The sequence below is a fragment of the Arthrobacter sp. H-02-3 genome (assembly GCF_003097355.1).
GTDB classification, from domain to species: Bacteria; Actinomycetota; Actinomycetes; order Actinomycetales; family Micrococcaceae; genus Arthrobacter; species Arthrobacter humicola.
Genome location: NZ_PYUI01000002.1, coordinates 283,905 through 341,575 on the forward strand (window position 1 = coordinate 283,905; position 57,671 = coordinate 341,575).

Consider the following 57,671-nt stretch of genomic DNA (forward strand, 5'->3'; position numbering starts at 1 on the left):
GCCCTGGAACAGGAGTACCGGGTGGGCCTGCGGTTCCTTGCCGGCCCCGACTTCCGCGAGGGCATCCGGGCGCAGGTGGTGGACAAGGACCGCACGCCACACTGGCAGCCCGCCACCCTCGCAGACGTGACGAACGAGGACGTCGAGTCCTATTTTGCGCCGCTGGGCGACCGTGAACTGAAGCTCTCTTCAAAGGAGAAGAACAATGCCTGAGACCACACCACGGGAAGGCCGCATCGCTTTCCTCGGGCTCGGCCACATGGGCGGCCCGATGGCCGTTAACCTGGTCAAGGCCGGTTACGGCGTGACCGGGTTCGACGTCGTCCCGGCGGCCCTGGACGCCGCCCGGGAACACGGCATTCCGACCGCCGGGACGGCCGTCGAGGCCGCGGCGGGGGCCGCCGTCGTGCTGACCATGCTGCCCAGCGGGCAGCACCTGCTCGACGCCTACCGGGGCACCGGCGGCCAGCCCGGTCTGCTGGAGGCCGCGGCGCCGGGCACCATGTTCCTTGACTGCTCCACCATTAACGTGGACGAGGCCCGCGAGGCCGCGGAGCTCGCGGTCGCGGCCGGGCACCACGCCGTCGACGCCCCCGTCTCCGGAGGCGTGGTGGGCGCCGAGGCCGGCACGCTCACGTTCATGGTCGGTGCCCTCCCTGAAGATTTCGAGGCCGTCAAGCCGCTGCTGGACGTCATGGGCAAGCGTGTGGTCCACTGCGGCGGGCACGGTGCCGGCCAGGCGGCCAAGATCTGCAACAACATGATCCTGGGCGTCTCGATGATCGCTGTCAGCGAGGCCTTTGTGCTGGGCGAGAAGCTCGGGCTGACCCATCAGGCGCTGTTCGACGTCGCCTCCGCAGCCTCGGGACAGTGCTGGGCGCTGACCACCAATTGCCCCGTGCCGGGGCCGGTCCCGACGAGCCCCGCCAACCGGGACTACCAGCCCGGATTCGCGGGGGCACTGATGGCCAAGGACCTCAAACTGGCGCTCAACGCGCTCCAGAGCACCGGCGTCGCGGCCCGCCTGGGTCCGCTCGCCTCCGAAATTTACGATACCTTTGCCGCGGAGGGCGGTGCCGGGCGGGACTTCTCCGGCATCATCACCGACATCCGCGACAAATCAGAATCCGGCGCGTCCGGGCACTAGTCCCGGGCGGCAGCAGCATCTGGAGCCAGACAGGCTCAGGGCCACGCAGGCTCAGAACCAGCTAAGGGGAACACGCATGACGGAACAGTACGCGAACATCCTGGTGGAGCGCCGCGGCCGCGTGGGCCTCGTGACGCTCAACCGGCCGGAGGCCCTGAACGCCCTCAACAAGGCCACGATGGACGAGCTCGTGAAGGCCGTCACCGCGATGGACAAGGACCCGGACGTGGGAGCGGTGGTGGTGACCGGCTCCGCCAAGGCCTTCGCCGCCGGCGCGGACATCAAGGAAATGCAGTCCAAGGGCTACATGGACATGTACGCGGCGGACTGGTTCCGCGGCTGGGAGGACTTCACCCGGCTCCGCATCCCCGTGGTCGCGGCCGTGTCCGGGTTCGCCCTCGGCGGCGGCTGTGAACTGGCCATGATGTGCGATTTCATCATCGCCGGGGACAACGCCAAGTTCGGCCAGCCGGAAATCAACCTCGGCGTCCTCCCGGGCATGGGCGGCTCGCAGCGCCTCACCCGCGCGGTGGGCAAATCCAAAGCGATGGACATGATCCTGACCGGGCGGTTCATGGGCGCCGAGGAAGCCGAACGTGCCGGACTGGTGTCCCGGGTGGTCCCGGCCGCCGACGTCGTCGAGGAGGCCCTGAAGGCCGCCACGGTGATCGCCTCCAAGTCCAAGCCCGTGGCGATGGTGGCCAAGGAAGCCGTGAACGCGGCCTTCGAGACCGGCCTGGCCCAGGGCGTGCTGTTCGAGCGGCGCGTGTTCCACTCGCTGTTCGCCACCGAGGACCAGAAAGAGGGCATGGCGGCCTTCACTGAGAAGCGGCAGCCGGAGTTCAACCACCGCTAAGCGCTGGCAGGAAGGCACGCATGAACACCGGATTCCTGGGAGTCGGTCCGTCCCCGGACGAGGTCCGGGCCCTCGTGCCGGGCGATGCGCTGGTCCCCGCCCCGGACGTGGTGATGGACCGAGCCTTCGACCTGCCAGCCCCGCCCGAGACCGTCTGGCCGTGGATCGTCCAGCTGGGCAAGGAACGTTCCGGCTGGTACCTGCCCGGCTGGGCGGAAGCGCTGATCCCCGCCAGGCGCAGGGCCCTCCGGACCGTTGACCCGGAGCTGCAGGACCTCAGCGTGGGAGACGTCATTGCCGACTGGGGCGGCCCCGGGGCCACCTTCGAGATTGTGGCCGTGGACCCGCCACAGGTCCTGGTGCACCGTTCGCAACGCGGCGCGCTGGCAGTCAGCTGGGCGATCGTGCTGCGGCCGGCGCCGGGCATTGGACCGCAGCCGAGTGACGGTCCGGGCGCCCGGACCGGGACCCGGGTACATCTCCGGCTCCGGCTCGCCGGGGTAAACGCCGCCGTTTCGTGAAAATTGGCGGCGGCCTGTTCGACCTCCTGACCATAGCCGGACTCGCAGCCGGGCTGCGGGAGCGGCTGCGCATCATCAGGTGAAGATGTCGGCCACGTACCTGCCGTGGGTGCGTTCGACCTCATCCATCCACGCCTCGGCGTCCGCCAGGGAGGCACCGGTGGCCTCACGGTAGATCTGCACGCACGTCTCGCGCACCTGCGGCGCCATGTGCTTGCCGTCGCCGCAGACGTAGACCGTGGCGCCCTGCTTGACCAGCTCGACGACGTCTGCCCGGTCGGCCCAGAGCCGGTCCTGGACGTATTTCATGCCGTCTTCGGGTGCGGTGGAAAAGACCGGCCGGAGGTCCAGGTTAGCTTCGTCCGCCCACGCCGCAAGTTCGTCGTGATACAGGAAATCCGTGTCCGGGGCGCGGCAGCCGAAGAACAGCAGGGCGGGCGCCGGCGCCGAACCGTCGGCCTGGGCCCGCAGCGCCCGGTCCTGGATGAAGCCGCGGAACGGCGCCAGCCCTGTCCCGGCGCAGACCATGATGAGCGGGACCGCCAAGGATGGGGGCGGGTGGAAGGCCGCATTCGAGGGACGGACGGTCACCGCGATCCGTGATCCCGGCCTGGCCTGGGCGAGATAGGTCGAGGAGGCGCCTTCGAAGACGCCTCGACCCGACCAGGCGGGCGCCTGGACGACGGCGAACGTCAGGGTCGCGTGGTCGGGGCTCCACAGCGGGGAAGAGGAAATGGAATACCGCCGGGGTGTCAGCTGGGTCAGCAGCTGCAGAAACGAGGTGAACGACAGCTGGCACGACGGATACGTTTCCAGCAGATCCAGGAGGGAGACGCGCTTGTCGAGGATCTCGGCCGCATGGCGCTCGCGGTCCTGTGCCAGGGCCTCAAGTTCCCTGCGGTGTGCCGGATCCGCCGCGACATCGGCCAGGTCCTCGAGCTGCGTGCGCGTGGCCGGGACCGCCAGCTCGACGTAGCTGCTCAGCAGTTCGCCCACGGCCACAGGCGCGCCGGTGGGCAGGAACGTGTCGCCGCGCTCCATGCTCAACAGGACATGCGAGTCGTAGTCGAGGTTGAAGCGGGCCAGGGCGCGCTGGACGAGTCCGCTGGGATTCAGCGGCAGCACGGCCAGATAGTCACCGGTCCGGTAGCTCATCCCTTCGGGCAAAGCGATCTCGACATGCCGCTTGGACCGGGCGCCGGGCTTGGCCAGATCGACCAGCTCCCGGTTGGCGACGACGGTGCCGAGGGCGAGGCCGTTCTGGCGCAGCAGCGGGTCCCGGACGTTGCCCACGAACTGAAGTTCAAGCTGGGGCTGCGCGGCCGGTGGGCTGGTCCGCTGCCCGAGGGCGGCGTCGACGGCGGGCCAGAATCCCGCATACCACTCGTCGAAATCGCCGAAGAAGTCGCCGCGGGCGTTGGCCTCGCCCCGGGGATAGACGCGCACGGCGCCGGCGGCCTCGAGCCGGGAATCGACGGCCTTGGGCACCTGCTGGTACGTTCGCGCCCAGTCCTTGTTGCCGTTGCCGAAGACCGTGTACCGCACCCCGCTGAGGCCGCCCGGCGGTAGGCCTACGGTCCAGGCCAGGAATTTCCGGGCGTTGTCCGGCGGCTGCCCCTCGTAGGAGGAGGCCACGATCGCGACGAGCCCCTCCGTCGGCAGTCCGCCGGCTGCCTCGTCGAGCGGGCCGATGGTGGGGCTGTAGCCGCGCCGTCCGGCGTCGTTGGCAATGCGCTGGGCGAAGTCCTGGGAGGTGCCGGCGTTCGAACCGTAGAGCACCCGGATCGGGATGCCGTTGGGGGCGGCGCTCGGCGTTTCCGCCTGCCGGGCATGTTCGACGGCGGCATGGCTGGCGGCGTCGATCCGGACGTCCCGCCGGCGCACATGGATGAACAGCCCTTCAGGCTTCATCGTCAGCGTGTGCTTGATCTGCAGTTCATAGCCCGGGTCCGCCGGGGTGATATCGAAGCGCTGCAGGAGTTTGGCCAGGAACAGCATGGCCTCCTGCAGGGCAAAGCCCCGCCCGATGCAGGAGCGCTGCCCGTTGCCGAACGGTTTCCAGGCATTGGCCGGGATGGTCGCGGCCCGCTCGGGCGAGAACCGCTCCGGGTCGAAGACGGCGGCGTCCTCGCCCCACGCCGCCTTGTCCCGGTGCAGCCGCGGGAGCAGGACCAGGATCGGCTGCCCCGCGGGGACTTCGTAGCGTCCGCCCAGCGTCGTGTCTTCGAACGGGGCCACGTTGAACGCGGGGGCGGTGGGCCAAAGCCGGAGGGTTTCCTTGAGGACCTGGTCCAGGTATCCCAGCCGGGGCAGGTGCTCGAACCTGGCGCTTTCGGTGCCCAGGACCTCATCCACCACGGCGTGCGCCTTGGCCAGGACTGCCGGATGCCGCATCAGCTCGTAGAGGGTGAAGGACAGCAGGCCGCTGGTGGTCTCATGGCCGGCGATGAGGAAGGTGACCATCTGGTAGCGGATGTTCTCATCGGACAGCCGCTCGCCGGTCACCGGGTCAGCGGCGTTGAGCATGGTGTCGAGGATATCCTCGCTGCCCGCAGGGCTGGGATTGCGCCGCCGGTCGCTGATCATCTGCTCGGCGACCTCGAACATTAGAGCATTGTCTTCCTCGAGCTGGTGCCGCCGGCGCAGCATGATCTTGTTCTGCACCGGGAGCCTGCGGGCCCGGTCCCCGGATTCGACCAGGGCACGGACCATGGCCCCGACGAAGGGATGCATCTCCTCCCGGTAGAGACTGTTGAACCGGTATTTGAACGAGCACAGGGCGATCGTGTCCAGCGTCAGGCGGGTGGTGTTGTCCGGAACATCGATCCGGGCCGTGGGGCCGAGCCGTTCCCACTTGAGCAGCAGCTGCTCGACGATGTCGTCCATGCCCACGAACATCCGCTTCAGCGCCGCCGGTCCGAACGCCGGCATCAGGATCCGGTGCGCCTTTTGCCAGTTGGGCTCCCGTGTTTCCGCGGTGAACAGGCCATCGCCGGCGAATTGCCGCACCTCCCGGAGCGCGACGCCGAGCACCTTGCCAAAGCGGGATTCGTCGCACACTTCGTTGACGAGCTCCTGGGAGGAGAGAGCGATGATGCTGCGGTTGAAGAACTGGATGCGGACGATGGGGCCGTACTGCTCGGCCACCTCGACCAGCCCCAGAATGCCCTTGCTGGAGTCGATATCGGGCAAGTTGCCGACTACCGGCCGCGGGGGAGGCTGCGGTATGGGGACGGGAGCTGAAGGCATGGGCCCTCCTAAGCGGTCGCCGATATGACGCTTGTGAGCACTGTTTCCTCTGGGATTCCTGCGGGACGGGACGGGACGGGACCGGCCTGCCCGGATCCACGATACTCCGCTCAGATCCCGGGCAATAGGGGCGATAGGTCGGGACCGAGGTGTGGGCGATATGCCGACGCAACGGTCAGGGGCTTCACTTTTCATTGATGGAAATCGCAAAATAGTGAAGCTCGACGTACATTATGACAATGACCGCCCTTGATGATCTTGACCGCCGGCTCCTTTCTGCCCTCCGTGAGGACGGCAGGGCCTCGGTGGCCAGTCTGGCGCGCCGGCTAGACGTTGCTCGGGCTACCGTCAACAGCCGGCTGGAGCGGCTTGTGGCATCCGGGACCATCGTCGGATTCACGGTCCGAGTCCGCGATGAACTCGACCCGCTGGCGATCCGCGCCGTTGCCTTGATTGCTGTGGAAGGCAGGACGACAGACAGGGTTATCCGCCAGCTCAGGGGCTTTCCCGAGATCACGGCACTGCACACCACCAACGGAGGGTGGGACCTTGTTGCTGAGCTCCGCACCGAGAGTCTTGTCGAATTCGACCAAGTCCTGGGCCGGATCCGCGGCGTCGACGGCGTTGTCAACAGCGAAACGAGCCTCCTGCTGAGTTCCGTGCTGCGCTAGGGATCACGGGGCCCAGAAGATCCAGCCAACAAAATATGCAACCAGCGTCGTCATTATGATTAGTTGCACAACAAAAAGCTTGCTGTTTGGCAATTGAGACTGCATATCGCCGAATCCTAGAGTTGTGGCATCAGCAACTAACTAGAGAATGAGGAGGCGCGATGACGCGCTTTGTCGATGTCCACAACATGGTGCGCTGGGCAGCCGGACGCGGACCGGAGACCATCATTTCCGGCATGATCGAGTACGTTGAGAACGACTTCCGGCGCTGGGAGTCGTTCGACAAGACGCCCCGGATCGCCAGCCACACGCCGTTCGGCGTCATCGAACTCATGCCCACGAGCGATCACGAGACCTATGGTTTCAAGTACGTCAACGGCCACCCGTCCAACCCCGCACGCGGTTTCCAGACCGTGACAGCGTTTGGCGTCCTGGCCGACGTCCACAACGGCTATCCCACGTTCCTCACCGAGATGACAGTCCTGACAGCGCTGCGCACCGCAGCGACGTCCGGCATGGTGGCCAAGAAGCTCGCCCGTGCCGGCTCGCGCGTCATGGCGATGATCGGCAGTGGAAGCCAGTCCGAGTTCCAGGCCCTCGCGTTCCGGAGTGCCCTGGGGATCTCCACACTCCGGGTATGGGACACGGATCCCGCCGCGCTCAAGAAGTTCGTGGCCAACATGGCGCCGCTGGGCTTCGACATCACAATCGCCGCATCCGCCGCGGATGCGGTGCGGGATGCCGATGTCATCACTACGTGCACCGCGGACAAGGCCAACGCCACCATCCTCACGGCGGACCTGATTGAACCGGGCGTCCACATCAATGCCATCGGCGGGGACTGCCCCGGGAAGACCGAGCTTGAACCGGCGATCCTCGGACTCGGCGACGTGTTCGTCGAATACGCCCCCCAGACCCGGATCGAAGGGGAGATCCAGCACATGCCGGCCGACTTCCGCGTCACGGAGTTCTGGCAGGTCCTGACCGACAAAGCACCCGGACGAACCGGCGATGCACAGGTCACCATCTTCGACTCGGTCGGCTTTGCCATTGAGGACTTTTCCGCCCTGCGGTTCGTGCGCGACGCCGTCGCCGGCACCGACTTCTTTGTGGAGATCGACCTCGTCGCCAGCCCGGAGGACCCGAAGAACCTGTTCGGCCTCGTGGGCGCCCTTTCCCCGGTTGGCTCGTAAGCCTGCGATGTCAGTTCAAGCCCCCTCCGCCGTCGTTCTCGTGAGGCCGCACAACTTCATGCCAAACGAGGCGACGGCAGTGGACAATGCCTTCCAGACGGCCTTCCAGACGCAGGCTCACTCCGGGGACCGGCAAACGCTGGCCGCCGCCGCCCGTCACGAGGTGACGGGGCTGGCCGCGGCGCTGGAGGCGGCCGGTGTCACGGTGCACCTCTTCGAGGACCATGACGAAACCCGCCCGGACAGTGTGTTCCCCAACAACTGGCTCTCCACCCATGCGGGTGGCCGGATCGGGATCTTCCCGATGTACGCCCCCAACCGCCGGCACGAACGCCGCAGCGACATCCTGGACTTCCTGAAGACCCATTACCGGGTGCAGGACGTCATCGACTATTCCGGGCTGGAAATGGACAGCGTCTTCCTGGAGGGAACGGGAGCCATGGTCCTGGACCACGGCGCCCGTGTGGCCTATGCCGCACGTTCCCGCCGCGCCGATCCCGTGGCGCTGGAGCGGTTCTGTACGAACTTCGGCTATGAGCCCATGCTGTTCGACGCGGTCGACGTAAACGGCACTGCCGTCTATCACACGAACGTGATGATGACTGTGGCGACGGGCTTCGCAATGGTCGGAGCGGACCTGATCCCCTCGGCGGTGCGCCGGCGTGAGGTGATGGAACGGCTTGCCGCCGGGGGACGGAGGGTCATCGAGCTGAGCCCCTACCAGATCAGCAATTTCGCAGGCAACGCGATCGAGCTGCAAGGCGTCGAAGGCCGCGTGCTGGCGCTCTCCCGTCGGGCCCTGGGAACCCTGACGGCGGAGCAGAAGGCCGTCATCGAACGAAGCTGCACCCTCCTGCCCGTGGAGGTTCCCACGATCGAACTGGCCGGAGGGTCCGTGCGATGCATGATCGCCGGCATCCATCTCGACCGCAGGCCCGTCCCTGCCGGCGTCGGCGGCTGACCGGTCCTCTAATCGCTGAAGTCCCCGGCGTTCCGGCGGAACGTGCCAAGGATCCGGATCAGCTGGTCCACGTCCTGGTCTGCGAAGCCCGAGCGGCCGAAGACCTCGGAGTTCAGCACCGCCGTCGCCTGTTTGGCCAGGGCGCGGCCCTCCGCGGTGAGCTCGATCAGCGTGGTCCGGCCGTCCGTCGGATGCGGGGAACGGACCACCAGTTCGGCATTCTCGAGCCGGTCCACGGCGTTGGTGACCGAGGTGGGGTGAACTTGAAGCAGCGCGCTCGCCTTATTCATGGGCAACGCGCCGCTGCGTGCGAAACTGAGCAATGCCAGCAGCTCATACCGTGCAAACGTGAGCCCGAACGGCTTGAGCACGGCTTCGATCCGGCCCAGCAGAATCTGCTGGGTCCGCATGATGGCGGTGATGGCCGCCATCGGGGCGGCGACGTCGGCCCAGCCGTGGCGCTCCCAGTTCAGCCGGGCGTCGGCGATCGGATCTCGGGGCAGCGGCGTTCCCACGGTCAGCTCTGCCCCTTGAGTCCCGGGAAATCGGCCTCGGAATACTCGATGCCCAGGCCCTCCGGAACGGGTCCGCCGCCGTGGCGCATTTCCTCGCTGTGGCGGAGCTCCACGCGCCGGATCTTGCCGGAGATGGTCTTCGGGAGTTCGGCGAACTCCAGGCGGCGGATCCGCTTGAACGGGGCCAGGTGTTCGCGGCAGTACCGCAGGATGTCCTCGGCGAGCTCCGGGCCGGGCTGGTGCCCGGCGGCCAGGACCACAAACGCCTTCGGCACGGACAGCTTGAGCGGGTCGGGGGACGGGACGACGGCGGCCTCCGCCACCGCCGGGTGCTCGATCAGCACGCTCTCCAGCTCGAACGGGGACAGCCGGTAGTCGGAGGACTTGAAGACGTCGTCGCCCCGGCCCACATACGTGATGATGCCGCGCTCGTCCCGGCTGGCCATGTCGCCGGTGTGATAGTAGCCGTCGCGGAAAGCCTCCGCGGTCTTCTCCGGGTCGCCGTAGTAGGCCTTCATGAGCCCCACGGGGCGGGGGTCCAGACGCAGGCAGAGTTCGCCGTCGTCAGACTCCTCACCGGTGGCGGGGTCCACGAGCACGACGTCGTAGCCGGGCAGCGGCCTGCCCATGGCGCCGATCTTGATCGGCTGGCCCGGGGTGTTCGCGATCTGCACCGTCGATTCGGTCTGCCCGAAGCCGTCCCGGATGGTCTGGCCCCAGGCGCGGTGGACCTGGTCGATCACTTCGGCGTTGAGCGGTTCGCCGGCGGACACCACCTTGGTGGGCGGGTTCTTCAGCTGCGTGAGGTCGGCCTGGATGAGCATGCGCCAGACCGTGGGCGGGGCGCAGAAGCTCGTCACCGACTCGCGGTCCATCTGCTCCATGAGGGCCTTGGCGTCGAAGCGCTCGTAGTTGTAGATGAACACGCAGGCCTCGGCGATCCAGGGCGTGAACACGTTGGACCAGGCGTGCTTTGCCCAGCCCGGGGAGGCGACGTTGAGGTGGACGTCGCCCGGCTCCATCCCGATCCAGAACATCGTGGAGAGGTGACCCACCGGGTAGGAGGTGTGCGTGTGCTCCACCAGCTTGGCCTTGGACGTGGTGCCGGAGGTGAAGTAGAGCAGGAGGGTCTCGTCGGCCAGGGTGGGGGCGTCCGGGGTGAAATCCTCACTGGCCGCGGCGGCGTCTGCGTACTGCAGCGCCGTGTCCTGTGGTCCGGCCGGTTCTGCGGCGGCGTCGGCGATTTCGATCAGCGTGTAGTCACCCGCGACGTCAACGAACTTGGCGATGTTGGCACTTCCGACGGCGGCCCAGGCCGCGCCGCCGCGCTCCACCCTGTCCTGGAGGTCCGCGGGCCCCATCAGGGTGGTGGTGGGGATCATGACGATGCCCAGCTTGATGCCGGCCAGCATGAGTTCCCAGAGCTCCACCTGGTTGCCGAGCATGATGATCATCCGGTCCCCGCGCCGCACGCCCCGGCTCCGCAGCCAGTTGGCCACCTGGGAAGAGCGCCGGGAGAGGTCCGCGAAGCTGCGCCGCGTCGCTGATCCGTCCTGCTCGACAATCACTAGGGCCGGGTTGTCCGCCTTGGCCGGGTCTGCCGCGAGCTGGTCGAACCAGTCCAGCGCGAAGTTGAATTCCTCGAAGCGCGGCCACTGGAATTCGCTGCGGGCGGCCTCGTAGTCCCCGCGCAGGGCAAGCAGCCGGTCCCTGGCGGCCCGGAATTCCTCAGTTACGGTCATGGTGCACCTTTCGAAGTTCGCTGGCGCAGCCGTTCCGGGCGGTCCGTGGCACAACGCCGTTGCCTGGGATCCCGCCAGGCCGCCGCGGCGCCCGCCTAGTGATCCCCGTCACTCTGCAATATACTAGGACATCCAAGGGTTTGGAAGAGCGGCGTCGCTCTGCTGGCGGCGCATGACGAAGGGATGCGTGCCCGTGCAGTCACCAGGACGTGCCAACGGACAGTCGGCCACAGCCGAATCAGACACAGCCGAATCAGGCACAGCCGGATCAGCCCCAGCCGGAACGGTTGCGGCGGGCCCCGCGGCAGAGCCGCCGTTTCCCGACGCCGACCTCATGTACATCGTGGACCTGCTGCCGCCGGACGAACAGCTCCGGTACCAGGAGGTCCGGGAATTCCTGCAGTCCCGGATCCGGGCGGCGTCGATCGGCTACTGGAACCGCGAGGAGTTCCCCTTCGGTCTGCTCGCGGAACTCGGGAAGTACGGCCTGGGCGGGTTGCAGACGGACGGCACGTCCAAGCTCTTCAAGGGCCTCATGTACGTCGAGGTGGCCCGCGCCGACGTCTCGCTCTCGGCGCTCGTGGGCATCCACAACGAGCTGATTGTCGGCATGATCGATCAGCTTGGCTCCGAGGAGCAGAAGGCCCGCTGGCTTCCCGGCCTCACCGCCTTCACCCAGCTCGGGGCGTTCGCCCTGACCGAGCCGGACCATGGTTCGGACATCGCCGGCGGGCTGGAAACCACGGCGCGGCTGGAGAACGGCGAGTGGGTCATCAACGGCGCCAAACGCTGGATCGGAGCCGGCACCATTGCGGACTTCGCCCTCGTCTGGGCCCGCGACGTCGCCGACCAGCACATCAAGGGTTTCATCGTGGAAACGGACCGGCCCGGGTACACCGCCACGAAGATCGCCAACAAGATCGGCCTGCGCATCATGCAGAACGCGGACATCGTCCTGGATGAGGTCCGCATCCCGGAAGCCAACCTGCTGCCGGGGGCCACCGACTTCTCCAAGGCCAACGAGCTTCTGCGTGATTCGCGCGCTTGGGTGGGCTGGCAGGGCGCCGGCATCCAGCTGGCCGCGTTCGACGTCGCGCGTTCTTATTCGCTGCAGCGCCGGCAGTTCGGCAAGGAGCTGGCCCGCTTCCAGCTCATCCAGCAGCAGCTCGCCGAGATCCTGGGCAACGCCACCGCCTCGCTGGCCCTGATGGCCCAGCTGGCGAGGATCCAGGAGGAGGGCAAGCTGGAGATGGTCCAGGCCGCCATGGCCAAGTCCACCACCACGCGGCTGGCGCGGGCCTCGGTGGCGATGGGCCGGTCGCTCATGGGCGGCAACGGGATCAGCAGCGACTACGAGATGGGCAAGCTCTTTGGCGACGCCGAGATCCTGTACACCTACGAGGGCAGCTACGAGATCAATTCACTGATCGTGGCCCGGGCCGTGACCGGAAAGTCGGCCTTCGTTTAAGCGCTGAGCTAGGCGCGGAGTCCGCCCGGGCCGTCCCCGGCACGGGCGGTCCGGGTGGCGTGGCCGTAGCGTGAGGTGCGGTTGCGGCCGGCGTTTTTCGCCTCGTAGAGAGCCCGGTCCGCGCAGTCCAGGAGGGTCCCGGCCGCGGCGTCGCGCTGCTCGCAGACGCCGGCGGAGATCGTCAGGAAGCCGACGTCCCCGAACGGCTCGGACGCGATGGCCTCCCGGGCCCGTTCCGCCGCCTGCAGGGCCTCGGCGCCGTTCGTCTCCGGGAGCAGCCACACGAACTCTTCGCCGCCGAAGCGGGCCAGGATGTCCTGGCTCCGGGCGACCCTCCGGAGCCTCGCCGCGACCTCGGCCAGGACGACATCGCCCAAAAGGTGGCCGTAGGTGTCGTTGACCCTCTTGAAGTGGTCGATATCCAGGACGACCGCGCTCAGGCTGGTGCCGCGCGTCCCGGCCAGCGCAACCTGTTCGGCGAGGTGCCGTTCCAGGGCCCGCCGGTTGGGCAGGCCGCTCAGGGCATCCGTGGTGGCCTGCAGTTCGAGGTCGGTCCGTGCCTCCGAGTTTCCGATGGCGATCTCGACGAGCTCCGCAAACTGGGCCAGCCGCGCCATCATGGCTTCCGTGACACCCGTGCGGGATTTCGAGGTCAGGGTCACCACGCCCCACAGGCTTCCCCCGACCCGGACCGGCGCCGCCGCCGCGGACTGGAAGCCGCCGGCGCGCATCTGCTCCGCCGCCGGTCCGCCCTCCGGCCCGTAAATAACGAGGGCAGGCTTGCCCGTCAACGCCACCCGGACGGTGGCCGACTCGTCAGTCGGGGCAAAGATGTGCCGGCGGCTCAGCGTCGGCGGGAGGGCGGGGGCCATGGCGACGATTTCCGCCGACGATGCACCCGTGAAACGGACGACGGCGGCGGAGTCCACATTGAACAGCTCAAGGACGATGGCCGCGACCCGCTCGGAGATGTCGGCGGGGGCGGCGTTGCGGGCGACAGCGGTCGCTATTTCGTGGAGGGCCTCCCAGACCTGCTGCTGCTGCAGGCGCTCGGTGACGTCAACCGCCACGACCATGCCGGCCGTGGCCTCGTCGTCGGAGTACACCGGTCCGGCTTTGAGCCGGTAGGTGCGGTGGCCGATCTGACGGCTCCAGGAGACTTCCCGGCCGGCGAGGGCCGCACGGTAGCGCGGTTCGAGCTCGCTGGCGAGATCGCCCTTGAGCACGTCCTGGATGCGCCGGCCTTCCAGCTCCTCCGTGCGGTAGCCGAACGTCTCCAGTTCCTGCCCTTCGGCGATCAGGTACCGCAGATCGGCGTCGAAGAGGAGCACGAAGACACCGGGGACGCTGCGCGCCAGGGCCCGGTACCGGTCCATGTCCTGCTGCCTGCGCCGATCGGCCAGCACCCGCTCCGTGATGTCCGTGACCTGGACGAAAAACCCCTGTACCGCGCCGTCGTCCCGGGCATCGGGGGTGTACGTCACCTCGGTGAAGCGCGATTCGCCCGCGGCATCCACGAGGGTCCGGTCAAACTTCTGAGGCTCTCCCGCGAGCACGAGCTCGATGTGCGGCCGGTTCGCCTCGAAGACTGCCTCCCCGAGCACGTCGCCGATATGCATGCCGTACAACTGGCCGGGTTCAATGCCGAACCACGTGCCGTAGGCGTCGTTGGCCAGGCGGTTGCGGAGCTCCGTATCCCAGTAGCCCACCATGGCCGGGATTCCGTTGAGGACGGCCCGCAGTTGCGCCGGGATCTCCGGCAGCGGCGACGGGCCGGCATCGTCCCAGTTGAGCGGGCTGCGATTTGTCATTGCCCCAGTATCCATTGCCGGCCGCGGCATGCGAAAACTCAGCAGTCGCTCTGAGCAAGCACAGCCAGGAAAAACTCTCAGGGCATGAACCGGTAGCCGATGCCGGCCTCGGTGAGCAGATGGCGCGGGTTGGCGGTGTCCGGTTCGAGTTTGCGCCGCAGCTGGGCCATGTAGACCCGGAGATAGTTGGTTTCCTTGGCATACGCCGGACCCCAGACCTCGGAGAGCAGCTGCTGCTGTGTGATGAGCTTTTCCGGGTTCCGGACCAGCACCTCCAGAATGTTCCATTCGGTGGGGGTCAGCCGCACATCCTGGCCGTCGCGGATGACACGGTGTTTGCCCAGGTCCACGGTGAAGGCCCCGGCGGTCACCACGGGTGCCTGCTCCTGGTCAACGCTGCGGCGCAGGAGGGCACGGATCCGGGCCAGCAGCTCGTCGAGGCCGAACGGCTTCGTGATGTAGTCGTCCGCGCCGGCGTCGAGCGCTTCCACTTTGTCCTCGGAGCCGTGGCGGGCTGAGAGCACCAGGATCGGGACCTGGCTCCAGGACCGGAGCTCCCGCAGGACTGTGGTGCCGTCGATGTCCGGCAGGCCGAGATCCAGGATGACCAGCGCCATGGGGTGCTGGGATGCGCTCAGCAGGGCAGAACGCCCGTCTGCCGCAGTGGTCACCGAGTAACCGTGGGCCTGCAGCGTGATTCGGAGTGCCCTCAGCAGGTGCGGGTCGTCATCGACCACCAGGACGGCGGTCATCCGGCGTCCGGTCCAGGCCTGAGCGGCAGTGCATGGCGGCGCCCCACGGCCGACTGCGGCTCGAGCGGAGCCTGGGCGGGGCGTGCGTCGAACGGCACGCCCGTGGACAGGGGAAGCCGGATGACCATCGTCAAACCGCCACCTGGCGTCTCTTCCGCGGCCAGCGTTCCGCCCATTGCTTCGGTGAATCCTTTCGCCACGGCCAGGCCGAGTCCGATCCCGGTGGCCTGCGGCGTGTCATCGAGCCGCTGGAACGGACGGAACATCTCGACGACACTCTCCGCCGGGACGCCGCGACCATGATCGATGATCCGCAGCTCGCCCGCAGGGTGCCCTTCGAGTGTCGCCGGGCTGAGGCCGCCGGCCGTCCCCACCAGGACAATATCTGAGTCCGGGGCGTATTTCACGGCGTTTTCGACGATGTTCGCAATGACACGTTCCAGCATTCCCGGGTCGGCGTCGATCTCCGGCATGTTGGCGGGCAGGTCCACCCGCACCCTGCCCGGAGGGACGGCGCCGAGGGCTCCGGGGATCACTTCGAACCAGCGCACCGGTTTGAGGAGGGGATTGACGGCATCCGAGGTGAGCCGGGACATGTCCAGCAGATTCCCCACCAGGGCGTCCAGCCGGTCCGAGCACTCCTCGATGGTAGCCAGCAGCTCCTGCTCCTCTTCCGGGGTGTAGCGGAAGCCGTCGTGGCGCAGGCCGCCGACGGCGAGTTTGATCCCGGCCAGCGGGGTGCGCAGGTCGTGGGACACGGCGCGGAGAATGGAAGTGCGCATCGTGTTGCTCTCGGCCAGGCGCAGCATCTCCCGGCGGCTGACAACCAGCTGCTGGCGTTCAAGCTGGGCCGCCAAATGGACGCCGAAGGCCCCCAGGAGGCGCCGATCGCTTGCTGGCAGGATCCGTCCGTAAAGGACCAGCCGGGTGGCGGCATCGATCTCCTCGACGTTGTCGCCGGTGGCGGCGTCCCCCCGAGCGCTCTCGGCCGTAGCCGGGATCTCTCCAGCCGAGGCGAGCAGCCGCCACGGCCGGCCACTGGCCGTGCTTCCGGCGCCGTCCCCGGTGTCGGCCTCGCGGCTGAACAGGGCAGTGCCCCGGACTTGGAAAACACCCAGCGCCTGCTCCAGCAGCGCCTGAACGGTGTCCTCCGACCCGGCGGCGCCGCGGGTCAGGTCACCCAGCGTCGTTGCCTCGGCACGGGCCCGCGCAGCCTCCTTCGAGCGGCGTGCCGAAAGGTCGACGACGACGGCGACGGCCGCCGAGACGCCCACGAACACCAGCAGGGCAAACAAGTTCTGCGGATCACTGATGGTTAAGTTGCCGACCGGCGGGGTGGAAAAGTAGTTGACCAGGAGGCTGCTCCACAGCGCGGCGAGGATCGCCGGCCATAGTCCGCCAACCAGGGCCACCACGACGGAGCCGGTCAGTTGGACCAGCATCGCTGTGGCCACGTTGCGCTCCGGGTTCAGGGCCAGCAGCAGCAATTGCAGCAGCGCAGGCAACAGGACCGCCAAGATCAGGCCTACTGCCACCCGAACCCGGCCGAGATCGCGGGGGTGCGGCACCCCCGTGCCCTGGCCGCCGAGGGGGTGCGAGACCATGTGGACATCGATGTCCCCGGAGCCCCGCACCACCCGCGTCCCCACCCCGCCACCCAAGAGACCGCCCACCACGCCCGCGAGGTTCTTGTGGCGCGAAATACCGACCACGATCTGGGTGGCGTTGACGCTGCGGGCGAAGTCCAGCAGTGCGGCCGCCGGGTCTTCTCCGGATACGATATGGTAGCTGCCGCCCAGATCCTGGATCAGCCGCCGCTGCCGTTCGAGCGCCTGTGGTGACTCCGAAGCGACACCGTCGGCGGCGCGCACATGGACGGCCAGAAGGTCCCCGCCGCTGACCCTGGTCAGGATACGGGCCCCGCGGCGGATGAGTGCCTCGCCCTCAGGGCCTCCGGTCAGGCCCACCACGATGCGCTCGCGGGCTGGCCAGCTGGCTTCAATGCCCTGTTCGGCCCGGTATTTGGCCAGCCCTTCGTCCACCCTGTCGGCCAGCCACAGCAAAGCGAGCTCGCGCAGCGCGCCGAGGTTGCCCAGGCGGAAATAGTTGGACAGGGCCGCGTCAATCTTATCGGCGGCGTAGATTTTTCCGTCGCTGAGACGCTGGCGCAGCAGTTCCGGCGGGATGTCGACCAGATCGATCTGGTCGGCGCGGCGCACGACGTCGTCCGGCACGGTTTCTGCCTGGCGGACGTCGGTGATGGCGCTGACGACGTCGCCCAGGGACGCCAGATGCTGGATGTTGACCGTTGACAGGACATTGATCCCGGCGTTGAGAAGTTCATCCACGTCCTGCCAACGCTTCTGGTTGCGGCTGCCCGGGACGTTGGAGTGGGCGTACTCGTCCACTACCGCGGTCTTGGGGGCACGGGCCAGAACTGCGTCCAGGTCCATTTCCTCGAACTCCGCTCCCCGGTAGCGCAGCTGCCGGGGCGGAATGACCTCGAGGCCGGCCATGAGTGCCCTTGTGTCGGCGCGGCCGTGGTCGAGCGCGAACGCTACCGCCACATCTTCGCCTCGCTCGCTGAGTCGGTGGGCTTCCTCCAGCATCTCGTATGTCTTACCCACGCCGGGCGCGGCCCCCAGGAAGATCCGCAGCGTTCCACGTGCCATGTCGTCATTCTGTCACTTGGATTGCGCCGGCTGCGACGGCAGTGCGGCCGCCGCCACAGCGAGGTTGAGTGCAGTCACGTTGACCGACGGCTGGACGAGCGACCAAATTGTCGGTCACCGGCTTAGGAAAGCATGCCTGGCCGCAGCCCGCGTGCCCTTCGCTCAAGGGGCCGGGCGTAGCGACCGCTTCGCTGTCTCCCGTCGCCGCGGCGTGGATTCTTAGCCCATGCCCCCGCGGCGGCACCTTGGCACGACCGGGGAAAAAGACAGGTAGCGGCTACGCGGTCCCGGCGATCGGATTAGGGCTGGAACCGGTATCCGATGCCGGCTTCGGTCATGAAGTGGCGCGGGTTGCCGGGTTCTGGTTCGAGCTTGCGGCGGAGCTGGGCCATGTAGACGCGGAGGTAGTTGGCTTCCTTGGTGTAGGCGGCACCCCAGATTTCGGTGAGGAGCTGGTGCTGGGTGATGAGTTTTTCGGGGTTCCGGACCAGGATTTCCAAGATGCCCCATTCCGTGGGGGTCAGGCGCACGTCCTTCCCGTTGCGGGTTACACGCCGCATGGCCAGGTCGACCGTGAAGGAGGCTGTTCTCACCACGGGCGCTTCGTCGGCTTGGATGCTCCGGCGTTGGACGGCGCGCAGCCGGGCCAGGAGCTCGTCCAGTCCGAAGGGTTTGGTGACGTAGTCGTCGGCTCCGGCGTCCAGTGCCTTGACCTTGTCGTCGGAGCCGTGCCGGGCGGAGAGCACCAGAACAGGGACACGGCTCCATTGCCGGAGCCGGGTGATGACCGTGGTGCCGTCGATGTCGGGCAGGCCCAGATCCAAGACGATGACGCCGAAGGGGTGCCGGGCCGCGCACTGGAGTGCGGATTCTCCGTCGTGGGCCGTCACGACGGTGTATCCGTGGGCGTGCAGGGTAATTTTGAGGGCTTTGAGGATATGGGGATCGTCGTCGACCACCAGCACGTCGTTCACGGCGTGCCTTCCGTGCTGGACAGCGGCCTGGTGTGGTGCCGGCCCAGGAGTGCCGACTGGGCCTCGATCGGGGCCTGGGCGGCATCTTGGTCGAAAGCGGCGCCGGCGGAGAGTGGCAGGCGGATCACCATGGTCAGTCCGCCCCCTGGTGTTTCTTCCGCGGTCAGGTTTCCGCCCATCGCTTCTGTGAAGCCTTTGGCCACGGCCAGGCCGAGCCCGACGCCGGTGGCCTGCGGGATGTCGTCCAAGCGCTGGAAGGGCTGGAACATCCGGATGACGCTTTCTGCGGGGACGCCCTGGCCGTGGTCGATGATTCGTAGTTCTCCCGCGGGGCGGCCGTGCAGGGTTACGTGGCTGAGTCCGCCGGCAGCTCCGACGAGGACGATGTCGGAGTCGGGCGCGTATTTGACGGCGTTCTCCACGATGTTCGCGATGACGCGTTCGAGCATTCCGGCGTCGGCGTCGACTTCGGGCATGTTTCCCGGCAGCTCCACCCGCACTCTGCCGGCCGGGGTTCCGTGGAGGGCGGCCGGAATCACTTCGTACCAGCGCACCGGTTTGATGAGCGGGTTGACGGAATCGGAGGTGATCCGGGACATGTCCAGCAGGTTGCCCACCAGTGCGTCCAGCCGGTCGGAGCATTCGTCGATGGTGGCGAGCAGCTCTTGTTGCTCCTCGGGGGTGTAGTGGATGTCGGGCTGCCTGAGGCCTCCGACGGCCAGTTTGATGCCGGCCAAGGGCGTGCGGAGGTCGTGGGAGACGGCTCGGAGAATGGAGGTGCGCATGGTGTTGCTTTCGGCCAGCCGCACGACTTCGCGTCGACTGGCCGCCAGTTGCTGGCGTTCCAGTTGTGCGGCCAGATGCACACCGAAGGCTCCGAGCAGCCGTCTGTCGCTGGCCGGCAGTGTCCGGCCGGAGAGCACGATTCGGGTGGTGGGGTCGATCTGTTCGATGTTTTCTGCATCCTCCGGCGGAGCGGGAGGGATTGTGCCGGCCTCTGCAATGAGCCGCCAGCCGCTGCTCCCGCCAGCTCCTGTCCCGGTGTATCCGGTGGAGGTGTAGAGGGCAGCGCCGCTGACCTGGAACACGTCCAGGGCCTGTTCCAGGAGTCCTTTCAGGGTGTCCTCGGTGCGGGCGGCACCGCGGGTGAGGTCTCCCAGGGTGGCGGCTTCCGCGCGGGCGCGGGCGGCTTCTTTGGACCGGCGTGCAGAGAGGTCGACGACGACGGCGACGGCTGCGGAGACGCCGACGAAGACCAGCAGCGCAAGGAAGTTCTGCGGGTCGCTGATGGTCAGGGTGCCCACCGGGGGCGTGGAGAAGTAGTTGACCAGCAGGCTGCTCCAGAGGGCTGCGAGAACCGCCGGCCAGAGTCCGCCGACGAGGGCGACGGCGACGGATCCGGCGAGCTGGATCAGCGCCGCGGTCGCGACGTTTTGATCGGGGTTCAGGGAGAGCAGCATCTGGAGCAGCACAGGGAGCGCGACGGCCAGGATGAAGCCTGCCGCGACCCGGATGCGGCCAAGGTCCCGTTGCTGCCGCGGGCCGGCGCCGCGTCCGCCGAGTGGGTGGGAGACCATGTGGACGTCGATGTCGCCGGAATCCCGGACGACCCGGGTTCCGACGCCTCCGCCGAGCAGTGTTCCCAGCAGGCCGGCGAGCTTCTTGTGGCGGGAGATGCCGACGACGATCTGGGTGGCGTTGACGCCGCGGGCGAAGTCCAGGAGCGCGGCGGCGGGGTCCTCGCCGGTCACGACGTGGTAGCTGCCGCCCAAGTCCAGGATCAGGCGGCGCTGGGCCTCCAGCGCCTGTGGCGACTCCTCTGCGATACCGTCGGCAGCCCGGACGTGCACGGCCAGGAGGTCCCCGCCGTTGACCCGGTTGAGGATCCTGGCGCCGCGGCGGATGAGGACCTCCCCTTCGGGGCTGCCGGTCAGCCCGACAACGATCCGTTCCCGGGCCGGCCAGCTGGCTTCAATGCCCTGTTCGGCCCGGTACTTGGCCAGGCCTTCGTCCACGCGGTCGGCCAGCCACAGCAGGGCGAGCTCGCGCAGCGCGCTGAGGTTGCCCAGCCGGAAGTAGTTGGACAGGGCGGCATCGATCTTGTCCGCGGCGTAGATCTTCCCGTCGCCCAGACGCTGCCGGAGCAGTTCAGGCGGGATATCTACCAGATCGATCTGGTCGGCCCGGCGCACCACATCGTCCGGCACCGTCTCCGCCTGCCGCACGTCGGTGATGGCACTGACGACGTCGCCCAGGGACGCCAGGTGCTGGATGTTGACCGTGGAGAGGACGTTGATGCCGGCATTGAGGAGTTCATCGACGTCCTGCCAGCGTTTCGTGTGGCGGCTGCCGGGGACGTTGGAGTGGGCATATTCGTCCACGACCGCTGTCTCGGGGGCGCGGGCCAGGACGGCGTCCAGGTCCATTTCCTCAAACTCCGCGCCCCGGTAGGGCAGGCGCCGGGGCGGAATGACTTCGAGCCCCTCCATTAGGGCTCTCGTGTCGGCCCGCCCGTGGTCCAAGGCGAACGCGACGACGACGTCCTCGCCGCGCCCGCCCAGCCGGTGCGCCTCTTCGAGCATCTCGTAGGTTTTGCCGACCCCGGGTGCGGCCCCCAGGAAGATCCGCAGCGTTCCGCGTGCCACCGGGCTATCCCTCCGCCTGGACTCTCACTTGGACGGGGACGCGGCGGCCAGATCAACGTTAAGGGCGGTCACGTTGACGGACGGCTGGCCCAGGAAGGCCGTCAGACCGCCGGTGGTGTGCTTGTTGACCAGGGACATCACGGTGTCTGCGCTCAGATGCCGGGCCGCGGCGACGCGGGGAACCTGCAGCTTCGCATACGCCGGGGAGATGTCCGGGTCCAGTCCCGAACCGCTGGCGGTTACCGCATCGGCGGGCACCTGTTGCTCGCTGATGCCTTCTGCGGAGGCGACGGCGGCCCGGTTGGCGGCGACGGCGTCGAGGAGTTTCGGATCGTTGGGGCCCAGGTTGGACGCCGAGGACGATGCCGGGTCCCATTTCACGGCCGAGGGCCGGGCGTGGAACCACTTGGGGTCCTGGGCTCCGGCGTCGTTGGCGGATGCCTGGGCGATCAGGGCGGACGCCGCCGGGGTGCCGGCGCTGTCTTTGATGATGGAGCCGTTGGCCTGGTACGGGGCGATGAGCTGTCCGACGCCGAAGACGGCCAGGGGGTAGGCCACGCCGAGGACCAGGGTGGCGAAGAGCAAGAACCGGACGGCGGTGCCTGCCTGCCGGAGGTAGCCGGTGAGTGTGTTCATGGGGATGTTCCTAGCCGATTCCGGGGATGAGGGAGATCATGAGGTCGATGATCTTGATGCCGATGAAGGGGGCGATGAGGCCGCCGAGCCCGTAGATCAGCAGGTTCCGCCCCAGTGCCTGGTTGGCGGAGACGGCACGGTATTTGACTCCGCGGAGGGCGAGCGGGACCAGCGCGATGATGATCAGGGCGTTGAAGATCACCGCGGAGAGGATGGCCGAGGACGGGGTGGCGAGTCCCATGATGTTCAGCAGTCCCAGCCCCGGGAAGGCCGCGGTGAAGAGGGCGGGAACGATTGCGAAGTACTTGGCGACATCGTTGGCGACGGAGAAGGTGGTCAGGGCGCCGCGGGTGATGAGCAGTTGTTTGCCGATGCCGACGATGTTGATGAGCTTGGTGGGGTCGGAGTCGAGGTCCACCATGTTGGCGGCGTCTTTGGCGGCGGGGGTTCCGGAGTTCATGGCGACGCCGACGTCTGCCGCGGCCAGGGCCGGGGCGTCGTTGGTGCCGTCCCCGGTCATGGCCACGAGCCGCCCTGCGGCCTGCTCCTTCTTGATGACCGCGAGTTTGTCCTCCGGGGTTGCCTCGGCCAGGAAGTCATCGACCCCGGCCTCGGCGGCGATGGCCTTGGCAGTGATGGGGTTGTCGCCGGTGATCATCACGGTCCGGATGCCCATTTGCCGCAGTTCGGCGAAGCGGGCATGCATGCCGGGTTTGACGACGTCGGCGAGGTGGATGGTCCCCAGGACGTCGGCGCTGCCGTCCTTTCCCACCTGGGCGACGAGCAGGGGTGTGCCGCCCTGTGCCGAGATTTCCGTTACCCGGTGGTCGACTTCCGCGGGCGTATGGCCGCCGTATTCGGCAACGAAGGCCGCGACCGTGGAGGCGGCGCCTTTGCGGATCTGCCGGCCGTCAAGGTCCAGTCCGCTCATGCGGGTGGTGGCGCTGAAGGGGACCACGGCAAAATTGCCGGAGCTGCGTTCGAGGGTGGCCAGGTCGGACCCGGTGACGCCCTTGTCCGCGGCGAGGTCCACGATGGAGCGTCCCTCGGGGGTCTCGTCGGCCAGGCTGCAGACCCGGGCGGCCTCGATGAGTTGGGTCCTGTCCACATGATCGGCAGGGAAGAAATTGACGGCGCGGCGGTTGCCGTAGGTGATGGTTCCTGTCTTGTCCAGCAGGAGCGTGGTGATGTCTCCGGCGGTCTCCACGGCGCGGCCGGAGGTGGCCAGCACGTTGTGCTGGACCAAGCGGTCCATGCCGGCGATGCCGATCGCGGGGACGAGGGCCCCGATGGTGGTGGGGATCAGGCAGACCAGCAGGGCGACCAGCACGATGGGGGACGGGGTGGCGCCGGCGAGGGCGGCGAACGGGGCCAGGGACATGGTGACGGCCAGGAACACGATGGTCAGGGACACCAGCAGGACGTGGAGGGCGATTTCGTTGGGGGTCTTCTGCCGCACGGCGCCCTCGACGAGCTTGATCATCCGGTCGATGAAGGTTTGGCCGGGCTCGGCGGTGATGCGGATGACGATCCGGTCCGAGAGGACCTTCGTGCCGCCGGTGACGGAGGAGCGGTCGCCGCCGGATTCGCGGATCACCGGGGCTGATTCGCCGGTGATGGTGGATTCGTCGACGCTGGCGAGGCCTTCGATGATTTCGCCGTCCGAGGGAATGACGTCCCCGGCCTCGCAGATGACGAGGTCGTTGAGCCGCAGCTCTGTCCCGGGAATGTCCTTCGTGGTGCCGTCGGGCTGCCGGAGCCGGGCCGTCACGCCTTTGCGGCTGGCGCGCAGGCTGTCGGCCTGGGCCTTGCCCCGGCCTTCGGCGATGGATTCGGACAGGGTTCCGAACAGGACGGTGAGCCACAGCCAGACGGTGACGGCGATGCCGAACACCGACGGCCGGTACACCGAGATTGCGGTGCACAGGGCGGCCCCCACCAGCACGGTGAACATGACCGGGGAATGGATCATCTGCCGCGGGGAGAGTTTCCGGACCGCGAGGGGCAGTGCGGCGATGACGGACGTGAGCGTGAGTTTTGCCGGGGCTTTGGTGTGGTGTTTGTGCTCGCCGGGAGTGCCGAGGGGGTTGCCGTCGGCGTAGGTGGCGGCGGCGAGGTCCGTCTGGGACGGGGTCATTTGAGGAGTCCTTCTGCGAGGGGTCCGAGGGCGAGGGCCGGGAAGTAGCTCAGGGCGGTCAGGATCACTGTTACGCCGAGCAGCAGGCCGCCGAACAGGAGGCCGTGGGTGGGAACGGTGCCGGCGGAGGCGGGAATCTTGCCCTGGCGGGCGAGGGAGCCGGCGAGGGCTAGGACCAGGACAATCGGGAGGAAGCGGCCCAGCAGCATCGCCAGGCCCATCATGACCGACAGGAATGGGCCGGAGGTGGTGATTCCGCCGAACGCGGAGCCGTTGTTGTTGGCCCCGGAGGTGAAGGCGTAGAGCACTTCGCTGAACTGGTGCGGGCCGGTGGCCGGGGCGTTGGCCATAGCGTCCGGGATCAGGACGGTGATGCCGGCCAGGGCCAGGACCACGGTCGGGGTGACCAGGATGTACATGGCGGCGAGCTTCATTTCCGTCGGGCCGATCTTCTTGCCCAGATACTCCGGGGTACGCCCGACCATCAGACCGGCGATGAACACGGAGATGATGGACAGGATCAGCAGCCCGTAGAGCCCGGACCCGGTTCCGCCTGGGGCGACTTCGCCGAGCATCATGTTCACCATGGCCACACCGCCGGCCAGCGGAGGCAGGGAATCATGGGCGACGTTGACGGCGCCGGTGGAGGTCAACGTGGTGGACGTGGCGAAGATCGCGCTCGGCACCGGACCAAAGCGCTGTTCAAAGCCTTCGCCCAGGCCACCGGCGGCGGCCGTCGCGGCGCCCTGACCGGACGCCACGGCCCAGCCCATCAGCGAAATCGAAGCCAGCCACAGGGTGCCCATCACCGCGGCGACCGTGTAGCCCTGCTTCTGGTCACCCACCATCCGGCCGAAGGCGTAGGGCAGAGCCGAGGGGATGAGCAGGATCAGGAACACCTCGAAGAAGCTGATGAGGGCGTTGGGGTTCTCGAACGGGTGGGCGGAGTTGGCGTTGAAGTAGCCGCCGCCGTTGGTCCCGAGCTCCTTGATGGCTTCCTGGGACGCCACGGGGCCGCCGGGAATGCTCTGACTGATCCCGGCCGCCTGGTTGGTGACGTCGGTGGACCAGAAGTTCTGCACCACTCCGCCGAGGACCATCACCACTGCCGCGACGAACGCGATCGGCAGCAGGATCCGGAACGACGTCCTGGCCAGGTCCACCCAGAAGTTGCCCAGCCGGTGCGTCCTGGTGCGGGCGATGCCGCGGATGAGGGCGACGACGACGACGATGCCGACGGCGGCGGAGAGGAAGTTCTGAACCGCGAGCAGACACATCTGCACGAAAATGCCGACGGTGGTCTCGGGGACGTAGGTCTGCCAGTTCGTGTTGGTCACGAAGGAAATGGCGGTGTTCATGGCAATCCACGGGTCCACGCCGGGCAGGGATCCGCTGCCGGGCAGGACGCCCTGCAGCCGTTGCAGGCCGAACACGGCCAGGATGGAGACGGCCGAGAACGCCAGGACGCTGCGCAGGTACACGGACCAGGTCTGGTCGGTGCCGGCGTCGATCCCGGCGAGCCGGTAGAAGAGCCGCTCGGGCCGGCTGGACGTCGTGCCCTCGAATACGCGGGCCAGGTAGATGCCGAAGGGTTTGTGCAGGGCTGCCAGGACGATGAGGAGTGCCGCCACCTGGATGACAAAGGATGCAGTGTTGAAGGTCATGATCTGTTTACCACTTTTCCGGATGGATCAGGACCGCCAGCAGGTAACCGAAGAGACTTAGTCCGGCAATGAGCAGGACTAGCCACATGATCGCGTCGGCGCTCATCGTTCGCCCTCCGGCCGGTCCACGGCAGCGCCGACCATTCCGGCCAGGACGTGACCGATCCACATGACGAACCCCATGGACACCATGAGGATTCCGATAACAGCCAGGTCGGCCATTGCAGGTTCCTTTCATCCGTGCCCCGTTTGCGGGGCTACTGACAGTCAACTCCTCTCCGGAGGCAAATAACCGGTTCCTGATGGTTTCTTAACGCCCGGAATACGGATCTTGACGCCGTCTTAACGTGCGCGGAAATTCCTGACCGAACCCGCGTCCATGCTGCGCGTATCCGGCAGCAGGCCGGCGCCGGGCTTGTCGAAAGTTCTGTAGCCGAGCAGGTGGTTGCAGGGAACCGGCGCCAGGAGTGGTGATGACAGGGCCGGTCCACCGGCAATCGGTTCAGGGCAGAGGCGCGGGGTCATCCGGCTGACACCTGGAACGCGGGTGCGCCGGCATGTCGTCCAGCATGCTCACGTCGCGGAGACAGGGACTTCCGTGGCTTTATGACAGCAATGTCAGGCCTGCGCTCAGCCGACGTGGACCCAGGGCCGTTTGGTGACATCCGGTTCTGCTTCGCGGAGCACTTCGCGGGTGACCGGGGCGATTTCGCCTTCGCCGAACGCGAGGAAGCGCAGCAGGTTTGTGACCGGGTTCCCTTCGGTCCAGCGGAAGTAGATGTGCGGCATCAGCCCGGTCACGTCCCGGATGTGCAGGAGCACCGAGGCGATGGTGTTCGGCACGACGGGTCCGTGGACTTCCAGAACATGGTACCCGTGCCGGGTCACACCGTGGACCTCCAAAGCCGTCTCAAAGTCGGACGAATCGTCCACGGTCACTTCCAGGAACAATGCCTGGTAGTCCACGGGCAGGTGGCTGACCTCGATCGCAGACGTCAGTTTGTCCCGGTACGCCTCGGCGCTGAGGCGCAGCGGTTCGTGGGCGATGATCGCTATGGGCCCTTCCAGGTTGGAGGACATGAACTCCAGAGCCTGCCGGTCCATGTGGACATGGGTGGCATGGAGCTCGAAAGAACGCCGGATGCGCGAAAGCAGCGAAATTACGATGATGCCCACGATGAAGAACGCTGCGATCCGGATGCCTTCGGGGCGTTCAATGATGTTGGCCACTGTGGTGTATATGAAAACGACGGCGATGATGCCGAACCCGATGGTGCGTTTGCGCTGTTTCCCGCGCCGGGCGGACAGCGCCACGGCAACCGCGGCTGAGGTCATCAGGACCAGGACGCCGGTGGCGTAGGCGCCGCCCTGGGCGTCGACGTCGGCGTTGAATAGCCAGGTGATCAGAAACCCGACGGCGGTGAACACCAGGACCAGCGGCCGGACGGCCCGGGCCCACCCGGGGGCCATGCCGTAGCGGGGCAGGTAGCGGGGCACGAGGTTCAGGAGCCCGGCCATCGCGGAAGCGCCGGCGAACCAGAGGATGGCGATCGTGCTGATGTCGTAGACGGTGCCGAATCCGTTTCCCAGATATTCGTGGGCCAGGTAGGCCAGGGCGCGGCCGTTGGCCTGGCCGCCGGGCTGGAATTCCTGTGCCGGGATCAGGATCACCGTGGTGAAGCTGGTCGTGATGAGGAAGGCGCTCATGATGACGGCGGCGGTTGTCAGCAGCCGGCGGGCGCCCTCGATCCGGCCTACGGGCTTCTCTTCGGTGTCACCGGGGCGTCCTTGGATCTGTGGCATCACGGCCACGCCGGTTTCGAAGCCGGACAGGCCAAGGGCCAGCTTGGGGAAGACGAGCAGGGCGATCCCGACCACCATGAACGGGTTCCCGTGCGAGGTTGTCAGGGCGAGCCACCAGTTAGCCACGTCAATGGGGTGAGTGAATAATTCCAGGATGGTGGTGATCACGACCACGACATTCAGGCTCAGATAGATGCCGACCAGGACGACCGCAACGCCGATCGCTTCTTTGAACCCGCGCAGGAAGACGGCACCCAACAGGGCGAGCAGGAAGAGCGTGACCGGCACGTTTTGCCCCTGCATCCAGCCCGGAACGAGGGGGTTCTGGATCGCGTGTGCGGTGGCGTCGGCGGCGGAGAGCGTCATGGTGATCATGAAGTCGGTGGCCGCGAACCCCAGCAGGACCAGCACGAACAACTTCCCGCCCCAGCGGGGCATCAGCCGTTCCAGCATGGCGATGGAGCCCTCGCCGCGGTGGCTCTCACCGGCAACCCGACGGTACACGGGCAGGGCGCCCAGCAGGGTGACAGCTACCAGGACCATGGTCGCCAGCGGCGAGATTACTCCCGCTGCCAGGGCTGCGATGGCCGGCTGGTAGCCCAGGGTGGAGAAGTAATCAACGCCGGTGAGGCACATGACCTGCCACCACGCATGCTTCTTCAGATGCGAGTCACTCACCGCGCCGGGACCCTGATGGACCCCCTTGGCGTCCTGCAGGCCGAACAGCAGCCACCGCCTGAAGTTCTCCCCGGCTCTCGGACCTGTGGCCGAGGGATCCGCGGGCGGTCTGCTCATCGTGGTCATCTGTGCCTCTCCGCGCGATGCCCGCCATCGTGTTTCACTGCCGACGATAACACCGGCTCCAGGCGCCGGTGCCGGACCGGCGTCAATCTTGACGGATCCTTAACGCCGGCCCGGCCCGGCGATGTACGCCTGGAATCCGGACCGTCCGCCCGCTCCCGGCGTCCAGGGCACCGCGGTCAGTGAACCGTGAAGGGGGCCGGGACTTCGACATAGAGGATGGATCCGGCGGCAGCCGGCAGATACCAGTGCTTGTGGTACCGCGCGGGCCGGTAGATGTGGCCGAATGGATCCTTCACATGGATGCGCTCGAGCGGTTTCTGTTGGGCGAGTCGGCGATCGATTTCCTCCAGGTTGGACGGGAGAGATGCGGAGCCGGCGATGTCGAGAGACCACGCACCCCGCGCCGGTGGTGTCCCGCGTTCCAGGGCTAGGATTTCGAACAGAGCCGTCACTACTTCACCCCTCGTAGCGGGGTAGAAGCGCCGGAGCCGGTGCTCGTCCGGATGGGCTTTTTGAGCGTCCAGCCACGCGTGGCGGAGCCAATGGAATTCCACAGGCCCTAGTGCGGGCCCAAGGACCATGTGACGGTTCGAATCCAGCACCAGGCGATAGGAGCTTCCGCTGCGGTCGATGATGCAGGTAGCTTCTCCGACGTACTCAAACGCCGCCATCAGCTCCTCTTCCGAGCGGTGGTACGAAAAGTCGCCGCTGTCATCGACGGTGACGAAATCCCGGGCGCCACTGGCACGGGCCGGAAGACCTGATGCATCCCGTGTCCGCCGGAATTTGGTGTTCATTCTGGTTGACTCCTGCCGAGGATCTGACCGCGACCGCTCTGGTTGCCGTTTCCTCTTGCTTCATGACATCACCGGCGCCGCCCCACGGGAACGGCCCTTAATGCTTTCCATATGCCAGCGGGCCACAAATTTGCGTTATCTTAATGCGGCGGCTCATCCCGGACGGCACGGGGCCGATCACCCGGCGCGTTCTTGTCTGTCGGGCTCCGACCGCGGGTACCGCGTGCGGGTCGGCGACGGGCGGCGTCAAGGAAGCGTCAGGATTGTTCGCCGAACGGTGAGAGCGGCTGCTTGGGCTGGTACTGTCGCGGACGGAAGCGGCGCGGTGCGTCGCGGTGAAAGGACAACATGACCACGCTCAGCCGGCCCCCGGCAGACCCCTCCGCGCCACGGCCCGGCACCGGGGACCACTTCAGGAACTGGCTCTTGTTCGGGCTGCAGGACAGCAAGGGAACCCACCAGGGGCCCGGGGCCGTCAGTGACAGCCACCTGAAAAAGCACACGTGGTGGCAGGTCATGTGCCTGACCGGCGTGGACTACTTCTCCACGCTGGGCTACCAGCCCGCCATCGCCGCGCTCGCGGCCGGTGTGATTTCGCCGTTGGCCACCCTGGTCCTGGTTGCCGTGACCTTGCTGGGCGCACTGCCCGTGTACCGCCGGGTGGCCGGCGAAAGCCCGCGCGGCGAAGGGTCCATCGCCATGCTGGAGCGGCTCCTGCCGAGGTGGGGCGGAAAACTCCTGGTCCTGGTCCTGCTGGGGTTCGCGGCCACCGACTTCATGATCACCATGACGCTCTCCGCAGCTGACGCGACCGCGCACGCCATCGAGAACCCGTTTGCGCCCGCCTGGATGCAGGGCCAGAACGTCCCGGTCACCTTGTTCCTGCTCGCCCTGCTCGCCGCGGTGTTCCTGCGCGGCTTCAAAGAGGCGATCGGCGTCGCCGTCGTCCTCGTCGGGCTCTACCTCGGGCTGAACGTCATCGTGGTCATCACCACGATCTTCCAGGTCATCGCGCACCCGGTGGCGGTCGACAACTGGTGGCTGGCCCTGACCACCCAGCACGGAAACCCCCTGATGGTCGTGGGCATCGCGCTGCTGGTCTTCCCGAAGCTGGCCCTGGGCCTGTCGGGCTTCGAGACCGGCGTCGCGGTCATGCCGCAGATCCGCGGCCACGCCACGGACACCGAGGCGAACCCCGAGGGCAGGATCAAGGGCGCCCGCCGCCTGCTGACCACGGCCGCCGTCATCATGAGTGCGTTCCTCGTCACCACGAGCTTCACCACCGTGGTGCTCATCCCGGAACAGGAATTCCAGCCGGGCGGCCAGGCGAACGGGCGCGCCCTGGCCTATCTGGCCCACGAATACCTGGGCGCGGGCTTCGGCACCGTGTATGACATCAGCACCATTGCCATCCTGTGGTTTGCCGGCGCCTCCGCCATGGCCGGGCTCCTGAACCTGGTTCCCCGCTATCTGCCCCGGTACGGCATGGCGCCGGAATGGGCACGCGCCGTCCGGCCGCTGGTCCTGGTGTTCACGCTCGTGGGGTTCCTGATCACCTGGCTCTTCGACGCCGACGTCGACGCCCAGGGCGGCGCCTACGCCACCGGCGTCCTCGTCCTGATGACCTCTGCCGCGGTCGCCGTGACCTTCTCGGCGCGCAGCAAACGGCAGCGCAAGCGCAGCATCGGGTTCGGGATCATCGCCGTCGTATTCATTTACACCACGGTGGCCAACATTTTCGAGCGGCCCGAAGGCATCCGGATCGCGGCGCTGTTCATCCTCGGGATCATCGTCATTTCGCTGCTCTCGCGCATCCGCCGCTCCTTCGAGCTCCACGCCACCCATGTGCGCATGGACACCCCGGCCCTGGAATTCCTGGCTGCCAACGAAACCGGGCCCATCGCGATCATCGCCCACGAACCGCTGCGGCTCAGTGCTGAGGCGTACCGGGACAAACTGACGTCGGCCATCGAGGTCAGCCACCTGCCGTTGGACTACCAGGCCCTCTTCCTGGAAGTGGTGGTCGACGACTCTTCGGACTTCGAGACCGAACTCGAGGTCCGCGGGGTGATCCGGCACGGGTACCAGATCCTGGAAGTCCATGGGCCCGTGGTTCCCAACACGATCGCCTCCGTACTGCTGCACATCCGCGACGTCACCGGGCTGATGCCGCACATCTACTTCCGTTGGACGGAGGGTAACCCCATCACCAACCTCATGCGGTTCCTGGCCTTCGGCGAAGGTGAAATCGCCCCGGTAACCCGTGAAGTGCTGCGCGAGGCCGAGCCTGACGTCACGCGGCGCCCCTGGGTCCATGTCGGCTGACGGTCCCGCAGATAGTTGCCATCGGGCATAAACGCTCCCGCACACAAACAACCCTCCGGAGGAATCCTCCGGAGGGTTGTTGTGGTCTTCGGGGACGGTGTCCCGGCCGGGCGGCCGGGGCTTGTCCTGTGTACTTAGAGCGGGCGGATGTTCTCAGCCTGCGGGCCCTTCGGGCCCTGCGTGACGTCGAATTCAACCTTCTGGTTCTCGTCCAGCGAGCGGTAGCCGCTGGTTGCGATTGCCGAGTAGTGGGCGAAAACGTCGGCCGACCCGTCATCCGGGGCAATGAAGCCAAAACCCTTTTCGGCGTTGAACCATTTAACTGTGCCTGTAGCCATGCCTTTATCCTTCTGAAATGCTGCTGATCTCCGGCGGCCATGAGGCCAACGGCTGCGGAGACATTCGTCCGCTGTCCCCCAACGTACGGGGCCGGGGGCCATGGTGCAAGAGGCCGACGGGGGCATTTCGTCCCGTCCCGGGACTATAGTCGGGGCACGATGACAACAATCTCGGTGGTTATCCCGACCAGGAACGACGCCGGCATGCTCGCCGCGTGCCTGGCTGCGCTCGCCGGCCAGACCCGCCCGGCCGACGAAATCCTCGTCGTGGACAACGCCAGCACGGACAACACCGCGGAGGTCTGCGCCGCTGCGGGGGCGCGGCGGCTCGCCGTCGAACTCCCGGGCATCGCCGCCTGCACGGCACACGGCTTCGATGAAGCCTGCTCCGAGCTGATTGCCCGGCTGGACACCGACTCCATCCCGCCCGCCGACTGGCTCGAACGGGTTGAAGCAATTCTCGAGAAGGCCGGACCGTTGTCCGCCGTGTCCGGCCCCGGCGACTTCTATGGCGAGACCCGGTTCGCCCGGTGGGTGGGCGAGAGCGTCTACATTCCCGGGTATTTCTGGGCCATCGGGTGGCTGCTGGGTCATCCTCCGCTGTTTGGCTCAAATTTCGCCCTGCGGTCCGGCGTCTGGGACCGGATCCGGGGCTCCGTTCACCGGGGCATTCCGCCGGTCCACGATGATCTCGACATTTCCTACCAGATTCCGCCCGACGTGAAGGTGATCGCTGACCCCGGGCTGCGCGTGCGGGTCTCCGCGCGGCCGCTGGCGAGCTGGCACTCCGTCGGGCGCCGGTTGTCGATGGCGTGGACGACGTTCGGCATCGAATTCCGGCAGGAGGGACCTTTCCGGCGCCGCCGGCGCCGGCGGCAATGGGAACGAACCCACTCGCGTCAGACGGAACCGTAAAGCGCGATCAGGTCCCGGCTCATTTGGTACGGCGAGGTCTCACTCGGGCTGTGCCCGCCCCGGTAGACCGCGATCCGCGCGCCGATGGACTGTGCGAAGCGGCGGTGCAGCGCCAGCGGCCAGAGGTCATGTTCGCCGACCGTGACGAACTTCGGCAGCGACGCGGCGGCCAGTGCCGCCCGAAGGTCCGGTGCATGCTGCATCAGCCCGATGATGTCACTCACAGAGCTCCGGCGGGTGAACCGGAACCGGTACCGCACAAACCGAAGCCGGTTGGGCGCCACGTGCGCGACGTTGATGCGGATGCCCCAGATCATCAGCGCGGCGCCGATCCGAGGGTTGACCCAGCGGCTGACCCGGCCGACGCGCTGGACGCCGCGGAAACTCTGGCCGGGCTCCGGCGGGCAGCTGATCAGGGTGAGGGTCCGGAACTTTCCCGGGCGCCGGGTGAAGGCCAACTGGGCGACGATCGCGGCGAACGAATACCCGACGACGTGCGCGGGCCCGGCCTCGGCGTCGAGCATGGCGATCAGGTCATTGGTGAACAAGTCGTAGTCGTAGTGGGCGCGGGGCGGCACGAGGTTTTCGGGGCCCGCCGCGGCGGATTCGAACTGGCCGGCAATGTCACAACTCACGACGAAGTACCCGGCCGCGGCGAGCTCGGGCAGCATCAGCACAAAGTCTTCCTTGGAACCGGTCGCCCCCGGAATCAGGAGCACCCGGGGGTTTCCCGGTGTGCCCATGGAGATGGTGGCGAGTCTTCCGCTGGGCGCCTCGAAGGCGCCCCGGACGGCGCCTTCTGGCAAGGAGGCCCAGTCCACGTCGCCCAGCGCGGCGTCCCGGCGGGCGGCTTCATCGACCAGCGCGGATCCGAATCCCTCGGGTTCCTGCTCGCTCTGCGCGTTGCTGTCGGCGGACACCATGGACTAAACATAGCCCGGTCCGGTCGGGGCCGGGTCTGATTGGGCAGGAGCGGCGGCGCTCACGCCACTTTGCGCACGAAGGCGTGGAGCCGGCGGTAGACCTCCTGTGATTCCGGGTAGCGGAAGTTCTGTTGCCAGGTGTGTTCGGTGTTGGAGTTGTCCCAGCCGTAGATGAGGCTGTCCACGGGGACGGAATGTTCGCGCAAGCGGGCAATGAAGTTCACGTTGGCGGCGTAGAAGAAGTCCCGTTCCGAGGTGGTCACAAAGACCGGCGGGAAGCGGGAATCCAGCCACTCGATCGGCGAGAGGAAACCCGCGCCCTTGCGGAGGGCCTCCAAGTGGCCAGTGCCGGATCCCAGACCGAACAGGCCGCCCAAGCCGCGGCGCAGGCGTCCACCGATGCCCGCGTTTTGGCCGCCGGAACGGAGCGCGGGCAGCAGCATGCTGACGAAGTTCAGGCTCAGCACGAAGCCCTTTTCGAAGAAGACGGAAAAGTCCACCACGCTGCAGTGCTGGACAAGGCCCTTGAAGTCGGATGCAGGGACGGCCGGTAGCAGACCGTGGTGCCGTGCCAGTTCCGGACGGAAGCTTGCAGCGGTCAGGAGCGCCGCGACTTGGCCGCCGGCGGAGTCGCCGCCCAGTACGAGCCGCGATGCGTCGCCGCCATAGCCGGCGATGTTCTGCCGGACCCAGGCCAGCGCGGCATTCGCATCCGCCAGGACATGGGCCATGTGGAAACGCGGCGCCTTCCGGTAGTTCACGTTGACCACCACCATGCCGTCCTCGGCCTGGCTCGCGCAGTACTTGGTCAGCGAGGACTTGTCCCCGGAGGTCCAGCCGCCGCCGTGGAAGTACACGTAAACGGGGAGCACGGCGCCGGACTCGCCGGGCGCGGTTGCATCGGCCGCGGGGGTGCCGCCGGCGGGGGACGGGGTGATGACATCGAGGCGGTGGGCCCGGATGCCGTCGCCCACGAAATCGATGTCGTGGACATATGCGACGCCGGTAATGGGGTCAGCGTTGAAGCGGGCGTTCTCGCTGGCTCGTACGCAGTGCATCAGCACCCGCCAGGTCCACACCGGAACCCGACGCAGGACGTTCCTGGCCTTGCGGGCCAGAGTGAAGGTGTTGCGGTGCTGCGCTCTCCGTGGCCGGGCCGCCTGAAAGGATGACTCATGGTGGGTTGGCCAGCGGGCCGGGGAGGTCATGCACCAATTCTATCTGGCACACCCGTGCTACAGCTGTGAGGGCGGCCTGCCCTCACAGCTACGGCCCGGTTCGCCACCCGGAGGATTGCCCGGTGCCGCGGGCTCAAGGCTCCTCCACGATGGTGCCCGCGGCTCCGTCAACAGTGACCGTCTGCCCGGTCCGCAAACGAGTGGTCGCGTCCGGCACGCCCACCACGGCCGGGATACCGTATTCGCGGGCCACCACGGCCCCGTGCGAGATCACCCCGCCCATCTCCATGACCAGGGCGCCGGCGGTCATGAACAGCGGCGTCCAGCCGGGATCGGTGGACGGTGCCACGAGGATTTCCCCGGGTTCGAGGTGGGCGCCCACCGGGTCGACGATGACCCTGACCCGTCCGGTGGCGGTACCGGCCGAGGCCGGTGTCCCGGCGAGGGCGCCGGACGCCGGAGACTTAGCCAGCAGGGCGGCCTCGACGTCGGTACCGTCGGACAGCAGCAGGCGCGGGATGCGCCGGCGTCGCAGTTCCGTCTCGTACAGCCGCCGGCGGTCGGCGACGATGCTGTGAAGGTCCGCGCCGCGCAGGCCTACGCGAATCTCGTCGAATTCCAGGAAATAGACATCGTCCGCGGCGGCGATCGAACCGGACCGGGCCAGTTCAGCACCCACCTTGTTGAGCTGGCGGCGCATCTCCGCGAGCGTCTGGACGATGTAGAACTTCGGCAGTTCGCGCAGTCCGGACAACTGCCGGGTCCGGCGCAGGCAGAACTCCACCTGCCGGGCCCGGAGCCGGCTCCGGGTCCGGGCCCGTTCCACGAGGTCGCGGATCCTGGCCTCGGCGTGTTCTTCCGCGCGGGCAAACTGCCGGTCCGGGGTCTGCTCGGGGTCCTCCACATGGAGGTAGTTCGAGATCATGCCGAGGATGTGGTCCGGCTTCTCCGACCACCGGGGCATGCCAAGGTCAATTTCCGCCACGGCGCGGTGGCCGTAGCGGTCCAGGAACCCGCGCAGGCCGGTCTGGGCCACGGCAGGCAGGGTGCCGGCCGCATACCGGATGGCCAGGTCCTCCGGGCCGTGGGCCAGGAATACCTCACGGGACGCGGCATTCGCTCCGATGGTAACGGCGAGATGCCAAAGTTCAAGATCCATCTCGGTGGTGACGTTGTTGGGCAGCCCCCGGAGCACCGCTTCGAGTTCCCGCGGTTTCGCGATGCCGCGCAACAGTCTGCGGGCGGCCGCCAGCATGATGTAACCAACGGAGGGCCCGGGCAGCGTCGCCAGGATCAGCCCGTCCACGGTGCGGTCCAGGATGCGCTCGGCGTAATCGAGCCGGCCAAACGAAGTGGCGGGTTCCGGCAGGACGAGGTCGGCCTCGAGCTGCTTTCCGTAGTCGAAGGCGCGGCGCAGTTCCGCCGCCGGCCGCACCCCGGCCCGCAGCAGGGCCGGGATCAGCCGGCCCACCAAGGCCACGCTGCCCCTTGCTTCCGTGCTGCGGGCTGCAGCGCTGCCGGGTCCGGGCTTCCGCCGGGGCCGCCGCTGGCGCAGGCCGAACCGTGGATCCTCCAGCAGCGCCGGGAAGACCGCGCCTGTCCTCCCGTCGGCCAGCGGGAGCATCCGCAGCAGGTAGCGGCGGCCGTACTTGTTCCGGATCGCGGGCGTCACGTCCACGTACATGCGCAGCCCCGGGTTAACGTACTTCCACGGTCCCTTGCGGTTCCGCATTGAGCCGAGCACGGAGAGTCCCAGCGGGGTGAGTGGCCGGGTCAAGCCCTGGAACAGCGTGCCGCACAGGTAAACGCGTGTGTCAGCGGCGGCCCCCGATTCAGTGCCCAGTGGTTCGGCGGCGGCGGGGTCCGGCAACGGATACAGCGTGGTGATGGGCCGCGACTGGGTCAGCCAGATCTTGCCCGCGTCGATCACCCATTCCACGTCCTGCGGTGCACCGAACAGCCGTTGGACGGTGTCACCCAGCGCCGTGAGTTCGCGGACCCGGGCGTCGTCCAGGCTCGGGGCCCGGCCGGACCCAGCCCCAGTCCCGGCCCCAGCCCCGTCCGGAGAGCGGAGCAGGATGCGTCCCGTGGCCGTCTCGACGACGAAATGGTCCGGGTTTACGCTGCCGGAGACCACCGCCTGGCCCGGTCCGGCGCTCGCGTCGATGACCGTTTCGGTCCGGGTGCCCGTGACGGGGTTGGCGGTGAACAGCACGCCGGCGGTGACGGCGGGGACGACGTCCTGGACGACGACGGCGAGCCCGACGTCGCGGTGGCTGATGCCGTTGGCGGACCGGTAGGCCACGGCGCGTTCGGTCCAGAGGGAGGCCCAACAGCGCCGCACCGACTCGACGACGGCATCTGCCCCGGAGATGTTGAGAAAGGAATCCTGCTGTCCGGCGAAGCTGGCGAAGGGCAGGTCCTCGGCGGTGGCGGAGGACCTGACCGCGACGGCGGCCCCGCTGCCCAGCGAGGCATAGGCGGCGCGGACCGCGGCATCGACATCGGCGGGAATTGGGGCGGTCACGATCATTTCCCGGGCCTGCCTCGCCAGTTCGCCCAAATCAAGCTGGAGATGGTCCAAATCGGGGCGGTCCAAAGCCGGGTGGGCTGTTCCGCCGTCGGGGGACCATCCCGGCAGCTCGGCGTCCAGCCGGGCCGCCAGGGCCTCCAGTTCCGGCGGGGCGGCCTTCCTGTAGGCGACGGTGGTGAGGCAGAAGCCGCGCGGCACGGGGAATCCGGCCGCCGCGAGCCTGCCGAGGTTCATGGCCTTGCCGCCCACGAGCGGCAGGGGAGCGGAACCCAGTTCACTGAGATCCGCCACAAGAGTTTCCGGCGCTCTGCCCTGTGCAGACCCCATTTCCCTGTCCCACGTCCTGTCCGCGTATTCAATTCACGGCCGGCTGCCGGCTCCGTTTCCGGCGGCAGGGCCTTTCTGCAGAGTGAGGCTGCAGGCCTACTGTCCGGCGTCGGTCTCGCCGGTGTCCTCCCACATCACATCGAGATTGCGGAAGACCGGCGGGCCGTCGCACAGGGCGGCCATCTTCGCGGCGAACTCTGAGGTTTCGGGCCTGTTCGAGTTCTCCATGGCCGACTCGTAGGACTCGAATTCAACAATGGTGAGGTAAGTACCGGGGCGGTCGCGGTCGGCGGTGGCCATGATGCGTCCGAAGGTCGGGGCAGTGGACCCCTCGGTTCGTGACGGGCGGCCGAGTTGCTCGATCTCCTCGATGCGGGATGTTTGGAATTCAATGATCTGCACAAACCTGGCCATGACGGCTCCTCGACGGCGGCGGATGCTGATGCGCTTCACGCTAGACCCTCGCTCCTGCACGTGCAAGGGCAGCCGCAAGAGCAGGGGCACGCAGCCGCGCAGGGGCCCGGGGCGCCGCCGTCGAGAGCCCGGCTACGGGGTCAGCAGGACCTTGATGGCGCGCCGTTCGTCCATGGCACGGTAGGCCTCGGGTGCCTCCTCGAGGGGCATGACCGAGTCGAACACCCGGCCCGGGTTGATGGTGCCGTCCAGCACGTCGGCCAGCAGTTCCGGGATGTACGTCCGTGCCGGGGCCATGCCGCCGGCGATCGAGATGTTGGTGTCGAACAGGAAGCGCAGTGGGGCCTCGGCGCCGCCGGTGGGGACGCCGACAAAGCCGAGGGCGCCGCCGGGGCGGACACTGTGCAGCGCCTGGTCCATGGATTCCTTGGTCCCCACGCACTCCAGCACGGAGTCGGCCAGTACGCCGCCGAGCAGTTCGCGGACCTTGGCGACGCCGTCGTCCCCGCGTTCGGCGACGATGTCCGTGGCGCCGAATTCGCGGGCGATCGCCTGACGGTCCGCGTGCCGTGACATCGCGATGATCCGCTCCGCGCCGAGGCGCTTGGCGGCGAGCACGCCGCAGAGTCCGACGGCGCCGTCGCCGACCACCACCACGGTCCGGCCGGGGCCTGCCTTCGCGGCGAGGGCCGCGTGGTGGCCGGTGGCCATGACGTCGGAGAGCGTGAGGAGGCTGGCGCGGAGTGCATCGTCCGGATCCGTGACGCCCGGAACCTTGACCAGCGTGGATTCGGCGAGCGGCACGCGGACCGCCTGGCCCTGGCCGCCGTCGATCCTCAAGCCGGTGTCATCCTTGCCGCCCCAGCCGGCCAGGTGGTCGCAGGCCACCGTGACGCCGTTGAGGCACTGGGGGCACTGGCCGCAGCTGACTACGAACGGCGCGATCACGAAGTCGCCCACGGCGAGGTCTTTGACGTCCGCGCCGACGCTTTCGACCGTGCCGATGAACTCGTGTCCGATCGCGGAGGGCTTGTGGGTGGGCTTGACCCCGCGATAGGGCCACAGATCCGAGCCGCAGACGCAGGAGGCGGTGACCTTCACGACGACGTCGGTGGGCAGCTGGACCGTGGGGTAGTCGCGGTCTTCGACTCGGATGTCGCCGGGACCGTGGATGATGGTGGCGCGCATGGGTGCTCCTCGCATGATGGTGGGTGGGCTGGGACCGAGTTTAGTCCTCCGGGTCCGCCGAGGTCTCCTCGGGGCGCAGCAGCCGGGCGATCCTGTCCCGAACCCGCAGTTCCGGGGCGGATTCGTGGTTGAACAGGATCCGGTAGATCACCGGGGCCACCACGACGTCGATGATCTCCTGCGCCGCCGGCGCGGTTTCTCCGCGTGCCCGGGCGAGGTTCCTGATCTCCTCGACATGGCCTTGCATCAGGGCGAAGTAGTCCCGGGTCACCGCGCCGTCGGCGAGCATGTCCCGCAGCACTTGGCGGCCGAGCGACGAGGAGAACTCCTCGACGTAGGGCACGAACCAGGCCTGCATGTCCCCTTCCAGGGTCCCGGTGTCCTCCACCTGCTCGGGCAGCATCCGGTTGGACGCGACGGCGGCGAGGAGCCGCGGCAGATCTCCCCAGCGTCGGTAGATGGTCGATGAATTCACGCCGGCGCGTTCGGCCACGACGGGCACCGACAGGGCCGCACGGTCCCCGCCATGCTCCTCCAGCAGGGCGCGGACAGCTTCGTGTACTGCCTGCTGCACCCGGGCGCTGCGTCCGCCGGGCCGGGGTGTCGCTGTAGCCATCATCACACCAGCTTAATGCAGATTATTCGCTTTAGGTGGTCGTGAGGATACTAGACTCTTAATGCACAGATTGTGCTTTTAGTAGGTAGGGAATAGCTTTGAAGAACACCCGTACCGCGTTCTGGCTGCACGCGGCCCTCCTGACGGTCTTCATCGGGGCCTCGTCTGCTCCGTCGCCGTTGTACGAGTTTTACGCCCGGGAATGGGGGCTCGGCCCGGCGGCCGTGACGGTCGTGTTTGCCGTCTACGCCGTGGCGGTGCTCCTGACGCTGCTGGTTGTCGGATCCCTCGCGGACCACGTGGGCACCCGTCCGGTCCTGCTGGGCGCGGTGGGGCTTCAGGTCGCGGCCATGATGACCTTCGCCTTTGCCTCCGGGCCGGGAGTCCTCGTCGCCGCCCGGGCCTTGCAGGGGATCGCCACGGGAGCGGCCATGGGGGCCGCCGGGGCGGCGCTGCTTGCCTTCGAAGGCGCCGGCGGGAACGGCCGCGGATCTCTAGTGAACAGCGCGGCGTCCCCGGTGGGTTTGTCCGTCGGGGCGCTCGGCTCGGCGTCGCTGGTCCGGTTCCTGCCCGAGCCCACCAAGGCCGTGTACTTCCTCGTGGCCGCGCTGCTCCTCGGCTTGGGCGCGGCCCTCGTGTGGCTGCCGAGTGCGGGCCGCAAGGCGCCGGGCGCCATCCGCTCCTTGGTTCCGGAGGCGAGGATTCCCAGATCCGCCCGCCGGACGATGGCCGCCACCATGCCTGTCGCGGCGGCCACGTGGGCGCTCGCCGGTTTCTACCTCTCGCTGGGGCCCGTCCTGGCGCACGCCATGACGAAGGATGGCTCGGTCCTCGTCGGCGGCCTGGCGCTCGTCGCGCTCTTCGTGCCCGGTGCCCTGGCCATCCTCGTGGTCCGGCGCTGGTCGGACCGGAAAACCCTGCTTACCGGCGTCATCGCATTGATTTCGGGCATTCTGCTCACCGTGCTGGCGGTCCAGCTTGGCTCCGCGCCGCTGTACTTCGGCGGCACGGCCGTCGCCGGCGTTGGGTTCGGCAGCGGCTACTTCGGTGCGATGCGCATGACGCTGCCCTTGTGCGGCCCGCACGAGCGCATTGGCATGCTCTCCAGCATCTACGTCATCTGCTATCTCGGCTTCAGCGTCCCGGCCGTGGCGGCGGGCCTGCTGGTCCCGGTCGCCGGAATGAAAAACACCACGCTGATCTACGGTTTGGCCCTTGTGCTTGCCGCTGTCCCTGCCCTTGTATTGATCGCCAAGGGCACCCGCACGAATCGCATCAACTTGGCCGCTGCGCCGTCAGCAGCCTCCTGAAAGGAATCGACATGACCTACACGCTCCCCGCCAACATCGCGGACCGGCCCATCACGATCATCGGCGGCGGAACCCTGGGCCGGCGCATCGCCTTGATGCTGTCGCTCCAGGGTGCCGAGGTGCGTGTCTTCGACACGGACCTCGCCGTGGCCAAGGCCGCCATCGAGTACATCGCCACGCAGCGCCACCGCGCCGTCGAGGAGCTCGGGGGAAACCCGGCGGTCCGGCTCGCCGCGAAGGACAACCTGGTTGATGCCCTCCGCGATGCGTGGCTCGTGGTCGAGGCGGTTCCGGAGAAGCTCGGCCTCAAACAGGCCCTCTTCGCCGACCTTGACCAGTTGGCGGCCCCCGACGCCGTGCTGGCCAGCAACTCGTCCTCGTTTGCTTCCTCCGAATTCATCGGCGGCGTGGGCAGCCCGGAGCGGGTCCTGAACATGCACTTCTACATGCCGCCGGCGGTGCGTTCGGTGGAGCTGATGTCCAGCGGCCACACCGATCCGCGGATCATCGAGCTGCTCATGGCCGAGCTGCCCAAGTACGCGCTGATGCCGCACCGGGTGCGCAGGCAAAGCACCGGCTTCATCTTCAACCGGATCTGGGCAGCGATCAAGCGCGAATCCCTCCTGGTGGTGGCCGAGGGCGTCGCGGACCCCCAGGACGTGGACGCACTGTTCGCCGACGTCTTCAAATCCGAGACCACGCCGTTCCGTTTCATGGACGAGGTGGGCCTGGACGTCGTCCTGGACATCGAAAACCACTACTGCGAGCTCGCCGGCATGGAGAACAAGTCGGCCCCGATGCTGGAGGAGTACATCGCCAACGGCTGGCTCGGGATCAAGAGCGGCCGCGGCTTCTACAACGACTACGCCTGACCCCGGCACCCGACCCGCACCACGATGCTTTTTGGCGGGCTTCAAGCCCGCTGAGGTAGTTCGTGATGCCCACGCCCGCCCACCCGGGTAGTCGCTCCGGCCCCGCATAGTCCACCCGGTCAGGTGGTTGCGGTCCACTCCGGCTGCTGAGCCACACTGAGACCAGTCCTCGGTGTGGCTTGGATCACAGTCGCAAGTTGAGGAATACGCCGCTGGTGTCACCGCGCCTCAACATACAAAGGAGTATCAATGGAACGGCTCATTAACATCGACAACGGTGGGACGCTGACCGATATTTGTGTCTGGGACGGTGAGAATTTTTCGTTCACGAAGACCCTCACGACGCCTTTTGACCTCTCCCAGTGTCTCTTCGACGGCATGGCCAAAGCTTCGAAGGAGATCTTCGGCGAAGAGGATCTCCCCGGGCTTCTGCACTCAACCCGTCACATCCGGTACTCCACCACCCAGGGAACCAATGCCCTCGTGGAGCGCAAGGGTCCCCGGATTGGCATCCTCACAGACAGCCCCACGCTGGCCGGCGAGCTCCGCACTGGCGGGGCGGCAGCTGAGCTGTTCGAAGACCTCGTCGGCACGCGGGTGGCAGTCATCAACGCTGAACAGGACGTGGAGGAGCTCGCCCAGGAAATTGTGAAGCATGTCAACCGGCTGACGACCGATGGCGCCGCACGGCTTGTCATCGCCATGGCGGACCGCAACAAGGAGAAGGCCGTCAAAGGCGTTCTGCTCCGGAAGTTCCCCCGCCACCTGCTGGGCTCGGTACCCATGTTGTTCTCCTGGGAATTCACGCCCGACACCGTCCAGGGCCGCCGGGTGTGGTCCGGAATCATCAACTCCTTCCTGCATCCCACCATGGAGCGGTTCCTCTACAGCACCGAGCACCGGCTGCGGGACCACAAAGTTAAAAACCCGCTCCTCATCTACCGCAATGACGGAGCTTCGTCACGGGTGGCCAAGTCCGTCGCGTTGAAGACTTACTCTTCCGGCCCCCGCGGCGGGCTGGAAGGAACCAAGGCCCTCTCGGAGGCCTATGGCCTCGCGCACGTTCTCATGATCGACGTCGGCGGCACCACCACGGACGTCGGCTCGGTCAAGAACTCGACCATCTCGACGGACCGCAGGGGCTCCATCCAGGGGGTCCCGGTGTCCTTCGAGATGAGCAACGTCCACTCCAGCGGCGTCGGCGGCAGTTCCGTCATCGCCGTCCGCGACGGCGTCATCACCGTCGGCCCGGAGAGCGTCGGAGCCGCCCCTGGCCCTGCTTGTTTTGGTTTTGGGGGCAAGCAGGCCACCATCACGGACGTAAACCTGCTTCTCGGAGTGCTCGATCCGGACACGTACCTCGATGGAGGTTTCAGTCTTGACGCGGAACGCTCCCGCGCCGTCATCACCGAAGTCATCGCAGAACCTTTGGGGATCACCCTGAATGACGCCCTGATCCGGATGGAAGCCGCCTACTTCGAACGCATGTCGCAGTCCTTTGCCGCCGACGTCGAGGATGCGGATGCCACAACGGTGGCCGCATTCGGTGGTGCCGGACCCATGAGCGCCTGCGGTGCCGCGCGGATCGCGGGCGTTCGCCGTGTCCTGGTGCCCAAGATGGCTGCAGTCTTCTCAGCCTTCGGAATCGGCTTTTCCGACATTGCGCAGACCTATGAGGCGAATGTCGCGGGAATGGACGCGCAAGAGTTCGGTGCAACCAAGGCGATGCTGCTGGCCCGGGCTGCGCGGGACATGTTCCAGGAGGGCCACGAAATTGACGACTGCCGGCTCGAATGGAACGTGGTGCTTGAAGATGCCGAGGGGCAGCTGGTTTCTGAGTTGCCGTACCTGGCTTCCGATCCGCAGCCCGGCACCAGCGAACACAACACCATGCTGACCCTGACCGCCCGGTACGAACTGCCGCACGCATCAATCAGGCGGGCCGAATCAGTGGCGAAGACGGCCGCCGTCGCCGCCTCCACCCGAAAGGTCCGCTCCGCCGTGGACAAAGTGGACGAGGTTCAGGTCTTCGACCTGGGCAGCCAAACGGCAGGGGCTTCGGCGTCGGGCCCGGCAATCGTCGAAGGCCCCTACTTCACGGCCCGCGTGCCCCATGGCTGGGTCTTCGACGTGACGGTCTCCGGCGACCTCATGCTCACAGACTCCCTCCAGAAGTGACCCCACACAACCAGCAAGAACAGGTGAGACACGCTATGCGAATTCCAATGACGGAATATCTGATCATCGATCTCGAGACCGAGCGGTGGAACTGCAGGGTATGCAACCAGGATCTCGGCGAGGCCAGAGGCAACTACAAGGAGGGGACACTGGTCTACGACCGGGACCCCACGGAAATCCACCAGTCGATCCTGGACCCGGAGAAGTACGAATTCACGTTCGCTCCGGACCCCACTTTCTGCCGGATTCTCGAGTTCTACTGCCCGGGCTGCGGGACGCAACTGGAAACGGAGTACGTACCGCCGGGACACCCGCCCACGGTGGACATGCTGTGGGACATCGACTCGCTCCGCGAAACATGGATCAAGCGGGGCACCAAGCCTGAGGTCGTCATCAATTACGGACCCGGGGAAGAGGCTGTTGCTGATTTCACCCCGGCCCTCGGCTCGTACAACACCCACAACCATTCCCCCCATTCGTTCAGCTAGTACTTGGAATAAAGGAGACCACTGGTCATGAAACGAATCTCCGTCGACATCGGCGGCACATTTACCGACTGCTTTTTTGCCTGGGAAGACCAGTACGTTGAAGCAAAGGCGCTCACAACGCACCACAACCTGGCCCAAGGCTTCAACGAAGCACTCGACCTCGCCTGCTCACGCGCCGGGCTGGACCGGGACCTCGTCCTGAAGGAAGTCGATTCCGTCCGGTATGCCACGACGCTCGGCACCAACGCCCTGATCGAAGGCAAAGGCCCTCGGGTGGGGGCACTGGTCACCCACGGCTTCGAGGACACGATCCCGCTGTCCCGCGGCCGTGGCTACGGTGAAGGACTGGACCCTTCCAAGCAGCAGAACATGCCTGATGCCACCCGCCCCGATCCGCTCGTTCCCCGCGCCCTGATCCGCTCGGTGAAGGAGCGAATCAACTCCGCCGGTAAGGTGGTCGTTTCGCTGATGGAGGACGATGTCCGCACCCAGGTGCGCGAACTCGTGGACGCCGGTGCGGAAGCGATCGTGGTCTCCCTGGTCAACTCGACCGAGAACCCGGTCCATGAGCAGCAGATCCTGGAGATCATCCTGGACGAGTACCCGGCCCACGAGCTCGGAGCCATCCCCGTCCTGCTGGGAAGCCAGGTGTCGGGCCGAAAGGGCGAGTACGTCCGTGCGACGTCGACGATCGTGGACGCATTCCTGCACGAGATCATGTTCCACGCGCTGGGGCAGCTGTCCAACAACCTGCGTTCGTCCGGTTACGACAAGCCCATGCTTGTCATCCACAACTCAGGCGGCATGGCGCAGTCCAACTCGACTGATGCCCTGCAGACCATCCATTCCGGCCCCATCGCCGGCGTCGGCGCCGCACAGCACCTGGCCGACAGCACCGGCCTGGGAAACGTGATTTCGACCGATATGGGCGGCACGTCCTTCGACATCGGCCTGGTCCCGGAAGGCGGAGTCAAGCACTACGACTTCCAGCCGACCATCGGCCGCTGGCTGGTATCGGTTCCCATGATCCACTTGCTGACGCTGGGCGCGGGAGGCGGCTCGATTGCCAGTTATGACCGCATCCACCACGCGGTACAGATTGGGCCGGAATCAGCCGGCTCGGATCCAGGCCCCGCGTGCTACGACCGCGGCGGCCTCCGACCGACAGTCACGGACGCTGACCTGGTCCTGGGGTACCTGGATCCGGACAACTACGCCAACGGCTACATCAAGCTGAACAAAAAGCGCTCCGCCTACGCAATCGACGAGGTCCTCGCTGATGACCTGAACATGGATACCATCCAGGTCGCCAAGATCATCAAGAATGCGGTCGACGAGCAGATGGCGATCGGAATGGCCAAAGAGCTGCGGGTCCGGGGATACCTTCCGGAAGACTTCACCATGCTGGCCTATGGCGGCAACGGACCCCTGCACGCCTGCGGCATCGCCGATCACGCCGGCATCCGCAGGATCCTCGCGCCGCCCTTTTCCTCGGTGTTCTCGGCCTGCGGCGCCGGCAACATGAAACCCCTCCACATCCATGAGCGCGGCTCCCATGTGGTGCTTTACAACCCCACGGACCGCAGCCTCTACCAGAGCTACGACGAGCTGAACAACGTCATCCAGGAGCTGGAAGCCAAGGGCAAGGAAGACCTGATCCGCCAGGGGTACGACGCCGCCGACATCCGCTACAGCCTCGAAATGGACATGCGCTACGGCAATCAGCTGGTGACCACGGCCGTCGTTTTCGACATCAACCGTGTGAACGGCGTCGCCGACGTGCTTCACCTGATCCGGACGTTCTCGGACATCTATGGCAAGCGCTACGGTGCCGGCAGCCAGGCTCCCGAGGCAGGCATCCGTGCCCAGACCGTGCGGGTGTCGTCCTACGTGGACGGGGACGTGGTCAAGTTCGATTCGATCGACTCCGGACACGACAGGACCATGCCCAGCCCGGTCGGCACCCGGCAGGTCCACTTCGTGAAGATCGACGGGGCCGTCGACACCCCGGTGTACGACGCCGAGGCCCTCCACCACCAACACGTCATCCACGGCCCGGCCATCGTCACCACGGAAAACACCACGTATCTGGTGGAACCGGGATGGCGCCTGGAACCGACATCCCAGGGAGCCGTGTGGTTCCTCAAAGACTGATCCCGTGCCTCACGGATCCCATCCAGGCCTTCCAGCTAATCCCATTGAAGGAGCTCGACAGCAATGACGCTTACAGCAAATGAACCCAGCACGACCGGCGAAGCCGGAGACACAGCCGACGACGCTTCCCAGCCGCTGACTGCCCAGGAGCAGCAGTGGGTGGACCAATTCATGGACGAAACAACCCTCTTTCTCGGCCCGGACCCGGCCATCATGCGAAGCCACCAGATCACTTCCCGCTCCGCCTACGAGGAAGAGTGCATCTCCAAGGGCGTGGACCCCATCAAGGTGGATCGCATCCGCAAGCGTCTGGCCGGCGCCCTGGATGAGGGCTACGAAATGTGCGAGGCCATGGGTGCCGCTCCCGGCGCCAAATGGGGGGACCTGACGACGGCGATCTACACCGCCGAAGGGGATGTCACCTACCTGTCCTGTCATGGCGTGATCGCGTTCTCGGCGATCCTGCATCACCCGATCCGCTACATCATGAAGTATTGGAAGGACGAGCCGACGGTGGGGATCAACCCCGGCGATGGGTTCATCCACAATGATGCCCGGTACGGAAACGTCCACAACACGGACCAGTCCATGATCATGCCGATCTTCCGCGAGGGAAAGATCATTGCCTGGGTCGCCGCGACCATCCACGAAGGCGAGAACGGGGCCTGCGAGCCCGGCGGAATGCCGTCAGGTTCCGAGACCCCGTTCGACGACGGACTCCGGATGTCCCCCTTCAAGATCGTTGAGAAGGGCGATCTGCGCCGGGACCTGCTGACATTCCTGCAGCACTCGGTTCGCGACCCCAAGCTGCAACTGGCTGACCTCAAGGTCAAGATCGGCGCCGTCCAGCGCATCCAGGAACGCGTCGACAGCATCATCGACGAAGTGGGAGTGGAGACCTTCGTCGCTGCCCTGCGGGTCACCGTTGAAGACGTGGAGCAGGAAGTCAAGCGTCGCATCAGTGAACTGCCGGACGGGACCGTGTCCTTTAACCAGTTCATGGACTCCACGCTCAAGGAGAACATCCTGATCAAGTTCGCCTGCAAGGTGACGGTCAAGGGTGACAAAATGACGGTGGACCTGAGGGGCACGGGTCCCGAAATCCTCAACCGGGCCATTAACTCCCCGCTGTGCTCGGTCAAATCGATGATGATGCAGGCAATCCTGGCGTTCTGGTGGCCTGACCTGCCCCGCTGCACCTCGGCGATGTCTCCTATCGACATCATCTCGGATGAACACACGTGGGCAGACGCTGGTTACGATGCTCCGATGGGGCAATCGCTGCAGGCGTCGTTCCGCGGATTCTCGGCCCTGCAAACAGCTTTCGCCAAGATGCAGTTCTCCAACCCGGAGAAGTTCTCCAATGTCCTGGCTCCGTGGTTCAACCAGATCAACACCTTCCTGTGGGGAGGCCTGACCCAGCACGGCGACCAGGTAGGAAACCTGTGTGCCGACCTCAACGGCATGGGTGGCGGTGCCAAGGCATTCCGTGACGGTGAAGACGCTGTCTCACCGCTGTTCTGTGCCATGGCTGACACTGCCGAACAGGAAGTCATGGAAGAGGAAGTTCCTTTCATGCAGCTGGTCAGCAAGCGGATCGTCCGCGACAACCAGGGCTTCGGCAAGAACAGCGGCGGCATGGGCTATGAGATGATCGTCGCCGCCGAGGGAACGCCGATGTGGGGCTTCATGACCGTTACCTCGGGATCCAAGTTCTCGTCCGTCACGGGAATGTTCGGCGGCTACGGCTGCAGCACGACACCGCTGGCCATGGTGAAGGGCATCAACATCTACGACGTCATCCGCAAGGACTCCAGCAAATTCGATTTGTCCATGGAGCGGATCATGAACGAGCAGCCCTACGAGGGCGGTAAATACACCACTTCCCATATGGGGCTGCAGTTCGACGTCGCCAAGGACGGCGAGATGTACATGATCGCCCAAGGCTCCGGCGGCGGGTACGGCGACGTTCTGGAACGTGATCCGGAAGCAGTGGCCAAGGATCTGGAACTCGGCCGCATTTCACCGAAGGTCGCCACCAGCATCTACGGCGTCGTCTGGGATCCTGAAACGTTCGTGGTGGACCAGGAGGCAACCACCCGGCTGCGCCACGACTCACGGCAGGCCCGGATCGCCCGCGGCAAGCCGTACAAGGAGTTCCTTGAGGGCTACGTGAAAACCGAGCCCCCGAAGGACCTGCTCTACTACGGGTCCTGGGGCGACGACACGGAGGAGCTCACCGCCACGCACTTCACGAATAACGGACCGGAACGGGTCAAGGCGACCATCGACAAGCTGCCGCTGATCATGCTTCCGGACCGCAGGGAAGTGAAGATCAGCGCCCTGGAGGACCGAATCCGCGAGCTCGAGCAGAAGCACGGGGAAGTTGTCCACCGTAAGTCCTAGCCCGTTACGGCACGTCCCGGGCTGCGACACAGCAACCCCAGAAGCCTTCAGCGCCGCATCCTCCCCAGCCAGGACGGTGCGGCGCTGAAGGCCTATATCAGCCAAAGTATGGAGAAAGACGTCATGACCACTTCCACCGCCACCACCCTCGCCAACGTTGTTGCCTCCCCTCCGTCGGGGCGGCCGAAAGCCATGGTGTTCGACCACCACGAGTACGCAGCTTCCGTGATTCTTCGTGGCCGGCCCGTCCCGTGGGACAACGCCACGGCGTATGCGGCTTTCTTCGCCCAGGCACAGGGGCTGCTCCGGCCGGACGTGGCGCTCCTAGACCTGGACCGGCTGTACGGTCATTTGACCGCCGGCAACACCAGGCTTGAGACCGGCATGGCGGCCAGATCCCGGACAGGGTTCGCGCTGAGGACTTTGCTGGGCGACGAGGACCTCAACCGGGCGGTGCTGGACTTCGTTACCGTGTTCGCCAAGACAGCCCGCCAGCCTGTGGTGCTTCGCATCCCGTCGCCGATGATGTGGCTCACGGACACGCACCACTTTTCGGGCGCGGACGATACCAGCGCCCTCGACGCCGACAACGCCGAGAATGCCTCCATGTATGTCAGCGACTGGCTGCGGGCGTTCGCGGGGCTGCCCGTCGCGGGACTTTTGCTGGACAACCGAACCTCTGCCGGTGCCTCCCGCGGCGTGCACGTTCCGCTGGAGACCTACACTCCGATTGCCAATCTGGCCGGCAACTACCGTTGGACGCTGGGGCAGCTCGACGACGATCAGCCGCGTCTGCACGGGGACGCCGCGGTTGGCGCCTATATTCCTGCAGGGTTCTGGCTGGGGTCGGAAGCGGAACTCCCGGCCGTGGACTTCTACCTGGGCGAGATCCCCAGCGCCGCATCGCCGGAGGACGTGCTGGCCAGACTGGAAACCCTGGGGTAACTGACGTCGGGTTACTCCGGCGGGAGCAGATGCCGCCGTCGGGCCTCTATGACGCAGGCCCTTCGGTCACTGACGCCGAGAGTGTTGAACAGGCTCTTGAGATACCACTTGACGGTGTTGATGCCCAGATGCAGCTCCTGGGCGATTTCGCGGTTGGACCTTTCCTTCTCGACAAGACGCAGGATCATCTGTTCGCGCTGCGACAAGCCCGGTTCCGGAACGGTGGAGCCCGCGCCCGTGGGGGGAGAGACGGCCTCTGCAGACCACCGGGCATCACGGTTCGTCTTGGCCTGGGAATCCAGCCGGATGAGGATACTGAGGAAACGCGGTAACTCGTGGCTCCCCACCTCCGGGCCGGGCTCCCGCCGCAGCCTGGCCGAGGTGGCGCGCACCAGATCCAGGCAGCCTGAGCCGCCATCGAGGACGGGACGGACCAGGCCCAGCCGGCAACACGTCTCGAGTGCAGGCCAGAGCGTCGTTTCGGCTTCCTCACGGTTCCCCGCCTGTTCCAGGGCGGCCGCCAGCAGGATACGGGCATTTAGCTCCGCCCTCGGCCCCAAATAGGCTGCGGCCCGTGACAGCAGGCGGCGGGCGCCTTCCACCGTGGCCAGTTGCCTGGGGGAGGCCGGTCCCTCGTGCTCGGCGTCAGCCATGGCGGACCGCAGCTGCGTGGCCAGCTGGATCTGGTGCCTGGCCTCGGCCAGCCCTTCCAGCCGTGGCCCGGTAGTGTCCGCCGCTTCTTGGGCAACTGCCGCGCCCAGCACGGCATTGTGGGGTTCGGCGTCGATGGTCCGGGGGCTGATTCCCAACTGCACGCGTTCCAGATTCATGACCAATTTGAGCCGGTCCAGGCCGAGGTTGTCGGCCACCAGATCGCCTTCATCGAGTATTTCCCGGGCCCGCGGAGTGTCCCCCCGAAGTGCTTTTATTCTTGCCAGCGTCCCGTATGTGGACAACATGAAGTCAACCACCCCGCCTTCGGAGCCCAGCTCGCGGGTTTCCTCCAGTAACTTCTCGGCCTTGTCGAGTTCGCCGCGTTCATAGAGGAGCTGGCCCATCATTGCTCCCGCCAGCCGGGCCGCGTGCGAGTATCGCCCGGCCTTGCGCCGGCCGAGTTCCACAGCCGCGGTGAAATGCTGGTCCACGCTGTCCAGATCGAGCAGGGCGTAGGCGGCAAGCCCCGCGAAACACTGTCCGTACACGCCACTGAAGGGCCCCGAGGTGAGACCGTGGAACTTCGCGGCCCAGCGCTGTTGTTCCAAAGCGAGAGGGTAATCGCCGTTGTGGATCTTCTTGAACGTGGAGACGTTCGCTGCCACCGACACGATCCAGGGCCGGAGCAGATCCGCCTGGGCGAAGCACTTCTCGTCCAGTTCATCCACGTGGTTTACTCTGTCGCCATACATGTCGATGCAGCTCTGCACAACGAGCCCTTCGACGCCCAGTTCAAAGCGGTCGTGTTCGGTCAGGGTCGCATCGGCGGGCATCACGGCTTCAGCCCGGTCCAAGGCACTCTGCGCCGCTGCGGATTGGTGAAGCAGGGTATGGGCCCAGGCTATCGCCGTCTGGAGCCGGGCTTGCCCGGCCACATGGTCAGCCGGGATCTTGCCGACGAGAGCCAACAGGGTCGACATGCTGGAGTGTTCCACTAGCCACATGGCGCGGAATTCGACGATCTCCACCGCGAGCTCAACGTCCCCGGCGGCGAGGGCATGGTCCACCGCGTCGCTGGGGAATCCGTTTTCCGAATACCAGCGGGCAGCGATCAGGTTCAGTTCCTTGGTCCGGCCCGGGTAATCCCGCTCCAGACGTCGGCGCAGGTAGTCCTCAAACAGGTGGTGATAGCGGTACCACGTGCCGTCCTCGTCGAGGGGCTGCAGGAAAAGATCCTGCGCCTGGATCTTCTCCAGCATCGCCTGGCCCAGTTCGACTCCCGAGAGGGCGGACGCCAGCCCCGCGCACAGCCGTTCCGGAACCGACGTCGTCAGCAGGAAATCCAGCGTTTCGGGGTCGAGGGTGTCGAGGACGTTTTCGGCCAGATATTCACCGATCGAGGCGTGCCTGCCGGAGAGTCGTTCGATCAGTTCTGAGGCCTCGCGGTGGTCCCTGAGCGACAGGGAGACCAGTTGCAGCGCGGCGATCCAGCCCTCAGTCGTCCGGTGGAGGCTGGCCACGTCTCCCGCATCCAGATCGAGCCGGTTGATGCCGACCAGGAAGTCCTGGGATTCGTTTTCATCGAACCTCAGTGCGACCGCGTCCACTTCGAGCAGCTGGTCCCGCACCATAAGCCGGCCCAGTGGCAGGCCTGAGCGGGTGCGGCTGGTGATGATGAAGGACAGATGTGAGCCGCCGGCATCGAGCAGCCGTTCCACTACCGCCCTGGTTCTGGGCTCCGTGACCAGATGCCAGTCATCCAGCGTGATGACGATGTCCTCGCCGCCCTCATCGATGGCGTTGATGAGGGCGGGAACCACGTATTGCTCAGCATCGTCGGGGCGCTCCTCCAGCAATTGCTGCAGCTCCTCCTCGAGTCCGGGCCGGGCTTTGCGGATTGCCTGGAGCAGATGGGAAAGGAACCAGATGGTGTTGTTGTCGTCCCGGTCCAAGGACAACCAGACGGTGACGAGCCCCTGGGACGCGAGGCTTTCCATCCATTGGGCGGCAAGGGTCGACTTGCCAAAACCGGCCGGGGCGTGGATCAACGCGAGCCGCCGTTTCCGGTCCGAGTGGAGCATCTCGGTCAGCCGCGCACGGTGAACCCACTGGCCAACAGGCTCGGGCGCGCGGAACTTGCTTGACGCACTGGGTGGTCCTGTCGGCATCCGCCACCTCCTTGTGGTCCGGCGGTCGCCGGGAATGCATTTAGCCCTCTGAAATCCTATGGGAACCGCGGCATCAAAGACAGCGGTGACCAGCGGCCGCCCCTTCCCGCGGATTCCTGCCCCCGGCGCCCCCACCACAAGCAACGCGGGGTCAGATGTGGTCCATCCAGCCATGAGGAATGGGCTGTATCTGACCCCGCGTTTGTTCTTCTTAGACGGCTTCGAGGACGCTGACGTAGTTGGCGATGCCGACCCCGCCCATGTTCTGCACCGCGGCCCGACGCGGGCTGGCCAACTGCATGGCGCCGGCCGTGCCGGTGAGCTGCATGGCGGCGATGACGTGCTGCGAGACGCCGGTGGCGCCGACCGGGTGGCCCTTGGCCTTGAGGCCGCCCGAGACGTTGACGGGAAGCTTGCCGTCCTTGAAGACCCAGCCTTCCTCGAGGGCCCGGGCGCCCTGGCCGCGTTCGGTCAGTCCCATGGCCTCGTACATCAACAGCTCGGCGATGGTGAAGCAGTCGTGGACTTCCGCGAAGTCGAGGTCCTCCAGGCCGACACCGGCCATCCTCAGGGCGCGCTGCCAGGAGACCCGCGTGGCGGCGAATTCGGTGGCGTCCCGGCGCTCGGCCGGGAAGAAGTCGTTGGCCTGGCCGAACCCGGCGAGCCGCACCGGCGCGGTGGCGCCCCCGGTCGGGGCAACGCTGAGGACGACGGCGGCGGCGCCGTCGGACACGGGGGAGCAGTCGGTGCGCCGCAACGGATCGGCCACCATCGGGTTCTTGTCCGAGACGGTGCGGCAGAACTCCTCGCCGAGGTCCTTGCGGAGCTGGGCGTAGGGGTTGTCCACGCCGTTGCGGTGGTTCTTGGCTGCGATGGTGCCCAGGACGTCGCCGAGCTTTCCGTTGCCGTCCCCGTAGCGCTTCTCGTAGTGCTTGGCGACCTCGGCGAAGAGTCCGGTGAACCCGGTAGTGGAGGTCTTGCCGGCCATGTCGTAGTCGGCGCCGAGCAGGGCCGCGCCCACGACGTCGGCCCCGGCCTGGGTCATCTTTTCGGCCCCGATCACCAGGACGGTCTTGGCGGTGCCGGCCAGAAGGGACTTGGTGCCTTGCTGGAACGCGGCCGAGCCGGAGGCACAGGCGTTCTCAACCCTGGTGGAGGGGACGTTGGCGAGCTGGTCCGAGACCTGGAGTGCCAGCGAGGACGGGAAGGCCAGCGGCATCATGCCTGAGTTGAACTGGCCCAGGTAGATCTCGTCGATCTGGCCGGGCTCGATCCCGGCGTTGCCGATCGCCTCGGTGGCGACCTGGACGATGAGGGACTCGAGGGTCTCGTCGGTGAGTTTGCCGAAGCGGCTGTGGCCCCAGCCGGTGAGCAGGACGTCCTTGCCGAACTGGTCTTTGAGGCTCATGCCGTGGCTCCTTCGAATGCTGTTGTCTCTTCGGTTACTTCAAGTGCTTCGGGCGCGACGTCGAAGTCGGCTTCGGTCTTCGCGCGAATTTCTTCCACCGTGACGCCGGGGGCGAGGCGGGTGAGCGTGAGCCGCCGCCCGCCGCCTGTTTCTTGTTCATTCTTCACAAGGTCAAACACCGCGAGGTCGCTGATGATGCGGTCCACGCAACTGAGCCCGGTGAGCGGCAGGGTGCATTCCTTGACGATCTTCGCGGTGCCGTCCTTGGCGTTGTGCTCCGTGAGGACCACGACGCGCGGGGTGCCGGCGACGAGGTCCATGGCGCCGCCCATGCCCTTGACCATCTTGCCGGGGATGGTCCAGTTGGCGAGGTCGCCGTTCCCGGAGACTTGCATGGCGCCCAGGATCGCGACCTTGACGTGGCCGCCCCGGATCATGCCAAAGGATGTGGCGGAGTCGAAGATGCTGCCGCCGGGCAGGACGGTGACGGTCTGCTTGCCGGCGTTGATGAGGTCCGCGTCTTCCTCGCCCTCATAGGGGAACGGGCCCATGCCGAGCAGCCCGTTCTCGCTCTGCAGGACAACGCGGACGCCGTCGGGCAGGTTGTTGGCCACCAGCGTGGGGATGCCGATGCCGAGGTTGACGTAGTCGCCGTCGTTCAATTCTTCGGCCGCGATGGCAGCCATTTCATTCCGGGTCCAAGCCATGATGATTCTCCTGAAGAAAGTAGGGGGCGGCGCTTAGGCCGGCACGGATGTGGCTTCGGCGGTTTCGGCAGCTACAGTGCGGGGACGGACGGTCCGCTGTTCGATGTCCTTGACGCGGGCGCTGGCCTGGACGAGGCGCTGGACGAACACGCCTGGGGTGACGATGTGGTTCGGGTCCAGCTGGCCGGGCTCCACGATCACCTCGGCTTCGGCGACAGTCACGGCGCCGGCCGTGGCCACCACGGGGTTGAAGTTCTGCGCGGTGTAGCGGTAGATCAGGTTGCCGTCGGTGTCGGCGGTGTGCGCGTGCACCAGGGCGACATCGGCCTTGATGGCGCGTTCCTGAACAAACGTTTCGCCGTCGAACTCGGCGAGCGGCTTGCCCTCGGCGACGAGGGTGCCCACGCCGGTCTTCGTGTAGAAGGCCGGGATCCCGGCGCCGCCGGCACGGAGGCGCTCCGCAAGTGTGCCCTGCGGGGTGAACTCCACCTCCAGTTTGCCGGCCAGGTACTGCTCGGCGAACAGTTTGTTTTCCCCGACGTAGGAGGCGATCACCTTGCGGACCTGTCCGGCTTCGATCAGGATGCCGAGGCCCTTGCCGTCCACGCCCATGTTGTTGGACACCACGGTGAGGTTTTTGACGCCCGAATCGCGCACCGCCTCGATCAGGTCAGCCGGGATGCCGCTGAGGCCAAAGCCTCCGACGGCGAGCGTCATGCCGTCCCGCAGTACGTCCTGCAGCGCGGCGGCCGCTCCGGATTTCACCTTTGACATCGCATCTCCTCATTGAGCTCCTGACGCGATCCACTTTGTGGACCGTTCCTCTGCTGTTGGAGCCTACGGTGCAGAAATGACGGCTGTCAATGGACGATTTTGGCCTCATCCATGCCGTTTTTACAGTATGGACGGTACACTGGTGAGCGTCCACAATATGGATAGATTGAGTGGGTCTAACGCGAAATCCGAGGAAAGAACATGTCTTCATTACCTGTCCAGGGCGCACAAGTCGTCAGCCGCGTCGCGTCGCTGCTGCGCATAGTCGGACGAAAACCGGAAGGCTCCCCGCTCGTGGAACTCGTCAGGGAGTCCGGGCTCACCCGGCCCACCGTGCACCGGCTGCTTTCGTCTCTGGCGTCCGAGGGCCTGCTGGACCAGGACCCGCAGGGCGGCAACTGGGTGCTGGGTCCGGAGATCTTGCTGCTGGGGTCCGTGGCCTCGGCCCGTTTCCCGCTTGAGGACATCGCCCGGCCCAGCCTCCGCCGCCTCGCCGAGGAGACTGGCGAGAGCGCCTTCTTTTCCATCCGCCGCGGCAACGAAACGGTCTGCCTGCTCCGGGAGGAGGGAAGTTTCCCGGTCCGGTCCTTCGTGCTGCACGAGGGTGTGCGGTTTCCGCTCGGCGTCGCCTCCGCGGGCACCGCCATCATGGCGTTCCTGCCGGCGGAAGAGCAGGAGGAACTGCTCTCGGATTGGCCAGCCCACGCGGGCAGTTTCGCGGCCGGGCACACGGAAGCGCTTGTCCGTGAGAACCTCGAAGCCACGCGGCAGGCCGGCTATGCGGTCAACCCGGGGCTGATCCTGGAAGGAAGCTGGGGGATGGGCGCGGCGGTCTTCGACCAGCGGGGCCGCCCCGCCTGGGCCCTCTCCCTGACGGGCATCGAGCCGCGCTTCCGGGAAGACCGTCGCCCGCAGCTTGGGCGGCTGCTCATGGACGAGGCCCACCGCATTTCGACGCAGCTGCAAGGCACCCGCTAGGACCCACCGGAGTGTCGCTATGCTTTGTGGGCCGGCCCGGACGCCTCGACAAAACAGGGGCCGCGGAGCACGATGATAACTGCATCCGGAGACTTCAGCTGCCGCTCTGTGAGCTGAGGTTACCCGCACCGATATGATCGCCAGTGCCCGGCCAGCGGGCACGGTCCGGCGGCCGTACTCCCCGACCCCGCCACGGGGTCCCCGGGGAGGAACGGTCCGGCGGACGCGCCCTCCGCCGGCGCCGGCCGGCGCCGTGGTCGACGTCGGCCGTGAAACGAACACCAGGCCGGTCCCCGGCCGTACATCTGGAATTCCCCCAAAGGAGTGAGTCGTATGGCTCCTCACCCCGCAATACATGCAATGCCGCGCCTTGTGCGCCTCCTGATAGCTGCCGGGATGGCACTGGTGCTGCCTCTGGCACTCAGCGGCGCCGCCCAGGCGACCGGCAGCAAGCCGTCAAGAACGTGGACCGTGCAGGTCGGGTCCGAATCCGAAGACCAGGCGATTCAAGGCATGGCATTCCTGCCCGAGCATATTTACATCAACGCCGGCGACAAGGTGACGTGGAAGGCCAACTCCGCCGAGATCCACACCGTCACGTTCCTGGCCGCCGGCCAATCACTGGAATCCACACAGCCGTTCAACCCCACGGATCCGCAAGAGATCTCTAAACAGGGCAGCAACGTCTACGACGGGCAGTCCTATTTCAGCTCCGGAGTCATGTCCAACGTGTCCAATAGCGGTTTTAAGGAAGCCGCGAAGTACACACTGAAATTCCCGCACACTGGTGAATTCACGTACTACTGCTTGGTGCACGGGATGGCCATGAAAGGCATGGTCCATGTCCGGGACGC

The 57,671-nt window shown here is 66.6% G+C and carries 44 protein-coding genes (2 of these 44 cut by a window edge); 19 read left to right on the forward strand and 25 right to left on the reverse strand.

Going from position 1 to position 57,671, the window contains the following annotated elements; genetic code table 11:
- The 4 genes from C9424_RS03730 to C9424_RS03745 all read left to right on the forward strand — a co-directional run.
- Nucleotides 1-213, forward strand: partial view of an enoyl-CoA hydratase/isomerase family protein gene (locus tag C9424_RS03730; protein WP_116765576.1) — the 3' portion only. It extends 861 nt beyond the left edge of the window; the window shows 213 of its 1,074 coding nt (coding positions 862-1,074); the start codon falls outside the window, past its left edge; its stop codon occupies nt 211-213.
- Complete coding sequence (mmsB, locus tag C9424_RS03735; RefSeq protein ID WP_116765577.1) at nt 206-1,147, forward strand: 3-hydroxyisobutyrate dehydrogenase; 942 nt, start codon at nt 206-208, stop codon at nt 1,145-1,147. Before C9424_RS03730 ends, mmsB begins: the two co-directional genes overlap by 8 nt.
- Nucleotides 1,148-1,223: 76 nt before the next feature.
- Nucleotides 1,224-2,003 (forward strand): enoyl-CoA hydratase, encoded by a 780-nt coding sequence (locus C9424_RS03740; protein ID WP_116765578.1) that lies wholly within the window; start codon nt 1,224-1,226, stop codon nt 2,001-2,003.
- Nucleotides 2,004-2,023: 20 nt separating this feature from the next.
- Nucleotides 2,024-2,524, forward strand: coding sequence for a hypothetical protein (locus tag C9424_RS03745; RefSeq protein ID WP_202615758.1), 501 nt, complete (start codon nt 2,024-2,026; stop codon nt 2,522-2,524).
- 75 nt (nt 2,525-2,599) lie between these two features.
- On the opposite strand, the gene C9424_RS03750 is transcribed toward C9424_RS03745, so the two are convergent.
- Entirely contained in the window at nt 2,600-5,773 is a 3,174-nt protein-coding gene (locus C9424_RS03750; RefSeq protein ID WP_116765579.1) for a bifunctional cytochrome P450/NADPH--P450 reductase, read from the reverse strand.
- A 239-nt stretch (nt 5,774-6,012) separates the two neighbouring features.
- On the opposite strand from C9424_RS03750, the gene C9424_RS03755 reads away from it, so the two are divergent.
- From C9424_RS03755 to ctlX, 3 genes are all read left to right on the forward strand, one after another.
- Nucleotides 6,013-6,444: an Lrp/AsnC family transcriptional regulator gene (locus C9424_RS03755; RefSeq protein ID WP_116765654.1), complete on the forward strand. Its 432-nt coding sequence runs from the start codon at nt 6,013-6,015 to the stop codon at nt 6,442-6,444.
- Nucleotides 6,445-6,605: 161 nt separating this feature from the next.
- Nucleotides 6,606-7,637 (forward strand): ornithine cyclodeaminase, encoded by a 1,032-nt coding sequence (locus C9424_RS03760; protein ID WP_116765580.1) that lies wholly within the window; start codon nt 6,606-6,608, stop codon nt 7,635-7,637.
- Nucleotides 7,638-7,644: 7 nt separating this feature from the next.
- On the forward strand, nt 7,645-8,598 hold the full coding sequence (ctlX, locus tag C9424_RS03765) for a citrulline utilization hydrolase CtlX (protein ID WP_116765581.1): 954 nt from the start codon (nt 7,645-7,647) through the stop codon (nt 8,596-8,598).
- A gap of 8 nt (nt 8,599-8,606) precedes the next feature.
- Here the strand turns inward: ctlX and C9424_RS03770 are convergent, their stop codons facing one another.
- The gene (locus C9424_RS03770) at nt 8,607-9,113 is read right to left on the reverse strand and encodes a MarR family winged helix-turn-helix transcriptional regulator (protein ID WP_091250456.1); all 507 of its coding nucleotides are present in this window, start codon (nt 9,111-9,113) and stop codon (nt 8,607-8,609) included.
- A 2-nt stretch (nt 9,114-9,115) separates the two neighbouring features.
- The gene (locus C9424_RS03775) at nt 9,116-10,855 is read right to left on the reverse strand and encodes an AMP-binding protein (protein WP_116765582.1); all 1,740 of its coding nucleotides are present in this window, start codon (nt 10,853-10,855) and stop codon (nt 9,116-9,118) included.
- A gap of 334 nt (nt 10,856-11,189) precedes the next feature.
- On the opposite strand from C9424_RS03775, the gene C9424_RS03780 reads away from it, so the two are divergent.
- Nucleotides 11,190-12,323 carry an acyl-CoA dehydrogenase family protein gene (locus tag C9424_RS03780; protein WP_116765655.1) on the forward strand — a complete coding sequence of 378 codons (1,134 nt, stop codon included), beginning with the start codon at nt 11,190-11,192 and terminating at the stop codon, nt 12,321-12,323.
- Nucleotides 12,324-12,331: 8 nt separating this feature from the next.
- On the opposite strand, the gene C9424_RS03785 is transcribed toward C9424_RS03780, so the two are convergent.
- The 11 genes from C9424_RS03785 to C9424_RS03840 form a co-directional block, all read right to left on the reverse strand.
- Nucleotides 12,332-14,134: a sensor domain-containing diguanylate cyclase gene (locus C9424_RS03785; protein ID WP_161958190.1), complete on the reverse strand. Its 1,803-nt coding sequence runs from the start codon at nt 14,132-14,134 to the stop codon at nt 12,332-12,334.
- Between the two features lie 77 nt (nt 14,135-14,211).
- Nucleotides 14,212-14,886 (reverse strand): response regulator, encoded by a 675-nt coding sequence (locus C9424_RS03790; RefSeq protein ID WP_116765584.1) that lies wholly within the window; start codon nt 14,884-14,886, stop codon nt 14,212-14,214.
- Complete coding sequence (locus C9424_RS03795) at nt 14,883-17,558, reverse strand: DUF4118 domain-containing protein (protein ID WP_116765585.1); 2,676 nt, start codon at nt 17,556-17,558, stop codon at nt 14,883-14,885. Before C9424_RS03795 ends, C9424_RS03790 begins: the two co-directional genes overlap by 4 nt.
- A gap of 299 nt (nt 17,559-17,857) precedes the next feature.
- Nucleotides 17,858-18,532 (reverse strand): response regulator, encoded by a 675-nt coding sequence (locus tag C9424_RS03805; protein ID WP_116765586.1) that lies wholly within the window; start codon nt 18,530-18,532, stop codon nt 17,858-17,860.
- Nucleotides 18,529-21,177, reverse strand: a complete 2,649-nt coding sequence (locus C9424_RS03810; protein WP_116765587.1) for a DUF4118 domain-containing protein — start codon at nt 21,175-21,177, stop codon at nt 18,529-18,531. Before C9424_RS03810 ends, C9424_RS03805 begins: the two co-directional genes overlap by 4 nt.
- A 24-nt stretch (nt 21,178-21,201) precedes the next feature.
- Complete coding sequence (gene kdpC, locus C9424_RS03815; RefSeq protein ID WP_116765588.1) at nt 21,202-21,813, reverse strand: potassium-transporting ATPase subunit KdpC; 612 nt, start codon at nt 21,811-21,813, stop codon at nt 21,202-21,204.
- A 10-nt stretch (nt 21,814-21,823) separates the two neighbouring features.
- The gene (gene kdpB, locus C9424_RS03820) at nt 21,824-23,950 is read right to left on the reverse strand and encodes a potassium-transporting ATPase subunit KdpB (protein ID WP_116765589.1); all 2,127 of its coding nucleotides are present in this window, start codon (nt 23,948-23,950) and stop codon (nt 21,824-21,826) included.
- The gene (gene kdpA / locus C9424_RS03825; protein ID WP_116765590.1) at nt 23,947-25,614 is read right to left on the reverse strand and encodes a potassium-transporting ATPase subunit KdpA; all 1,668 of its coding nucleotides are present in this window, start codon (nt 25,612-25,614) and stop codon (nt 23,947-23,949) included. The genes kdpB and kdpA overlap by 4 nt, the downstream gene beginning before the upstream one ends.
- A 7-nt stretch (nt 25,615-25,621) precedes the next feature.
- Complete coding sequence (locus C9424_RS03830) at nt 25,622-25,720, reverse strand: potassium-transporting ATPase subunit F (protein WP_116765591.1); 99 nt, start codon at nt 25,718-25,720, stop codon at nt 25,622-25,624.
- Nucleotides 25,721-26,244: 524 nt separating this feature from the next.
- Complete coding sequence (locus tag C9424_RS03835; protein ID WP_116765592.1) at nt 26,245-28,221, reverse strand: amino acid transporter; 1,977 nt, start codon at nt 28,219-28,221, stop codon at nt 26,245-26,247.
- Nucleotides 28,222-28,397: 176 nt separating this feature from the next.
- Nucleotides 28,398-29,018, reverse strand: a complete 621-nt coding sequence (locus C9424_RS03840) for a hypothetical protein (RefSeq protein WP_116765593.1) — start codon at nt 29,016-29,018, stop codon at nt 28,398-28,400.
- Between the two features lie 348 nt (nt 29,019-29,366).
- Between C9424_RS03840 and C9424_RS03845 the strand changes: the two genes are divergently transcribed.
- Nucleotides 29,367-31,343, forward strand: a complete 1,977-nt coding sequence (locus C9424_RS03845) for an amino acid transporter (RefSeq protein WP_116765594.1) — start codon at nt 29,367-29,369, stop codon at nt 31,341-31,343.
- A gap of 134 nt (nt 31,344-31,477) precedes the next feature.
- Here the strand turns inward: C9424_RS03845 and C9424_RS03850 are convergent, their stop codons facing one another.
- The gene (locus tag C9424_RS03850) at nt 31,478-31,681 is read right to left on the reverse strand and encodes a cold-shock protein (RefSeq protein ID WP_009357211.1); all 204 of its coding nucleotides are present in this window, start codon (nt 31,679-31,681) and stop codon (nt 31,478-31,480) included.
- 159 nt (nt 31,682-31,840) lie between these two features.
- Between C9424_RS03850 and C9424_RS03855 the strand changes: the two genes are divergently transcribed.
- Nucleotides 31,841-32,596, forward strand: a complete 756-nt coding sequence (locus C9424_RS03855) for a glycosyltransferase family 2 protein (protein WP_116765595.1) — start codon at nt 31,841-31,843, stop codon at nt 32,594-32,596.
- Here the strand turns inward: C9424_RS03855 and C9424_RS03860 are convergent.
- From C9424_RS03860 to C9424_RS03885, 6 genes are all read right to left on the reverse strand, one after another.
- Nucleotides 32,581-33,519, reverse strand: a complete 939-nt coding sequence (locus C9424_RS03860) for an alpha/beta fold hydrolase (protein WP_116765596.1) — start codon at nt 33,517-33,519, stop codon at nt 32,581-32,583. The genes C9424_RS03855 and C9424_RS03860 overlap by 16 nt on opposite strands.
- 59 nt (nt 33,520-33,578) lie before the next feature.
- Entirely contained in the window at nt 33,579-34,727 is a 1,149-nt protein-coding gene (locus C9424_RS03865; RefSeq protein ID WP_237563274.1) for an alpha/beta hydrolase, read from the reverse strand.
- 103 nt (nt 34,728-34,830) lie between these two features.
- Nucleotides 34,831-37,557 carry a PEP/pyruvate-binding domain-containing protein gene (locus C9424_RS03870; RefSeq protein WP_116765597.1) on the reverse strand — a complete coding sequence of 909 codons (2,727 nt, stop codon included), beginning with the start codon at nt 37,555-37,557 and terminating at the stop codon, nt 34,831-34,833.
- Nucleotides 37,558-37,653: 96 nt separating this feature from the next.
- A complete protein-coding gene (locus tag C9424_RS03875) occupies nt 37,654-37,971 on the reverse strand; it encodes a hypothetical protein (protein ID WP_091250489.1) in 318 nt (105 codons plus the stop codon).
- A 132-nt stretch (nt 37,972-38,103) separates the two neighbouring features.
- Nucleotides 38,104-39,159 carry a zinc-dependent alcohol dehydrogenase family protein gene (locus C9424_RS03880; RefSeq protein ID WP_116765598.1) on the reverse strand — a complete coding sequence of 352 codons (1,056 nt, stop codon included), beginning with the start codon at nt 39,157-39,159 and terminating at the stop codon, nt 38,104-38,106.
- A 40-nt stretch (nt 39,160-39,199) separates the two neighbouring features.
- Nucleotides 39,200-39,778 carry a TetR/AcrR family transcriptional regulator gene (locus C9424_RS03885; protein ID WP_116765599.1) on the reverse strand — a complete coding sequence of 193 codons (579 nt, stop codon included), beginning with the start codon at nt 39,776-39,778 and terminating at the stop codon, nt 39,200-39,202.
- 95 nt (nt 39,779-39,873) lie between these two features.
- Here C9424_RS03885 and C9424_RS03890 point away from each other — a divergent pair, with 95 nt between their 5' ends.
- From C9424_RS03890 to C9424_RS03920, 7 genes are all read left to right on the forward strand, one after another.
- The gene (locus tag C9424_RS03890; RefSeq protein ID WP_161958191.1) at nt 39,874-41,085 is read left to right on the forward strand and encodes an MFS transporter; all 1,212 of its coding nucleotides are present in this window, start codon (nt 39,874-39,876) and stop codon (nt 41,083-41,085) included.
- Nucleotides 41,086-41,096: 11 nt separating this feature from the next.
- Nucleotides 41,097-41,957, forward strand: coding sequence for a 3-hydroxyacyl-CoA dehydrogenase family protein (locus C9424_RS03895; protein ID WP_116765601.1), 861 nt, complete (start codon nt 41,097-41,099; stop codon nt 41,955-41,957).
- A 249-nt stretch (nt 41,958-42,206) separates the two neighbouring features.
- Nucleotides 42,207-44,135: a hydantoinase/oxoprolinase family protein gene (locus C9424_RS03900; protein WP_116765602.1), complete on the forward strand. Its 1,929-nt coding sequence runs from the start codon at nt 42,207-42,209 to the stop codon at nt 44,133-44,135.
- Nucleotides 44,136-44,170: 35 nt separating this feature from the next.
- A complete protein-coding gene (locus tag C9424_RS03905) occupies nt 44,171-44,623 on the forward strand; it encodes an acetone carboxylase subunit gamma (protein ID WP_116765603.1) in 453 nt (150 codons plus the stop codon).
- A gap of 27 nt (nt 44,624-44,650) precedes the next feature.
- A complete protein-coding gene (locus C9424_RS03910; protein WP_116765604.1) occupies nt 44,651-46,777 on the forward strand; it encodes a hydantoinase/oxoprolinase family protein in 2,127 nt (708 codons plus the stop codon).
- A 63-nt stretch (nt 46,778-46,840) separates the two neighbouring features.
- A complete protein-coding gene (locus C9424_RS03915) occupies nt 46,841-49,183 on the forward strand; it encodes a hydantoinase B/oxoprolinase family protein (protein ID WP_116765605.1) in 2,343 nt (780 codons plus the stop codon).
- A gap of 123 nt (nt 49,184-49,306) precedes the next feature.
- On the forward strand, nt 49,307-50,128 hold the full coding sequence (locus C9424_RS03920; RefSeq protein WP_133247474.1) for a hypothetical protein: 822 nt from the start codon (nt 49,307-49,309) through the stop codon (nt 50,126-50,128).
- An 11-nt stretch (nt 50,129-50,139) separates the two neighbouring features.
- Here C9424_RS03920 and C9424_RS03925 read toward each other — a convergent pair whose 3' ends face one another.
- From C9424_RS03925 to C9424_RS03940, 4 genes are all read right to left on the reverse strand, one after another.
- Nucleotides 50,140-52,950 (reverse strand): LuxR C-terminal-related transcriptional regulator, encoded by a 2,811-nt coding sequence (locus tag C9424_RS03925; protein WP_161958192.1) that lies wholly within the window; start codon nt 52,948-52,950, stop codon nt 50,140-50,142.
- A 211-nt stretch (nt 52,951-53,161) separates the two neighbouring features.
- A complete protein-coding gene (locus C9424_RS03930) occupies nt 53,162-54,358 on the reverse strand; it encodes an acetyl-CoA acetyltransferase (RefSeq protein WP_116765608.1) in 1,197 nt (398 codons plus the stop codon).
- Nucleotides 54,355-55,065, reverse strand: a complete 711-nt coding sequence (locus C9424_RS03935; protein ID WP_116765609.1) for a CoA transferase subunit B — start codon at nt 55,063-55,065, stop codon at nt 54,355-54,357. Before C9424_RS03935 ends, C9424_RS03930 begins: the two co-directional genes overlap by 4 nt.
- A gap of 33 nt (nt 55,066-55,098) precedes the next feature.
- A complete protein-coding gene (locus C9424_RS03940) occupies nt 55,099-55,839 on the reverse strand; it encodes a CoA transferase subunit A (RefSeq protein WP_116765610.1) in 741 nt (246 codons plus the stop codon).
- A 201-nt stretch (nt 55,840-56,040) separates the two neighbouring features.
- On the opposite strand from C9424_RS03940, the gene C9424_RS03945 reads away from it, so the two are divergent.
- Both C9424_RS03945 and C9424_RS03950 read left to right on the forward strand, forming a co-directional pair.
- Nucleotides 56,041-56,817, forward strand: a complete 777-nt coding sequence (locus tag C9424_RS03945; RefSeq protein WP_116765611.1) for an IclR family transcriptional regulator — start codon at nt 56,041-56,043, stop codon at nt 56,815-56,817.
- A 333-nt stretch (nt 56,818-57,150) separates the two neighbouring features.
- Nucleotides 57,151-57,671, forward strand: the 5' portion of a protein-coding gene (locus C9424_RS03950) for a plastocyanin/azurin family copper-binding protein (RefSeq protein ID WP_202615759.1). Its footprint extends 445 nt past the window's final position; the window shows 521 of its 966 coding nt (coding positions 1-521); the start codon lies at nt 57,151-57,153; its stop codon lies off the right edge, out of view.

What these genes read in the sequence shown, in the direction of transcription:
- mmsB (WP_116765577.1), top strand. Translation starts at nt 206, where the DNA reads ATGCCTGAGACCACACCACGGGAAGGCCGCATCGCTTTCCTCGGGCTC.
- C9424_RS03740 (WP_116765578.1), top strand. Translation starts at nt 1,224, where the DNA reads ATGACGGAACAGTACGCGAACATCCTGGTGGAGCGCCGCGGCCGCGTG.
- C9424_RS03745 (WP_202615758.1), top strand. Translation starts at nt 2,024, where the DNA reads ATGAACACCGGATTCCTGGGAGTCGGTCCGTCCCCGGACGAGGTCCGG.
- C9424_RS03750 (WP_116765579.1), bottom strand. Translation starts at nt 5,773, where the DNA reads ATGCCTTCAGCTCCCGTCCCCATACCGCAGCCTCCCCCGCGGCCGGTA.
- C9424_RS03755 (WP_116765654.1), top strand. Translation starts at nt 6,013, where the DNA reads ATGACCGCCCTTGATGATCTTGACCGCCGGCTCCTTTCTGCCCTCCGT.
- C9424_RS03760 (WP_116765580.1), top strand. Translation starts at nt 6,606, where the DNA reads ATGACGCGCTTTGTCGATGTCCACAACATGGTGCGCTGGGCAGCCGGA.
- ctlX (WP_116765581.1), top strand. Translation starts at nt 7,645, where the DNA reads ATGTCAGTTCAAGCCCCCTCCGCCGTCGTTCTCGTGAGGCCGCACAAC.
- C9424_RS03775 (WP_116765582.1), bottom strand. Translation starts at nt 10,855, where the DNA reads ATGACCGTAACTGAGGAATTCCGGGCCGCCAGGGACCGGCTGCTTGCC.
- C9424_RS03780 (WP_116765655.1), top strand. Translation starts at nt 11,190, where the DNA reads ATGTACATCGTGGACCTGCTGCCGCCGGACGAACAGCTCCGGTACCAG.
- C9424_RS03785 (WP_161958190.1), bottom strand. Translation starts at nt 14,134, where the DNA reads ATGACAAATCGCAGCCCGCTCAACTGGGACGATGCCGGCCCGTCGCCG.
- C9424_RS03790 (WP_116765584.1), bottom strand. Translation starts at nt 14,886, where the DNA reads ATGACCGCCGTCCTGGTGGTCGATGACGACCCGCACCTGCTGAGGGCA.
- C9424_RS03795 (WP_116765585.1), bottom strand. Translation starts at nt 17,558, where the DNA reads ATGGCACGTGGAACGCTGCGGATCTTCCTGGGGGCCGCGCCCGGCGTG.
- kdpC (WP_116765588.1), bottom strand. Translation starts at nt 21,813, where the DNA reads ATGAACACACTCACCGGCTACCTCCGGCAGGCAGGCACCGCCGTCCGG.
- kdpB (WP_116765589.1), bottom strand. Translation starts at nt 23,950, where the DNA reads ATGACCCCGTCCCAGACGGACCTCGCCGCCGCCACCTACGCCGACGGC.
- kdpA (WP_116765590.1), bottom strand. Translation starts at nt 25,614, where the DNA reads ATGACCTTCAACACTGCATCCTTTGTCATCCAGGTGGCGGCACTCCTC.
- C9424_RS03830 (WP_116765591.1), bottom strand. Translation starts at nt 25,720, where the DNA reads ATGAGCGCCGACGCGATCATGTGGCTAGTCCTGCTCATTGCCGGACTA.
- C9424_RS03835 (WP_116765592.1), bottom strand. Translation starts at nt 28,221, where the DNA reads ATGACCACGATGAGCAGACCGCCCGCGGATCCCTCGGCCACAGGTCCG.
- C9424_RS03840 (WP_116765593.1), bottom strand. Translation starts at nt 29,018, where the DNA reads ATGAACACCAAATTCCGGCGGACACGGGATGCATCAGGTCTTCCGGCC.
- C9424_RS03845 (WP_116765594.1), top strand. Translation starts at nt 29,367, where the DNA reads ATGACCACGCTCAGCCGGCCCCCGGCAGACCCCTCCGCGCCACGGCCC.
- C9424_RS03850 (WP_009357211.1), bottom strand. Translation starts at nt 31,681, where the DNA reads ATGGCTACAGGCACAGTTAAATGGTTCAACGCCGAAAAGGGTTTTGGC.
- C9424_RS03855 (WP_116765595.1), top strand. Translation starts at nt 31,841, where the DNA reads ATGACAACAATCTCGGTGGTTATCCCGACCAGGAACGACGCCGGCATG.
- C9424_RS03860 (WP_116765596.1), bottom strand. Translation starts at nt 33,519, where the DNA reads ATGGTGTCCGCCGACAGCAACGCGCAGAGCGAGCAGGAACCCGAGGGA.
- C9424_RS03865 (WP_237563274.1), bottom strand. Translation starts at nt 34,727, where the DNA reads ATGACCTCCCCGGCCCGCTGGCCAACCCACCATGAGTCATCCTTTCAG.
- C9424_RS03870 (WP_116765597.1), bottom strand. Translation starts at nt 37,557, where the DNA reads ATGGGGTCTGCACAGGGCAGAGCGCCGGAAACTCTTGTGGCGGATCTC.
- C9424_RS03875 (WP_091250489.1), bottom strand. Translation starts at nt 37,971, where the DNA reads ATGGCCAGGTTTGTGCAGATCATTGAATTCCAAACATCCCGCATCGAG.
- C9424_RS03880 (WP_116765598.1), bottom strand. Translation starts at nt 39,159, where the DNA reads ATGCGCGCCACCATCATCCACGGTCCCGGCGACATCCGAGTCGAAGAC.
- C9424_RS03885 (WP_116765599.1), bottom strand. Translation starts at nt 39,778, where the DNA reads ATGATGGCTACAGCGACACCCCGGCCCGGCGGACGCAGCGCCCGGGTG.
- C9424_RS03895 (WP_116765601.1), top strand. Translation starts at nt 41,097, where the DNA reads ATGACCTACACGCTCCCCGCCAACATCGCGGACCGGCCCATCACGATC.
- C9424_RS03900 (WP_116765602.1), top strand. Translation starts at nt 42,207, where the DNA reads ATGGAACGGCTCATTAACATCGACAACGGTGGGACGCTGACCGATATT.
- C9424_RS03905 (WP_116765603.1), top strand. Translation starts at nt 44,171, where the DNA reads ATGCGAATTCCAATGACGGAATATCTGATCATCGATCTCGAGACCGAG.
- C9424_RS03910 (WP_116765604.1), top strand. Translation starts at nt 44,651, where the DNA reads ATGAAACGAATCTCCGTCGACATCGGCGGCACATTTACCGACTGCTTT.
- C9424_RS03915 (WP_116765605.1), top strand. Translation starts at nt 46,841, where the DNA reads ATGACGCTTACAGCAAATGAACCCAGCACGACCGGCGAAGCCGGAGAC.
- C9424_RS03920 (WP_133247474.1), top strand. Translation starts at nt 49,307, where the DNA reads ATGACCACTTCCACCGCCACCACCCTCGCCAACGTTGTTGCCTCCCCT.
- C9424_RS03925 (WP_161958192.1), bottom strand. Translation starts at nt 52,950, where the DNA reads ATGCCGACAGGACCACCCAGTGCGTCAAGCAAGTTCCGCGCGCCCGAG.
- C9424_RS03930 (WP_116765608.1), bottom strand. Translation starts at nt 54,358, where the DNA reads ATGAGCCTCAAAGACCAGTTCGGCAAGGACGTCCTGCTCACCGGCTGG.
- C9424_RS03935 (WP_116765609.1), bottom strand. Translation starts at nt 55,065, where the DNA reads ATGGCTTGGACCCGGAATGAAATGGCTGCCATCGCGGCCGAAGAATTG.
- C9424_RS03940 (WP_116765610.1), bottom strand. Translation starts at nt 55,839, where the DNA reads ATGTCAAAGGTGAAATCCGGAGCGGCCGCCGCGCTGCAGGACGTACTG.
- C9424_RS03945 (WP_116765611.1), top strand. Translation starts at nt 56,041, where the DNA reads ATGTCTTCATTACCTGTCCAGGGCGCACAAGTCGTCAGCCGCGTCGCG.